At 72.5% G+C, this 57,671-nt stretch carries 47 protein-coding genes and 3 tRNA genes (1 of these 50 running past the window's edge); 18 read left to right on the top strand and 32 right to left on the bottom strand.

The genetic code is table 11. The features are described 5' to 3' along the window. Together htpX and ACIRYZ_RS20900 are read left to right on the top strand one after the other, a co-directional pair. On the top strand, positions 1-860 hold the 3' portion of the coding sequence (htpX, locus tag ACIRYZ_RS20905) for a zinc metalloprotease HtpX (RefSeq protein WP_393027793.1). It extends 61 nt beyond the left edge of the window; only the last 860 of its 921 coding nucleotides appear in the window; its start codon lies off the left edge, out of view; its stop codon occupies positions 858-860. 23 nt (positions 861-883) lie between these two features. Further along, entirely contained in the window at positions 884-1,471 is a 588-nt protein-coding gene (locus tag ACIRYZ_RS20900) for a hypothetical protein (RefSeq protein ID WP_393027791.1), read from the top strand. Between the two features lie 29 nt (positions 1,472-1,500). Here ACIRYZ_RS20900 and ACIRYZ_RS20895 read toward each other — a convergent pair whose 3' ends face one another. Next, positions 1,501-2,124 carry a hypothetical protein gene (locus ACIRYZ_RS20895; RefSeq protein ID WP_402946167.1) on the bottom strand — a complete coding sequence of 208 codons (624 nt, stop codon included), beginning with the start codon at positions 2,122-2,124 and terminating at the stop codon, positions 1,501-1,503. 3 nt (positions 2,125-2,127) lie between these two features. Here ACIRYZ_RS20895 and ACIRYZ_RS20890 point away from each other — a divergent pair, with 3 nt between their 5' ends. Then, the gene (locus ACIRYZ_RS20890; RefSeq protein ID WP_402946165.1) at positions 2,128-2,289 is read left to right on the top strand and encodes a hypothetical protein; all 162 of its coding nucleotides are present in this window, start codon (positions 2,128-2,130) and stop codon (positions 2,287-2,289) included. A gap of 31 nt (positions 2,290-2,320) precedes the next feature. Then, the gene (locus ACIRYZ_RS20885) at positions 2,321-3,148 is read left to right on the top strand and encodes a DUF3097 domain-containing protein (RefSeq protein WP_402946163.1); all 828 of its coding nucleotides are present in this window, start codon (positions 2,321-2,323) and stop codon (positions 3,146-3,148) included. Positions 3,149-3,154: 6 nt separating this feature from the next. On the opposite strand, the gene ACIRYZ_RS20880 is transcribed toward ACIRYZ_RS20885, so the two are convergent. The 3 genes from ACIRYZ_RS20880 to ACIRYZ_RS20870 are packed head-to-tail and all read right to left on the bottom strand — an operon-like array spanning position 3,155 to position 6,962. Further along, the gene (locus ACIRYZ_RS20880; RefSeq protein ID WP_402946161.1) at positions 3,155-3,712 is read right to left on the bottom strand and encodes a Uma2 family endonuclease; all 558 of its coding nucleotides are present in this window, start codon (positions 3,710-3,712) and stop codon (positions 3,155-3,157) included. Between the two features lie 41 nt (positions 3,713-3,753). Beyond that, positions 3,754-4,983, bottom strand: a complete 1,230-nt coding sequence (hemW, locus tag ACIRYZ_RS20875) for a radical SAM family heme chaperone HemW (protein ID WP_402946159.1) — start codon at positions 4,981-4,983, stop codon at positions 3,754-3,756. A 56-nt stretch (positions 4,984-5,039) separates the two neighbouring features. Beyond that, the gene (locus tag ACIRYZ_RS20870) at positions 5,040-6,962 is read right to left on the bottom strand and encodes an AMP-dependent synthetase/ligase (protein ID WP_402946157.1); all 1,923 of its coding nucleotides are present in this window, start codon (positions 6,960-6,962) and stop codon (positions 5,040-5,042) included. Between the two features lie 345 nt (positions 6,963-7,307). Here ACIRYZ_RS20870 and ACIRYZ_RS20865 point away from each other — a divergent pair, with 345 nt between their 5' ends. The 4 genes from ACIRYZ_RS20865 (at position 7,308) to ACIRYZ_RS20850 (ending at position 13,292) form a co-directional block, all read left to right on the top strand. Further along, entirely contained in the window at positions 7,308-9,041 is a 1,734-nt protein-coding gene (locus ACIRYZ_RS20865; RefSeq protein WP_402946155.1) for an ABC transporter ATP-binding protein, read from the top strand. Between the two features lie 98 nt (positions 9,042-9,139). Beyond that, positions 9,140-11,038, top strand: coding sequence for an ABC transporter ATP-binding protein (locus tag ACIRYZ_RS20860; protein WP_402946443.1), 1,899 nt, complete (start codon positions 9,140-9,142; stop codon positions 11,036-11,038). A gap of 149 nt (positions 11,039-11,187) precedes the next feature. Then, positions 11,188-12,144 carry an RNA polymerase sigma factor SigJ gene (gene sigJ / locus ACIRYZ_RS20855; protein WP_402946153.1) on the top strand — a complete coding sequence of 319 codons (957 nt, stop codon included), beginning with the start codon at positions 11,188-11,190 and terminating at the stop codon, positions 12,142-12,144. Positions 12,145-12,209: 65 nt separating this feature from the next. Beyond that, positions 12,210-13,292, top strand: a complete 1,083-nt coding sequence (locus ACIRYZ_RS20850) for an NAD(P)/FAD-dependent oxidoreductase (RefSeq protein ID WP_402946151.1) — start codon at positions 12,210-12,212, stop codon at positions 13,290-13,292. 103 nt (positions 13,293-13,395) lie between these two features. On the opposite strand, the gene lepA is transcribed toward ACIRYZ_RS20850, so the two are convergent. Continuing rightward, positions 13,396-15,264, bottom strand: coding sequence for a translation elongation factor 4 (lepA, locus tag ACIRYZ_RS20845; protein ID WP_402946149.1), 1,869 nt, complete (start codon positions 15,262-15,264; stop codon positions 13,396-13,398). A gap of 189 nt (positions 15,265-15,453) precedes the next feature. On the opposite strand from lepA, the gene ACIRYZ_RS20840 reads away from it, so the two are divergent. The 4 genes from ACIRYZ_RS20840 to ACIRYZ_RS20825 all read left to right on the top strand — a co-directional run bounded on the left by ACIRYZ_RS20840 (position 15,454) and on the right by ACIRYZ_RS20825 (position 18,821). Continuing rightward, positions 15,454-15,759 carry an antibiotic biosynthesis monooxygenase family protein gene (locus ACIRYZ_RS20840; protein WP_393027772.1) on the top strand — a complete coding sequence of 102 codons (306 nt, stop codon included), beginning with the start codon at positions 15,454-15,456 and terminating at the stop codon, positions 15,757-15,759. Between the two features lie 32 nt (positions 15,760-15,791). Beyond that, positions 15,792-17,231 carry an acyltransferase family protein gene (locus ACIRYZ_RS20835; RefSeq protein WP_402946147.1) on the top strand — a complete coding sequence of 480 codons (1,440 nt, stop codon included), beginning with the start codon at positions 15,792-15,794 and terminating at the stop codon, positions 17,229-17,231. 136 nt (positions 17,232-17,367) lie between these two features. Then, positions 17,368-17,637: a 30S ribosomal protein S20 gene (gene rpsT / locus ACIRYZ_RS20830; RefSeq protein WP_196951699.1), complete on the top strand. Its 270-nt coding sequence runs from the start codon at positions 17,368-17,370 to the stop codon at positions 17,635-17,637. Positions 17,638-17,918: 281 nt separating this feature from the next. Next, positions 17,919-18,821 (top strand): hypothetical protein, encoded by a 903-nt coding sequence (locus ACIRYZ_RS20825; RefSeq protein ID WP_402946145.1) that lies wholly within the window; start codon positions 17,919-17,921, stop codon positions 18,819-18,821. A gap of 19 nt (positions 18,822-18,840) precedes the next feature. On the opposite strand, the gene holA is transcribed toward ACIRYZ_RS20825, so the two are convergent. Continuing rightward, on the bottom strand, positions 18,841-19,839 hold the full coding sequence (gene holA, locus ACIRYZ_RS20820; protein WP_393027767.1) for a DNA polymerase III subunit delta: 999 nt from the start codon (positions 19,837-19,839) through the stop codon (positions 18,841-18,843). 136 nt (positions 19,840-19,975) lie between these two features. On the opposite strand from holA, the gene ACIRYZ_RS20815 reads away from it, so the two are divergent. Both ACIRYZ_RS20815 and ACIRYZ_RS20810 read left to right on the top strand, forming a co-directional pair. After that, the gene (locus tag ACIRYZ_RS20815; protein ID WP_402946142.1) at positions 19,976-20,269 is read left to right on the top strand and encodes a hypothetical protein; all 294 of its coding nucleotides are present in this window, start codon (positions 19,976-19,978) and stop codon (positions 20,267-20,269) included. Positions 20,270-20,536: 267 nt separating this feature from the next. After that, positions 20,537-22,174, top strand: a complete 1,638-nt coding sequence (locus tag ACIRYZ_RS20810; RefSeq protein WP_402946140.1) for an alkaline phosphatase family protein — start codon at positions 20,537-20,539, stop codon at positions 22,172-22,174. Positions 22,175-22,505: 331 nt separating this feature from the next. Here the strand turns inward: ACIRYZ_RS20810 and ACIRYZ_RS20805 are convergent, their stop codons facing one another. From ACIRYZ_RS20805 to ACIRYZ_RS20770, 8 genes are all read right to left on the bottom strand, one after another. Then, positions 22,506-25,106: a ComEC/Rec2 family competence protein gene (locus ACIRYZ_RS20805; protein WP_402946139.1), complete on the bottom strand. Its 2,601-nt coding sequence runs from the start codon at positions 25,104-25,106 to the stop codon at positions 22,506-22,508. Between the two features lie 79 nt (positions 25,107-25,185). Continuing rightward, positions 25,186-26,091 carry a helix-hairpin-helix domain-containing protein gene (locus ACIRYZ_RS20800; RefSeq protein ID WP_402946137.1) on the bottom strand — a complete coding sequence of 302 codons (906 nt, stop codon included), beginning with the start codon at positions 26,089-26,091 and terminating at the stop codon, positions 25,186-25,188. A 133-nt stretch (positions 26,092-26,224) separates the two neighbouring features. Then, positions 26,225-27,070 (bottom strand): DegV family protein, encoded by an 846-nt coding sequence (locus ACIRYZ_RS20795; protein ID WP_402946135.1) that lies wholly within the window; start codon positions 27,068-27,070, stop codon positions 26,225-26,227. Positions 27,071-27,141: 71 nt separating this feature from the next. Then, the gene (locus ACIRYZ_RS20790; RefSeq protein WP_402946133.1) at positions 27,142-27,912 is read right to left on the bottom strand and encodes a hypothetical protein; all 771 of its coding nucleotides are present in this window, start codon (positions 27,910-27,912) and stop codon (positions 27,142-27,144) included. A 337-nt stretch (positions 27,913-28,249) separates the two neighbouring features. Continuing rightward, positions 28,250-31,135, bottom strand: coding sequence for a leucine--tRNA ligase (gene leuS / locus ACIRYZ_RS20785; protein WP_402946131.1), 2,886 nt, complete (start codon positions 31,133-31,135; stop codon positions 28,250-28,252). A gap of 274 nt (positions 31,136-31,409) precedes the next feature. Next, positions 31,410-32,705 carry a hypothetical protein gene (locus ACIRYZ_RS20780; RefSeq protein ID WP_402946129.1) on the bottom strand — a complete coding sequence of 432 codons (1,296 nt, stop codon included), beginning with the start codon at positions 32,703-32,705 and terminating at the stop codon, positions 31,410-31,412. Between the two features lie 97 nt (positions 32,706-32,802). Then, positions 32,803-32,875: transfer RNA gene (locus ACIRYZ_RS20775), tRNA-Ala, on the bottom strand. Between the two features lie 223 nt (positions 32,876-33,098). Further along, positions 33,099-34,538: an MFS transporter gene (locus ACIRYZ_RS20770; RefSeq protein ID WP_402946127.1), complete on the bottom strand. Its 1,440-nt coding sequence runs from the start codon at positions 34,536-34,538 to the stop codon at positions 33,099-33,101. A gap of 103 nt (positions 34,539-34,641) precedes the next feature. Between ACIRYZ_RS20770 and ACIRYZ_RS20765 the strand changes: the two genes are divergently transcribed. Further along, complete coding sequence (locus tag ACIRYZ_RS20765; RefSeq protein WP_402946125.1) at positions 34,642-35,541, top strand: helix-turn-helix transcriptional regulator; 900 nt, start codon at positions 34,642-34,644, stop codon at positions 35,539-35,541. Positions 35,542-35,642: 101 nt separating this feature from the next. Here ACIRYZ_RS20765 and ACIRYZ_RS20760 read toward each other — a convergent pair. The 8 genes from ACIRYZ_RS20760 to ACIRYZ_RS20725 form a co-directional block, all read right to left on the bottom strand. Next, positions 35,643-35,715, bottom strand: a tRNA-Ala gene (locus ACIRYZ_RS20760). Between the two features lie 57 nt (positions 35,716-35,772). Next, positions 35,773-35,845 (bottom strand) — tRNA-Ala (locus tag ACIRYZ_RS20755). A 180-nt stretch (positions 35,846-36,025) separates the two neighbouring features. After that, positions 36,026-36,673, bottom strand: coding sequence for a histidine phosphatase family protein (locus ACIRYZ_RS20750; protein WP_402946441.1), 648 nt, complete (start codon positions 36,671-36,673; stop codon positions 36,026-36,028). Further along, positions 36,670-37,128 (bottom strand): ribosome silencing factor, encoded by a 459-nt coding sequence (rsfS, locus tag ACIRYZ_RS20745; protein ID WP_402946123.1) that lies wholly within the window; start codon positions 37,126-37,128, stop codon positions 36,670-36,672. Before rsfS ends, ACIRYZ_RS20750 begins: the two co-directional genes overlap by 4 nt. Positions 37,129-37,314: 186 nt before the next feature. Continuing rightward, complete coding sequence (locus ACIRYZ_RS20740; RefSeq protein ID WP_402946121.1) at positions 37,315-39,120, bottom strand: LCP family protein; 1,806 nt, start codon at positions 39,118-39,120, stop codon at positions 37,315-37,317. Between the two features lie 13 nt (positions 39,121-39,133). Then, entirely contained in the window at positions 39,134-39,766 is a 633-nt protein-coding gene (nadD, locus tag ACIRYZ_RS20735; RefSeq protein ID WP_393027736.1) for a nicotinate-nucleotide adenylyltransferase, read from the bottom strand. A 124-nt stretch (positions 39,767-39,890) separates the two neighbouring features. Next, the gene (locus tag ACIRYZ_RS20730) at positions 39,891-40,046 is read right to left on the bottom strand and encodes a hypothetical protein (protein ID WP_355669510.1); all 156 of its coding nucleotides are present in this window, start codon (positions 40,044-40,046) and stop codon (positions 39,891-39,893) included. A 152-nt stretch (positions 40,047-40,198) separates the two neighbouring features. Next, positions 40,199-40,345 carry a hypothetical protein gene (locus ACIRYZ_RS20725; RefSeq protein WP_380613790.1) on the bottom strand — a complete coding sequence of 49 codons (147 nt, stop codon included), beginning with the start codon at positions 40,343-40,345 and terminating at the stop codon, positions 40,199-40,201. A 469-nt stretch (positions 40,346-40,814) separates the two neighbouring features. Here ACIRYZ_RS20725 and ACIRYZ_RS20720 point away from each other — a divergent pair, with 469 nt between their 5' ends. Then, a complete protein-coding gene (locus ACIRYZ_RS20720) occupies positions 40,815-41,867 on the top strand; it encodes a M48 family metallopeptidase (protein ID WP_402946118.1) in 1,053 nt (350 codons plus the stop codon). Between the two features lie 123 nt (positions 41,868-41,990). Here the strand turns inward: ACIRYZ_RS20720 and ACIRYZ_RS20715 are convergent, their stop codons facing one another. The 5 genes from ACIRYZ_RS20715 to proB all read right to left on the bottom strand — a co-directional run bounded on the left by ACIRYZ_RS20715 (position 41,991) and on the right by proB (position 47,064). After that, on the bottom strand, positions 41,991-43,052 hold the full coding sequence (locus ACIRYZ_RS20715; protein ID WP_402946116.1) for a hypothetical protein: 1,062 nt from the start codon (positions 43,050-43,052) through the stop codon (positions 41,991-41,993). Between the two features lie 103 nt (positions 43,053-43,155). After that, positions 43,156-43,737 (bottom strand): hypothetical protein, encoded by a 582-nt coding sequence (locus ACIRYZ_RS20710; protein ID WP_402946114.1) that lies wholly within the window; start codon positions 43,735-43,737, stop codon positions 43,156-43,158. Between the two features lie 90 nt (positions 43,738-43,827). Beyond that, positions 43,828-45,150 carry a glutamate-5-semialdehyde dehydrogenase gene (locus ACIRYZ_RS20705; protein ID WP_393027727.1) on the bottom strand — a complete coding sequence of 441 codons (1,323 nt, stop codon included), beginning with the start codon at positions 45,148-45,150 and terminating at the stop codon, positions 43,828-43,830. A 64-nt stretch (positions 45,151-45,214) separates the two neighbouring features. Then, on the bottom strand, positions 45,215-45,739 hold the full coding sequence (locus tag ACIRYZ_RS20700) for a hypothetical protein (protein WP_402946112.1): 525 nt from the start codon (positions 45,737-45,739) through the stop codon (positions 45,215-45,217). Positions 45,740-45,927: 188 nt separating this feature from the next. Further along, on the bottom strand, positions 45,928-47,064 hold the full coding sequence (gene proB, locus ACIRYZ_RS20695; protein ID WP_402946110.1) for a glutamate 5-kinase: 1,137 nt from the start codon (positions 47,062-47,064) through the stop codon (positions 45,928-45,930). Positions 47,065-47,372: 308 nt separating this feature from the next. Between proB and ACIRYZ_RS20690 the strand changes: the two genes are divergently transcribed. After that, a complete protein-coding gene (locus ACIRYZ_RS20690) occupies positions 47,373-48,140 on the top strand; it encodes a hypothetical protein (RefSeq protein ID WP_402946108.1) in 768 nt (255 codons plus the stop codon). A gap of 86 nt (positions 48,141-48,226) precedes the next feature. On the opposite strand, the gene obgE is transcribed toward ACIRYZ_RS20690, so the two are convergent. The 5 genes from obgE to ACIRYZ_RS20665 all read right to left on the bottom strand — a co-directional run bounded on the left by obgE (position 48,227) and on the right by ACIRYZ_RS20665 (position 55,370). Then, the gene (gene obgE, locus ACIRYZ_RS20685) at positions 48,227-49,705 is read right to left on the bottom strand and encodes a GTPase ObgE (protein ID WP_402946106.1); all 1,479 of its coding nucleotides are present in this window, start codon (positions 49,703-49,705) and stop codon (positions 48,227-48,229) included. A 117-nt stretch (positions 49,706-49,822) separates the two neighbouring features. Further along, a complete protein-coding gene (gene rpmA / locus ACIRYZ_RS20680) occupies positions 49,823-50,080 on the bottom strand; it encodes a 50S ribosomal protein L27 (RefSeq protein WP_391489834.1) in 258 nt (85 codons plus the stop codon). A gap of 14 nt (positions 50,081-50,094) precedes the next feature. Next, complete coding sequence (gene rplU, locus ACIRYZ_RS20675; RefSeq protein ID WP_030233759.1) at positions 50,095-50,412, bottom strand: 50S ribosomal protein L21; 318 nt, start codon at positions 50,410-50,412, stop codon at positions 50,095-50,097. A gap of 230 nt (positions 50,413-50,642) precedes the next feature. Further along, complete coding sequence (locus tag ACIRYZ_RS20670; protein ID WP_402946104.1) at positions 50,643-54,173, bottom strand: ribonuclease E/G; 3,531 nt, start codon at positions 54,171-54,173, stop codon at positions 50,643-50,645. Positions 54,174-54,608: 435 nt separating this feature from the next. Continuing rightward, entirely contained in the window at positions 54,609-55,370 is a 762-nt protein-coding gene (locus tag ACIRYZ_RS20665) for a TIGR03936 family radical SAM-associated protein (RefSeq protein ID WP_402946102.1), read from the bottom strand. 338 nt (positions 55,371-55,708) lie between these two features. Here ACIRYZ_RS20665 and ACIRYZ_RS20660 point away from each other — a divergent pair, with 338 nt between their 5' ends. Continuing rightward, complete coding sequence (locus ACIRYZ_RS20660; RefSeq protein ID WP_402946100.1) at positions 55,709-57,325, top strand: recombinase family protein; 1,617 nt, start codon at positions 55,709-55,711, stop codon at positions 57,323-57,325. Positions 57,326-57,671: the final 346 nt, after the last annotated feature.

Here is a 57,671-nt window from a genome sequence, read left to right as displayed (position 1 = left end):
TCGCGACGATGTTCGTGATCGGGCTGCTGTACGTCGGTTTCACGGGCCTGCTGATCGCGCTGCTGCGCGGGGCCTGGCCGCTGATCGTGCTGATCTCCGGCGGGCTGTTCGTGGCCCAGTTCTGGTTCAGCGACAAGATCACCGAACGGGCGATGGGCGCCCGCGAGGTGACCGAGGAGCAGTACCCCCAGCTGCACGGCACCATCGACCGGCTCTGCGCCCTGGCCGACATGCCCAAGCCCCGTGTGGCGGTCGCCGACAACGACATGCCGAACGCCTTCGCCACCGGCCGCAACCCGCAGAACGCCGTGGTCTGCGTCACCACCGGCCTGCTGCGCCGGCTCGAACCCGAGGAGCTGGAAGGCGTCCTGGCGCACGAGCTGTCGCACGTCGCCCACCGGGACGTCGCGGTGATGACCATCGCCGGCTTCCTCGGCGTGCTCGCCGGGGCGATGACCCGGATCGCCGTGTACGGCGGGTTCATGGGCGGCGGGCGCAACAACAACGACCAGAACACGGCCATCGCGGCGCTGGTCATCCCCCTGGTGTCCATGGTCGTCTACGCGATCAGCTTCCTGCTCACCCGGCTGCTCTCCCGCTACCGCGAGCTGGCCGCCGACCGGGCCGCCGCCCAGCTCACCGGCCGGCCCAGCGCCCTGGCCTCGGCCCTGACCAAGGTGACCGGGCAGATCGCGGCCATCCCCACCGAGGACCTGCGCAAGTCGCAGCCATACAACGCCTTCTACTTCGCCCCCGCGCTGAGCGCCCGGGAGACTGCCTCCCAGCTGCTCTCCACCCACCCGACGCTGGAGAAGCGGCTGGCGCAGCTGGCGAAGATCTCCGAGCAGCTCGGCCGCTGATTCCCGTTGAGGAAAGGACCACCGTGGGATTCCTGGACGCCCTGTTCGGCCGCAGCAAGCCCGTCAAACCCGACCTCGACCAGCTGTTCGGCGTGCCGTCCGCCGCGCTCACCCTGGAGGCCGGGGCCGGGTTCCTTCCCACCGGGCTCGGCTCGGTCTGCTTCGCGGCCGTCGAGGGCGCGGCCTTCGTCCAGGTGGAGCAGCAGGTCCGGGCGCTGCTGGACGCCGACACCGAGCGCGGCGGCGTACCGGTGGAGGCCTCCAAGGACGGCTACGGCTACTCCTGGCTGCTCGCCCGGCACCAGCCCGAGGAGCTGCCGGAGCTGGTGAACGACCTGCACGCGGTCAACAGCGAACTGGAGGCGAACGGCTTCGGTCCGCAGCTGCTCTGCTCGCTGGTCTGCTTCCGCAACGGCGAGGGGCAGTCGCTGGCCCTGGTCTACCTCTACAAGCGCGGCACCTTCTACCCGGTGTGCAAACAGCGTGGGCAGGAGAAGCGGAACAACGCCCTGGAGATCGAGATCTCCAACATGCTCAAGAACGATCTTCGTATCGAGCCTGACCTGTCCCGCTGGTTTCCCCTCTGGGGTGCTCCGGGCATGGAGGAGTGAACTCACCTGGCGGCCCGGCAGGCCGTCCGCTACAGCAGTCCGATGAGGAACCGGAGCGCCAGCCCGCACCCGAGCAGCAGGAAACCGCTCAGCAGGAGCAGCCCCAGGGCCCAGGCCAGATCGGTCAGCCGGTGCCTGGCCGTTCGCGGGACCTCGTCCCACGGCTCACCCCGGAAAGGTTCCGGTGCGGGAAGCGGGCCCGCGAGATCCAGGCGCATGTGCTCCTCGGAGCAGTACGTCCGGTAGAGCACCTCGGCGGACCGGCGGTCGATCTCCAGGGCCAGCCACCCCTCGGGCAGGTCGGTGCCCCAACGCGCCTCCGTCCTGGACTCTGCCCGGCCGCAGAAGTCGCACAGCTCCAGGTCCTGGCCGTCCGTCGGCTCGTCCCGCTCCGGCACCCCACCGTGGGCGGCCCCGGTCGGCGTGGCCGCCACGACGGCCGGCGCGGTGGTGTCCGCTGCGTCGGCCGTCCCGGGGGCCCCGGTGCCTTCCAGCTCCGACACGACGTGCAGCACGAAGACAACCCCGAGGGCGACCATGGCAGCGCCGGTGTACCGCGGCCAGTTGTCCTGCGCGAGGCCGAAGGCCGCTCCGGAGACCACGAGAAGAAGCCGGATCCCGGCCCGAACGACGCGGGAGCGGAAGTAGCGCATGCGGTGATCATCCCAGCACCCGTCTCGCGCATCACGGCCGGGGACCGAGCGGACGAGGGGCAGGTGAACGAGTGGCTGGACAAGGGGCATTACGCGGCGAACGACCCGCGGCTGGAGAAGGACCTGAGCCGCTGGTTCCCGGTCCGGGGCGCGCCGGGCCTCTGACGGTCCGTCCGCCATCCCTATGATCACCCGTATGCGCAGCCGCCAGTACGGACCGGACCTCACCCCGCCGTGGAAGAAGCAGACCCCCGCACCGGAGGTGCCCGCCGAACGGGACCTGGTGGTCGAGGAGGCCGCCACCGGCTTCTGCGGGGCGGTGGTGCGCTGCGAGAAGACCGCCGAGGGGTTCACCGTCACCCTGGAGGACCGCTTCGGCAAGCACCGGGTCTTCCCCCTGGTCCCACGCGGCTTCCTGCTGGAGGGCAAGGTCGTCACCCTGGTCCGCCCCACCGGCCCGGCAGCGCCCCGCACGCCCGGCCGCACCGCCTCCGGCTCGGTCGCCGTCCCCGGCACCCGCGCCCGGGTCGCCCGCGAGTCCCGCATCTACGTCGAGGGCCGGCACGACGCCGAACTGGTCGAACGCGTCTGGGGTGACGACCTGCGCATCGAGGGCGTCGTCGTCGAATACCTCCGGGGCATCGACGACCTCCCGGCGATCGTCGCCGACTTCGCCCCCGGCCCCGGCCGCCGCCTCGGCGTCCTGGTCGACCACCTGCTCCCCGGCACCAAGGAACACCGCATCGCCGCCCAGGTCACCGGCGACTCGGTACTGGTCGTCGGTCACCCCTACATCGACGTCTGGCAGGCCGTGAAGCCGTCCAGCGTCGGCATCCCCGCCTGGCCCGCCGTCCCCCGCGGCGAGGACTGGAAGGAGGGCACCTGCCGCCGCCTCGGCTGGCCGGTGGACACCCCGGCTGCCTGGAAGCACATCCTGTCGAAGGTCAACAGCTACAAGGACCTGGAGCCCGAACTGCTCGGACGGGTCGAGGAGCTGATCGACTTCGTGACCCTGCCGGAGTGAGGTGGGTCAGACGTACTTCTGAAAGTCCGTGGTGTCCAGATCGATATCGAGCAGGTCGATGGGGACAGGCTCGCCGAACTTACTGGTCCGCTCGGACATGTACCTCGGGAGCCCGGACCCGGGAGCCTGACCCAACTCGGTCAGCAGCACGCACACTCCCTTGATCGGGTCGACGATCAGATACGCGGGGATGGTGCCCTCGGCGTAGAGCTCCCGCTTGGTCCGGTAGTCACGATCGACACTGGTCTTCGAAACCACCTCGACCACCAGGGTGACGGCGGGCGACGGCAGTAGTCGTCCGTGCTCCTCGACCGACCCGCGTTCGAAGACGACCAGGTCGGGCTGGGGTTCGCTGGCCTGACCGGGAATCCCCAGGTCCTGGGTGGTGAGTGGACGCCAGCGACCGGACGGAAGCTGCTGCTGAATCGCGAGGACGATGAGGTTGTGGACCATGTCAGGTCCCGCCATCATCACGATTTCCCCCCTGATGAGCTCGGCCTTGATGCCTTCCGGCACCTCCAGGTTCTCGAAGATCCCGGTCATCCGATCATCGATGGCGGTCATCGCACGCTCCCTCCGACGGCTGACACCCACGTTAACGAATGTCAGTCCACCAGGTCACGCACGACCGCGTCCGCCAGCAGCCGCCCCCGGAGGGTGAGGGCGGCGCGGCCCGCCTCGTACGACTCGGGGGCGAGGAGGCCGTCCGCGAGGGCCTTGGCGGCGGCCTTGCGGCCGGTGTCGGTCAGCAGGTCGAGCGGGACGCCGTCGACCAGGCGCAGTTCCAGCAGGATGCGTTCGACCCGGCGGTCCTCATCCGACAGGAGTTCGCGGCCCAGCGCCGGGGTGCGGCCCTCGGTGAGGGACTGGGCGTAGGCGGCGGGGTGCTTGGCGTTCCACCAGCGGACGCCGCCGACGTGGCTGTGGGCGCCGGGGCCCGCGCCCCACCAGTCGGCGCCGGTCCAGTAGAGCTCGTTGTGACGGCAGCGGCCCTCGGGGGTGGTGGCCCAGTTGGAGACCTCGTACCAGGAGTAGCCGGCCGCGCTGAGCGCCTGCTCGGCGATGAGGTAGCGGTCGGCGTGCACGTCGTCGTCGATCATCGGCAGTTCGCCGCGCTTGACCCGGGCGGCCAGCCGGGTGCCGTCCTCGACGATCAGGGAGTACGCGGAGACGTGGTCCGGTCCGGCGCCGATCGCCGCGTCCAGGGAGGCCCGCCAGTCGTCGTCGGACTCGCCGGGGGTGCCGTAGATCAGGTCGAGGTTGACGTGCTCGAAGCCGGCCTCGCGGGCCTCGGCCACGCAGGCCTCGGGGCGGCCCGGGGTGTGGTGGCGGTCGAGCAGCCGGAGGACGTGCGGGCGGGCGCTCTGCATGCCGAAGGAGATCCGGTTGTAGCCGCCCTCGCGCAGCTCGGCCAGGTACGCCGGATCGACGGACTCCGGGTTGGCCTCGGTGGTGACCTCGGCGTCCGGGGCGAGCCCGAACTCCTCGCGCAGCGCGGCGAGCATCTTCACCAGGTCGCGGGCCGGCAGCAGGGTGGGGGTGCCGCCGCCGAGGAAGACGGTGCGCACCGGGAGGTCCGTGTCCCCCAGCACCTTCCGGGCCAGCCGGATCTCGGCGACCACGTTGTCGGCGTAGGTCTCCTGCGAGGCGACCGCCCCCGAGGAACGCAGCTCGGTGGCCGTGTAGGTGTTGAAGTCGCAGTAGCCGCAGCGGCTGGCGCAGTACGGCACGTGCAGGTAGAAGCCGAACGGCCGTTGCCCCAGTCCGGTGAGGGCGTGCGCGGGCAGGGAACCGTCGGACGGCACCGGTTCGCCGTCGGGGAGTGCGGAGGGCATGACCCCATTGTCCCGTACGGCCCGCGAACCCCGCGCGGACCGTACGGGAGCCGGGCTCAGGCCTCGTTGGCGCCCGCGTACATCGCGGCCACCGCGTCGGCGTAGGTCTGCTCGACCACCGGGCGCTTGATCTTCAGGCTCGGGGTGAGCTCGCCGTGCTCGATGTCGAGGTCGCGCGGCAGCAGGTGGAACTTCTTGATCGTCTGCCAGCGCTGGAGGTCGGCGTTGACCCGCTTCACGAAGCCCTCGATCAGCTGGCGCACGGCCGGCTCCCCGGCCAGCTCGGCGTAGGTCCGGCCGGCCAGGCCGTGCTCGGCGGCCCACGGCATCAGCACCGACTCGTCCAGGCCGATCAGCGCGGTGCAGAAGTTGCGGCCGTTGCCGATCACCAGGATGTTGCTGACGAACGGGCAGACCGCCTTGAACTTGCCCTCGACCTCGCTGGGCGCCACGTACTTGCCGCCGGAGGTCTTGAACAGGTCCTTCTTGCGGTCGGTGATCCGCAGGAAGCCGTCGGCGCTCAGCTCGCCGATGTCCTCGGTGTGGAACCAGCCGTCCGGCTCCAGCACCTCGGCGGTCTTGTCCGGCAGGTTGTGGTAGCCGCGCATCACGCCGGGGCCGCGCAGCAGGATCTCGCCGTCCTCGGCGATCCGCACCTCGGTGCCGGGCAGCGCGCGGCCCACCGTGCCGATCCGCACGTCCTCCTCGCGGTTGACGCAGGAGCCGGCGCTGGTCTCGGAGAGGCCGTAGCCCTCCAGGATCGGCACCCCGGCGCCGAGGAAGAAGTAGCCGATCTCGGGGGCGAGCGCCGCACTGCCGGAGACGGCCCCGCGCAGCCGGCCGCCGAAGGCCGCCCGGATCTTGGCGTACACCAGCTTGTCGGCCAGCGAGTGCTGCACCCGCAGGGCCAGCGGGGCGCTGCCGGCGCCGGTGGCGACCCGGCTCGCCTGGACCGCCCGGGCGTGCTCGCGGGCGACCTTGGCGGCCCACATGAAGATCTTGTACTTGGCGCCGCCCTCGGCCCGGGCCCGGCCGGCGATGCCGTTGTAGACCTTCTCGAAGATGCGCGGCGCGGAGGCCATCACGGTCGGCCGGATGACCGGCAGGTTGTGGATGATCCGGTCGACGCGGCCGTCCACCGCCATCACGTGGCCGGTGGCGATCTGCCCCGAGATCAGCGTCTTGCCGAACACGTGCGACAGCGGCAGCCACATGAACTGGACGTCGTCGGAGCGCAGCAGCCCGCTGGCCTCCTGCGCCCGGCCCTCGTACGCCCAGCAGTCGTGCACCAGGCGCACGCCCTTGGGGCGGCCGGTGGTGCCGGAGGTGTAGATGAGGGTGGCCAGCTGCTCCTTGTCGAGCGCGGCCACGGCCTTCTCGATCGCGTCCGGGTGCTGCTCCAGGTACTTCGCGCCGCGCTGTTCCAGCTCGGCGAGGGTGAGCAGTTCCAGCCCGGCCGTCGCGGGGGTCTCCTCGGGGGCGTCGAAGAGGATGACGGTGCGCAGCTCGGGCAGGTGCTCGATCTGCTCGACGGCCTTGGCCAGCTGGGCGGCGTTCTCGGCGAACAGCGCCTTGGAGCCGGAGTTGGAGAGGATGAAGGCGGTCTCGTCGGCGTTGGTGCTGGGGTAGACCGTGGTGATGGCGGCGCCCGCGCACATGGCCCCGAGGTCGGCGATGATCCAGTCGAGCCGGGTGGAGGAGGCCAGCGCGACCCGGTCCTCCGCCTGGATGCCGAGCGCCATCAGGCCGGCCGCCACCGCCTTGACCCGTACGGCGGTCTGCGCCCAGGTGAGCGAGCGCCACTGCTCGGCGCCCGGGGCGCCGTCCGCGGCGTGCTCGTCCACCGGGGCGGGGTAGCGGTAGGCCTCGCCGTTCGGAGTGGCGGCGACGCGCTCCAGGAACAGGTGGGCGACGGAGGCGGGACGCCCGGCGACGATGTCGGCACTGCCGGAGTCGATCAGGGACTGCGCGGAACTCAACGAGGACCTCCGGGGGCGGGTGGCCGTCTGAGGGATTGCGGCGCCCGTGGGGGCGGTCGCCGGGCCCCGGTTCACCTGAGCGGTACCGGTCAGTAACAAGGGCGTAGTCAGCAGCCTAGGGGGAAATCGGTCATTCCGTAAGGGGGCGGATCCAGCTGGCACGGCGTCGCGGCGCCGGTGCCCGGGCGCGGGGCCCGCGGACGGCCCGCCCCCATCCGGATCCGCGGGAGGGCTTGGCAAAGGCCCGGCAAACCTCAGCCGGACGGCCCCCGAATCGTCTGTGCGACGCCGCAGAACAACGAGAATTGGGGTGCGAACCCGACCGGCGACGACAAGAGTGTGCCAGTGCTGACCAGACTGCTCCGGGCGTACCTGCGCCCATACTCCCGACCGATCACCTTGCTGGTGGTACTCCAGCTGGTGTCCACCCTCGCGGCGCTCTACCTGCCGACACTCAACGCCGACATCATCGACAGCGGCGTGATCAAGGGCGACACCGGCTACATCATGCGCGTGGGCGCGGTGATGATCGGCATCACCCTGGTCCAGGCCCTCTGCTCGATCGGCGCCGTCTACTTCGGCGCCCGCACGGCGATGGCCTTCGGCCGGGACCTCCGGGCCGCCGTCTTCGACCGGGTGCAGAGCTTCTCCGCCCGCGAGGTCGGCGAGTTCGGCGCGCCCTCCCTGATCACCCGCACCACCAACGACGTCCAGCAGGTCCAGATGCTGGCCCTGATGAGCTTCACCCTGATGGTGGCCGCGCCGATCATGTGCGTCGGCGGCATCATCATGGCGCTCAACCAGGACGTCCCGCTGTCCGGCCTGCTGCTCGCCGTCATCCCCGCGCTCGGCATCGTCGTCACGTTGCTGGTCCGCGCGCTGCGGCCCAAGTTCCGCAGCATGCAGAAGAAGATCGACACCGTGAACCGGGTGCTGCGCGAGCAGATCACCGGCATCCGGGTGATCCGCGCCTTCGTCAAGGACGACCACGAGCAGGCCCGCTTCGCCACCGCCAACGAGGACCTCACCCAGGTCGCCCGGCACGTCGGCCGACTGATGTCCGTGATGTTCCCGGCCGTGATGCTGGTCGTGAACCTCTCCAGCGTCGCGGTGCTCTGGTTCGGCGCCCACCGCATCGACAGCCACGACATGCAGATCGGCGCGCTGACCGCCTTCCTCTCCTACCTGCTGCAGATCCTGATGAGCGTCATGATGGCCACCTTCATGTTCATGATGGTGCCCCGCGCCGAGGTCTGCGCCGAGCGCATCGAAGAGGTCCTCGGCACCAGCTCCAGCGTCGTCCCGCCGTCCGCGCCGATCACCGAGGTGCTGCGCCGCGGCAACCTGGAGCTGCGCGACGTCGACTTCCGCTACCCCGGCGCCGAGGCCTCGGTGCTGCGCGGCATCGACCTCACCGCCCGCCCCGGCGAGACCACCGCCATCATCGGCTCCACCGGCAGCGGCAAGTCCACCCTGCTCGGCCTCGTCCCCCGGCTCTTCGACGCCACCGGCGGGCAGGTCCTGCTGGACGGCGTGGACGTGCGCGACCTCGCCCCCGAGGCGATCGCCGAGAGCGTCGGCATCGTCCCGCAGAAGCCGTACCTGTTCTCCGGCACCGTCGCCAGCAACCTGCGCTACGGCCGTCCCGACGCCACCGACGAGGAGCTCTGGCACGCCCTGGAGATCGCCCAGGCCAAGGAGTTCGTCGAGAAGCTGACCGAGGGCCTGGACGCCCCGATCGCCCAGGGCGGCAGCAACGTCTCCGGCGGTCAGCGCCAGCGCCTGGCCATCGCCCGCGCGCTGGTGCGCAAGCCCGACGTCTACCTCTTCGACGACTCCTTCTCCGCGCTCGACTACGCCACCGACGCCAAGCTGCGCAAGGCCCTCGCCCACGAGACCGCCGACGCCACCGTCCTGATCGTCGCCCAGCGCGTGTCCACCATCCGCGACGCCGACCGGATCATCGTCCTCGACGAGGGCGCGGTCGTCGGCACCGGCACCCACCGTGAACTGATGGCCGACAACCCGACGTACCGGGAGATCGTGCTCTCCCAGCTCACCGAGCAGGAGGCGGCGTGACCAGCCCCGGAAAGCCCGCCGGGAAGCCGGCGGACAGACTCCCCAGCGACTCGCAGGCCGCCGCCGCCCGCCGCGGCCCGGCCGGACCGGGTCGCTTCATGGGCGGCCAGGGCGCCGAGAAGTCCATGGACTTCAAGGGCTCCGGCAAGCGCGTGCTCGGCCTGCTGCGCCCCGAGCGCACCCTGCTGATCGGCGTCCTGCTGCTCGGCGTGGTCAGCATCGGCTGCGCCGTCATCGGCCCCAAGATCCTCGGCAAGGCAACCGACCTGATCTTCGCCGGCGTCGTCGGCGCCCGCTTCCAGCCCGGCACCTCCAAGACCGATGTCATCGCCGGGCTGCGCGCCCACGGCGAGGGCGGCGTCGCCGACCTGCTCTCCGCGGTCGACTTCACCCCCGGCCACGGGATGGACTTCGGCGCCATCGGCTCCATCCTGCTCTGGGTGCTCGGCATCTACGTCGCCGCCGCCGCCCTCGGCATCTTCCAGGGCCGCCTGGCCACCAAGGCGATCCAGTCGGCCGGCTACCGGCTGCGCCAGGACGTCGAGGCCAAACTGGCCCGGCTGCCGCTGAGTTACTTCGACAAGCAGCCGCGCGGCGAGGTGCTCAGCCGGGTCACCAACGACATCGACAACATCGGCCAGTCCATGCAGCAGACCATGGGACAGGTGGTCAACTCGCTGCTCACCGTGGTCGGTGTGCTGGCGATGATGTGCTGGATCTCCCCGCTGCTCGCCGTGATCGCGCTGGTCTCGGTGCCACTGTCGGTGGTCGTCGCCGCCAAGGTCGGCAAGCGGGCCCAGCCGCAGTTCGTCCAGCAGTGGAAGTCCACCGGCCAACTCAACGCCCACATCGAGGAGATGTACACCGGCCACACCCTGGTCAAGGTGTTCGGCCGGCAGCACGAGTCCGCCGAGACCTTCCGCGAGCACAACGAGGCGCTCTTCCACTCCAGCTTCCGGGCCCAGTTCATCTCCGGGATCATCCAGCCCGCGATGATGCTGATCGGCAACCTGCAGTACGTCCTGGTCGCGGTCGTCGGCGGTCTGCGGGTGGCCAGCGGCGCGCTGTCCATCGGCGACGTGCAGGCCTTCATCCAGTACTCCCGGCAGTTCAGCCAGCCGCTCACCCAGGTCGCCAGCATGGCCAACCTGGTGCAGTCCGGGGTCGCCTCCGCCGAGCGCGTCTTCGAGCTGCTGGACGCCCCCGAGCAGAGCCCCGAGCCGGCCATGCCCGAGAAGCCGGACGCGGTCCGCGGCCGGGTCGTCTTCCAGGACGTGTCCTTCCGCTACGACCCGGACAAGCCGCTCATCGAGGACCTCTCGCTCAAGGTCGAGCCCGGCCAGACCGTGGCCATCGTCGGCCCCACCGGCGCCGGCAAGACCACCATGGTCAACCTGCTGATGCGGTTCTACGAGGTCAGCGGCGGGCGGATCACTCTGGACGGGGTGGACATCGCCGCGATGTCCCGCGAGGACCTGCGCTCGGGCATCGGCATGGTGCTCCAGGACACCTGGCTGTTCGGCGGCACCATCTCCGACAACATCGCCTACGGCGCCCAGGGCGCCACCCGCGAGCAGGTCGTCGAGGCCGCCAGGGCCGCCCACGTCGACCGCTTCGTCCGCACCCTGCCGGACGGCTACGACACCGTCCTCGACGACGAGGGCACCGGCGTCAGCGCGGGCGAGAAGCAGCTGATCACCATCGCCCGGGCGTTCCTCGCCCAGCCGTCCATCCTGGTCCTGGACGAGGCGACCAGCTCGGTCGACACCCGTACCGAGGTGCTGATCCAGCGGGCCATGGCCCGGCTGCGCACCGGCCGCACCAGCTTCGTGATCGCCCACCGGCTCTCCACCATCCGGGACGCCGACGTGATCCTGGTGATGGAGAACGGCTCGATCGTGGAGCAGGGCTCGCACGACGAGCTGATCGCCGGCGGCGGCGCGTACGCCCGGCTGTACCAGGCGCAGTTCGCGGAGGCCGTGGCCGAGGTCGACTGACGCAGCCTCATGTGACGGGCCGGGACGGGACTCACCCGTCCCGGCCCTTCGCGCGCCCGGCCTTTCGCGCGCCCGGCCCTTCGCGCGCCCGGGTCTTCCCAGAGGGCGGACCTTCGCAGCGGGCGGCGGCGTTCGCTACCGTGACTCCCGTGACCGCCCAGCCCGCAGCCCCCGACGCCTTCGAGACGAACCGCCGCTACCTGGGCTCGGTCGCCTACCGGCTGCTCGGCTCCTTCACCGACGCCGAGGACGTCCTCCAGGACGCCTGGCTGCGCTGGCAGGCCGCCGACCGCGCCGCCGTCGCCGACCCGCGCGCCTTCCTCACCACCGTGGTCACCCGGCTCTGCTACGACCAGCTCGGCTCCGCCCGGGCCCGCCGCGAGGCCTACTACGGCGAGTGGCTGCCGGAGCCGTCCGTCTCCTACGCGAGCGTCCCCGACTCCCCCGCCGAGCTGGCCGAACGCGGCGAGTCCGTCTCGCTCGCCCTGCTCGCCGTCCTGGAGCAGCTCAGCCCGGCCGAGCGGGCCGCCCTCGTGCTGCACGACGTGTTCGCGGTCGGCTTCGAGGACATCGCCGCCTCCCTGGACCGCACCCCCGACGCCACCCGCCAACTCGCGTCCCGGGCCCGCCGCCGGGTCAAGGACGGCGGCGGGCACTCCGACGGCGCCGACCCGGCCGAGCACCGCCGGGCCGTCGAGGCGTTCGCCTCCGCCTGCACCAAGGGCGACATCCTGGGCCTGATGGAGATCCTCGACCCGGACGTGGTCTGGCACGCCGACGGCGGCGGCATCGTCCGCGCCGCCGCCCGCCCGGTGCGCGGCGCCGACAAGGTGGCCCGGCTGGTGGCCGGCCTGGTGGACAAGTGGTTCACCCCCGAGTTCGGGCTCGGCTACGCGACGGTCAACGGCGAGCCGGGCCTGCTCTGGTACGAGAAGGCCACCGGCACCGTCACCGGCGTGGTCGCCTTCGCCCTGGCCGACGGGCGGATCTCCGAGGCATACGTCGTGGTCAACCCCGAGAAGCTCACTCGGATCAGCCCGGTCACGGCCCCCTGCCCCCCCCCCCCCCCCCGCGAACCTGTGACGCAGGTCACCGTCACATCCTGACCGGCCGCGTCGTCCCCCTCCCGAACAGCGCTCCACCGGAGCGACCTCGCGAGGAGGCGGACGAGATGAGCAGCACCACCAGCACTGGCAAGCGGATCGTCGTACTGGGCGCCGGGTACGCCGGACTCAGCGCGGCCAAGGGCGCCGGACGGCACCACACCGTCACCCTGGTCGCCCCCGAGGAGCGGCTCCTGCACCGCATCCGCCAGCACGAGACCGCGGCCGGCCGCGGCCGCGACTGGCCCGCCATCGGCGAACTGGCCCGCGGCCGCCGGATCGAGCACCGCCGGGCCCGGGCCGTGGACATCGACCCGGCCGGACACGAGGTCGTCCTGGACGACGGCACCACCCTCGGCTACGACACCCTGGTCTACGCCCTCGGCAGCCGCACCGCCTGGCACGGCGTCCCCGGCGCCGCCGAGCACGCCCACCCCGTGGAGCGCGCCGCCGAGGTGCGGCGCCTGATCCGCGAGGCCGACCGCCCCAGCACCCTGGCCGTCGTCGGCGGCGGCGCCACCGGCATCGAACTGGCCACCGAACTCGCCGAGGCCCACCCCGGCTGGCGGGTGCGGATCGTCACGGCCGGGCAGGTCGGCGGCACCTACTCACCCAAGGGCCGCGCCCACATCCGGCGCGTCCTCGACCGGCTCGGCGTCGCCGTCCACGACAACGCCACCGTCACCGAGGTCAACCCGGACGGGCTGCGCACCACCGCCGGCCCGATCGGGGCCGACCTCACCGTGTGGGCCGCCTCGATGGAGCCGCACCCGCTGGCCGCCGAGGCCGGACTGGCCGTGGACGAGCACGGCCGGGCCCTGGTCGACGACCACCTGCGGTCGCTCTCGCACCCGGACGTCCACGTGGTCGGCGACGCCGCCGCGGTCACCGTCCCCGGCGTCGGCACCCTGCGGATGGGCTGCGCCACCGCGCTGCCGCAGGGCCAGTACGTCGGCAGGCTGCTCGACGGGCGCACCTCGAAGCCGTTCTCGTTCAAGTACGTCGTGCAGTGCCTGAGCCTCGGTCGGCGGGACGGGCTGTTGCAGCTGGTCCACCCGGACGACTCGATGAAGCCCACCGTCCTCACCGGCACCGCGGGGCGGCTGGCCAAGGCCGGGATCGTCAGCGTCGTCCTCGGCGCGCTCAAGTAGCCAGCGGGGCGTCCTGCGCGAACGGCGTCCTGCGCGAACGGCGTCCTGCGCGAACGCGGAAGGGCCCGGGCGGGTGCCCGGGCCCTCCTGGTGCCGCTCGCCGCTACTTCTTGTCCTTCGGCGTCTCGGCGTCGGTGGACAGCGCGGCGATGAAGGCCTCCTGCGGGACCTCCACGCTGCCGACCATCTTCATCCGCTTCTTGCCTTCCTTCTGCTTCTCCAGCAGCTTCCGCTTACGGGAGATGTCACCGCCGTAGCACTTGGCGAGGACGTCCTTGCGGATCGCGCGGACCGTCTCACGGGCGATCACCCGGGAGCCGATGGCGGCCTGGATCGGCACCTCGAACTGCTGGCGGGGGATGAGCTTCTGCAGCTTGCCGGCCATCATCACGCCGTAGCTGTAGGCCTTGTCCTTGTGGACGATCGCGGAGAAGGCGTCCACCGCGTCGCCGTGCAGCAGGATGTCCACCTTGACCAGCTGCGCGCTCTGCTCGCCGATGGGCTCGTAGTCGAGCGAGGCGTAGCCGCGGGTCTTGGACTTCAACTGGTCGAAGAAGTCGAAGACGATCTCGGCCAGCGGCAGGGTGTAGCGCAGCTCGACCCGGTCCTCGGACAGGTAGTCCATGCCCTGGAGGCTGCCGCGGCGGGACTGGCAGAGCTCCATGATCGCGCCGACGAACTCGTTGGGCGCCAGGATGGTGCCGCGCACGACCGGCTCGTAGACCTCGGAGATCTTGCCGGACGGGAACTCGCTCGGGTTGGTGACGGTGTGCTCGGTGCCGTCCTCCATCACCACCCGGTAGACCACGTTCGGGGCGGTGGAGATCAGGTCGAGGTTGAACTCGCGCTCCAGGCGCTCCCGGATGATCTCCAGGTGCAGCAGGCCGAGAAAGCCGCAGCGGTAGCCGAAGCCGAGCGCGACCGAGGTCTCCGGCTCGTACACCAGGGCGGCGTCGTTGAGGCGCAGCTTGTCCAGGGCGTCGCGCAGCAGCGGGTAGTCCGAGCCGTCCAGCGGGTACAGGCCGGAGAACACCATCGGACGCGGGTCCTTGTAGCCGCCGAGCGGCTCGGTGGCACCCTTGTGCATCGAGGTGATCGTGTCACCGACCTTGGACTGCCGGACGTCCTTCACGCCGGTGATGATGTAGCCCACCTCGCCGACGCCGAGGCCGTCGGCGACCTTCGGCTCGGGCGAGATGACGCCGATCTCCAGCAGCTCGTGGGTGGCGCCGGTGGACATCATCGCGATGCGCTCGCGCTTGGTGAGCTGACCGTCCACGACACGGACGTAGGTGACCACGCCGCGGTAGGAGTCGTACACCGAGTCGAAGATCATCGCGCGGGCCGGGGCGTCCGCCACACCGACCGGGGCCGGGATGGTGTTGACGATGTGGTCCAGCAGGTCCTCGACGCCGAGGCCGGTCTTCGCACTGACCTGGAGCACGTCGGAGGGGTCGCAGCCGATGATGTGGGCGATCTCGGCCGCGTACTTCTCCGGCTGGGCGGCCGGCAGGTCGATCTTGTTCAGGACCGGGACGATCGTGAGGTCGTTCTCCAGCGCCAGGTACAGGTTGGCGAGGGTCTGCGCCTCGATGCCCTGGGCCGCGTCGACCACCAGGATGGTCCCCTCGCAGGCCGCGAGGGAGCGGGACACCTCGTACGTGAAGTCCACGTGGCCCGGGGTGTCGATCATGTTGAGGATGTGCGTCGTCCCGGCGTCCGGCCCGGTCTTGGGGGCCCACGGAAGGCGGACCGCCTGCGACTTGATGGTGATGCCGCGCTCGCGCTCGATGTCCATGCGGTCGAGGTACTGGGCACGCATCTGCCGTGGGTCGACGACGCCGGTGATCTGCAGCATCCGGTCTGCGAGCGTCGACTTGCCGTGGTCGATGTGGGCGATGATGCAGAAGTTGCGGATCAGCGCCGGGTCGGTACGGCTGGGCTCTGGCACATTGCTGGGGGTCGCGGGCACCTTGGTCCGATTCTCCGTTGGTCCGGGGCCGGGGGTGTCCGGATCATCGCTGACCGGCTATCCCGGGGACCGGACAGTCTCGTCCGATCGAAATAGTTCCTCCCATCTTCCCACGACTGCGGCACTGGACGCCGTTCGGGCACCTCGGAGCCTTCCGCCGCACGCCATGAGGCGGCAGGATGGCCGTTCGTGATCCTGGAAAGCGCGCTGCTCGACGTCCTGCCCGGCCGGGAGGAGGAGTTCCTCGCCGCCTTCGCCGAGGCCCGTCCGCTGATCGCCGTCCAGCGGGGCTTCCGCTCCCTGGAACTGCGCCGCTGCCTCGACGAGGGACGCGGCTCGCGCTTCCTGCTCCAGGTGGAGTGGGAGACGCTCGCCGACCACACCGAGGGGTTCCGCGGCTCGGCCGAGTACCAGCGGTGGCGGGAGCTGCTGCACCGGTTCTACCGACCGTTCCCGGAGGTCGAGCACTACGGCGAGCCGCTACTCGACGCGTAACGGGCACGGTCCGTAAGCTAACCTGCCCAGCCGTGAGACGCATCGAACTGAGCCGCGCGCCCCGCGGAGCGCGGACAAGACGGCACAGCAAGGCCGAATCGGCCCAGGCACGGCTCGGCTGGCTCGACGCGCTGCGCGGCCTCGCCGCCCTCGCGGTGGCCCTGCACCACTTCGGACTGCGGTTCTTCATCCCGCACGGCATGGCACTGACCCACCACTTCGACCTCGGCCTGTTCGGGGTGATGCTGTTCTTCCTGGTCAGCGGCTACATCGTGCCCGCCTCCCTGGAACGGCGGGGCGACATGCAGGCGTTCTGGGTCGGCCGGGTGTTCCGGATCTACCCGGCGCTCATCGTGGGCTTCGTCGCCGCGCTGGTGATCCTGCCGTCGGGACACAACCAGATGATCGACCGCGCGGTCTTCGAACACCCGCTGCTCTCGCTGGGGGCCAACGGCCTGCTGCTCCAGGACCTGCTGGGCGTGCCCAATGCCATCAGCATCATGTGGAGCCTCACCTACGAGATGGTCTTCTACTACTTCGTCTCCGCCCTCTTCGTGCTCCGCAAGCACCGGCAGAGCGGACCGATCGCGGTGGGCTTCGCGACCTGCGCGGTCCTGCTCGGCGGGGTGCTCACCCCGGCGAACCTGGCCAGGCAGGGCCTGTCGACCGAGAACCTGATCCTGGCCGCCGGCCTCGTGGTGGCCATGGGCCTGTTCTGCGCCATCAGCGGCAACCCGCAGCTCACCCGCACCGGGGCCCTGCTGCTCGGCGTGCTCGGGTTGGTGCTGGCCTTCGGCAGCAGCCGGTCCGCCATGTTCGAGACGATGATGATCTTCGCGACCATGTTCGCCGGAACCGTCGTCTACCGCGCGGAGCACGGCCAGATCGACCGCATCCAGGCCTTCGCCTACTGCGCCTTCGTCTTCCTCGCCGGAGTGCTCGGCGGGCGCATGTACAACCACGGGGACGCGCTGTGGCGGACCTGGACCACCAGCTGGATGGCGTGGTCCTTCGCCTACGCCGGGGCCTGGATCATGCTCGTCCTGGGCATGGCCCTCAGGAAGCGGCGGTTCCCGAAGGCGCTCACCTGGCTGGGCACCGTCAGCTACTCGGTGTACCTGCTGCACTGGCTGGTCATCGACGGCATGGACTGGCTCCACGGCATGCCGTGGCTCTTCCTCGGGACGCCGGCGCCGACGTCGACCAGGTTCGCGATCCTCTTCACCCTGACGTTCCTGGCCGCCACGCTCGTGGCCGCCTACCTGATGTACCGGCTGGTCGAGGTGCCGTTCCAGAAGCTCGGACGGCGGTTCCTGACCTGGCTCAAGCAGCACACCGGGGGCCCGGCCGACGCCCGGGGGGCCGGCACCCCGGTCCCTGCCCAGGTTGCCCCGGCGGTCGGCGCTCCCGTCGCCCCCGGCTCCGCCAGCCCCGCTCCCGTCACCCCCGACCCTGTACCGCCGGGTCGCTGAGACTGCCGGTTTGGGGCGGGCGGTCGGCCCCTGGTAGCGTGGGCTGCTGCACCTGGCCTCGGCATGCCCTCTCAGCTTGACCGCGGCCTTCAGGTGCAGCCCGTTCAATACCTTTTAGACAGACTGAGGCTCCTTCGTGGCGAACATCAAGTCCCAGATCAAGCGCAACAAGACCAACGAGAAGGCGCGCCTGCGCAACAAGGCCGTCAAGTCCTCGCTGAAGACCGCTCTGCGCAAGGCCCGTGAGGCCGCTGCCGCCGGCGAGACCGAGAAGGCCGTCGTGCTGGCCCGCGCCGCCTCCAAGGCGCTGGACAAGGCCGTGAGCAAGGGCGTCATCCACGCCAACCAGGCCGCCAACAAGAAGTCGGCCATCACCAAGCGCGTCAACGCGGCCGCCCAGGCCTGATGCCCCCGGGGGCTCCGACCCCCACCGCCTCGGACGACCCGGCCCTCTACCCGGAACCCTGAGGCGCGCGGTACTCGCACCGCACGCGGCCTGCGTTCGCCACGCGGGTGCGGTGCACACCAGCTGTACGACAGGCGCCGCAGCCGGTCTCTTCCCCAGAGGCCGACTGCGGCGCCTGTCGCGTTTCCCGCTCCGGCCGCTATGGTCGGTCGGTCACGCGCGACCGAGGTGCGTTCGAGGCGCGGGGAGCGCCCCGGGCGCCCGTCACGAGGGGGACTTCCATGACGACTCCACCGCCGCCGGGGCAGGGACCTGGGCAGGGAGCGAACCGGCCGGGGTACGGGTTCCCGCAGCAGACGCCGGGGGTGCCGGGGGCGCCCTCGGCAGGTGCGCCCGCGCCGGGTTCGTCGGCTCCGACCGGTTTCGGTCCGCCGCCCGGGCTGCCCGCCGCACCGGGGGCGGCCGCTCCCGGGGCTGCTCCTACGGCCTTCTCCGGAGCTGTTCCCACCGGCGGACCGGCCGGAGGCGGCTCCGGGAACCGTTCCGGGGGCAACCTGCGCCGCAACGCCGTCTGGGCCTTCGTCGGCGCGGTGCTCGCCTCGGCCGGCTGGGCCACCGCCGTGACGGTCATCCCGGGCATGGTCAGCACCGACTCCTCGCCGCGCGGTCTCGGCAGCTACCACCTGTCGGACGACCTCTGCGCCACCGGGAAGCCCGCCCGGCTGCTGGAGAAGTACTCGGTCACCACGAGCAGCACCTCACCGTCCCACCACACCGACCGGAACCCGGCCCTGGACAGCATGAACTGCTCGATGTCGCTCAAGCGGATCGGCGGCGACAGCGACAGCGAGTACGCCTCGGTCTACATGCGCGCCGACCTGCACAAGGCGGTGAACCCCGCGCCCGAGCTCTCGGCCAACAAGGAGGTCTACCGGTCGCGCGGCTACCAGATCACCGACATCACGGGGATCGGCGAGGAGGCGTACTTCGTGTACAAGGACGACGGCTCCGACAAGTACCACGACATCTACGCCGAGGTGGACATCCGCGACGGCGGGATGACGTACTACATCACCTACAGCGCCAACTACACCCAGGGGAAGGCCACCCCGCCGTCCATGGACGACCTCCGCAACATGCTGCAGACGGACGCCGACAACGCCGTACGGGCCATGCGCAAGTAGCGCGAAGCGCCCCGAACCGTCAGTAGGCGGGGCGGGAGCCGGCCCGGGCAGCCCGGGCGACGGCGACCACCGCGCGCTCCAGGGCGAAGGCCGGGTCGTCCGAGCCGCCCTTGACGGCGGCGTCGGCCTGGGCGATCGCGGTCAGCGCGGTGGCCACCGCGTCACCGGTCCAGCCGCGCATCTGCTGGCGGACCCGGTCGACCTTCCACGGCGGCATGCCCAACTCGCGGGCCAGATCGGCCGGACGCATGTTCCGCCCGGTGGTCGCCAGCCGCCCGATGCTGCGCACGCCGGAGGCCAGCGCGTAGGTGATGCCGGTCGGCGGCTGCCCGACGGCCAGCGCCCAGCGCAGCCGCTCCAGCGCCTCCGCGGCCCGGCCGGTGACGGCCAGGTCGGCCACCTCGAAGCCGGTCGCCTCGGCCCGGCCGCTGTAGTAGCGGGCCACCACCGTCTCGTCGATCGTGCCCTCGACGTCCGAGGTCAGCTGGCTGCACGCGGCCGCCAGCTCGCGCAGATCGCTGCCGAGCGCGTCCAGCAGCGCCTGGCAGGCCTCCGGGGTCGCAGAGCGGCCCAGCGTGCGGAACTCGCCCTTGACGAAGGCCAGCCGCTCGCTCGCCTTGGCCAGCTTGGCGCAGGCCACCTCGCGCCCGCCCGCCTTGCGACCGGCGTCCAGCAGGCCCTTGCCCTTGGCGCCACCGGCGTGCACCAGCACCATGATCACTTCTTCGGCCGGGGCCTCGATGTACGCCTTGACCTCCTTCACCGAGTCGGCGGAGAGGTCCTGGGCGGCCCGGACCACGATCACCTTGCGCTCGGCGAACAGCGACGGCGTGGTCAGCTCGGCCAGGCTGCCGGGCTGCAGCCCGCCGGGCGGCAGGTCCCGTACGTCGGTGTCCGGGTCCGCCGCCTTCGCCGCGGCCACCACCTGGGCGACCGCGCGGTCCAGCAGCAGCTCCTCCTGGCCGACCGCGAGGGTCAGCGGGGCGAGCAGGTCGTCGGGTGCACTCTTCCTGGCCATCGCCTACCAGCATCCCATGCGCCGCGGACACTCCCGGCCGCCCGACCGGCCACCCGATCGGCCACCCGACCGGCCCCCGGACCGATCGCCCGACCCGCCCGACCCGCCCGACCCGCCCGACCTGGACAATGGCCCGGTGACCGAGAACCACGCCACCGACCTCCCGGACGTCAACGACCCCTTCGTCCGCCAGCTGCTCGTCCTGCCCGACCGCGACGCCGCCGACGAGGCCACCGAGGAACTCCGCGCCGACCTCCCGGACCTCGGCGAGCTGGAGATCGTCCGCGACGCCCTGGCCGGCGAGGACGACGCCGAGGACGCCCAGTGGCTCGTCGTCCTCGACCCCCCTGCCGACGGCTGGACCCCCGCCCTGCTCCACGCCCTCGACACCCTCGCCACCTCCTACGAGGGCTGGCGCGAGGAGGCCTGACCCCGGCACCACCCCTCCGGTGCGGACCCCACCGCCCCTCCTGCGCGGTGCGCTCCGATCCCCACCCGGAGCGCGCCGCCGCCCCATTGACTGCGTATGCACACCAATCCCCGTTGCAGAGCATCCAGTTGATGAGATTCGGCGAATTCCCGGATCTCTCCGCACAGGGGTTCAGCACTGTTCATGTCTCCGCCGCCGCCGGTATACCGAGCCCTCTGAACCTAGGACGGCACCGCCACAGCCACTTCCCCCTCCGCAGGAGTCCCCGTGACCCGTCGTTATGTCCGGCTGGCTGCCACCCTCGGCGCCGCCGGTGTGCTGGCCGGATCCACCGTCGCCCAGGCAGCCGCCGCCGAGGAGGGCCGCGGCGCCCACGCGAAGCACGTGCTGCTGGTCTCCGTCGACGGCCTGCACCAGTCGGACCTGGCCTGGTTCGTGGCCGAGCACCCGCAGTCGGCGCTGGCCCGGCTGGTCCGCGGCGGTGTCGAGTACACCCACGCGAGCACCGTCAACCCCTCGGACTCCTTCCCCGGCATGGTCGCCCAGCTGACCGGCGGCGGCCCGGGCACCACCGGCGTCTACTACGACGACACCTACAACGCCGCGCTGCTCCCGGCCGGCACCACCGACTGCAATGACGTCAAGCCCGGTGTCGAGGTGGACCTCACCGAGGACCTGGACAAGAACCAGGACGCGCTCGACGCCGGCCAGGGCCTCGCCGGCCTGCCCGGCTCCATCCTGCAGATGACCGGCCGGCCGCGGACCCTGCTCAACCCGGCCAAGCTGCCGGTCGACCCGCACACGTGCAAGCCGGTCTATCCGCACTCCTACCTCCAGGTGAACACCGTCTTCGAGGTGGCCCGCCAGGCCGGTCTGCGCACGGCGTGGTCGGACAAACACGCCGCCTACGACATCCTCAACGGCCCCTCGGGCGAGGGCATCCAGGACCTCTTCACCCCGGAGATCAACAGCAACGCGACCGGGTACAACGGCGACTGGACCAAGGACAACAAGGCCACCGAGCAGTACGACTCGTACAAGGTGCAGGCCGTCCTCAACGAGATCGACGGCTACGACCACAGCCGTTCGGAGCAGGTCGGCACCCCGGCGGTGTTCGGCCTGAACTTCCAGTCGGTCTCCACCGCGCAGAAGCTCAAGAGCTCCCAGGGCCTCCAGGGCGGCTACGTCAGCAAGGGCGTGCCCGGCCCGCTGGTCGAGAAGAACCTGGAGTTCGTCGACCAGCAGCTCGGCGCGCTGACCGAGGAGCTGCGCAAGCAGCACCTGGACGGCTCCACCACCGTGATCCTCTCGGCCAAGCACGGCCAGTCCCCGATCGACCCGACCGCGCTCAACCGGATCGACGACGGCCCGCTGCTGGACGGCCTCAACGCCGCCTGGAGGGCCACCCACCCGGGCGCCGGCGACCTGGTCGCCCACGCGGTCGACGACGACGGCGTGCTGCTCTGGCTGAACGACCGCTCCCCGGCCGCCACCGAGTTCGCCAAGAACTACCTGCTGGCGCAGAGCGGCACCGGCGTCGACATCAACGGCAAGGCCCGCCCCTTCACCCACAGTGGCGTCGAGAAGATCTACGCCGGCGAGGAGGCCGCCGACTACTTCCACGTCACGCCGGGCGACGCCCGCGTGCCGGACGTCTTCGGCATCGCGCAGTACGGCGTCGTCTACACCGGCGGCAGCAAGATCGCCGAGCACGGCGGTGCCCACGCTGACGACCTGAACGTGCCGCTGGTCGTCTCCGGCGCCGCCACCCCGGGCGGCGTCCGCCAGGACGAGAAGGTCGAGACCAAGCAGATCGCGCCGACCATCCTGAAGCTCCTCGGCCTCAAGCCCAACGCGCTCCAGGCCGTCCGCGAGGAGCACACCCGGGTGCTGCCCACCCGCTGACGCCCGGTGGATCGGCGGTCCGGTGACCTGGTGGGCCGGTGGATCGGTGGGCCGGTCGACCGCAGCCCCGTCGACCCGCTGACCGCAGAACCGACCCGAGCGGCCGTACGCGCCTGGCGTACGGCCGCTCGGCCACACTCCGACGAGACGGTCGGACGGCGCGACATGTTCCACCTCGCCCCCACCCGGCCGCGACGCTTGTTCGCGGCGCGCTCCGGGCCCGCCCGGAGCGCGCCGCAATCGTTTCCCCGGGCCCCCGCCCCCCACCCCTCCCTCCACCTCCCCCACCGCTTCCCTGCCCCACCTGGTGGAGGGAGGAGAAGAGCGGGGGTCACAGGGGCGGAGCCCGGGGCTTGGCAGTGGAGTGGGCCTGGCGACCGGAGCGAGCAGAGTGGGCGCCGTGGGAGGGCTGGGGGTGAACGGCGACAGCGAGGGTGGACGGGGAGTCACCGGTCACGGCGATGTCGCCCGCGCGGTCGGTACGCAGGACGGTGGCGCCCAGCGCGCGCAGCCGCTCGACCGTGCGCGGGGACGGGTGACCGTACGCGTTGCCCTCACCGCAGGAGATCAGGGCCAGCCGCGGCCGCAGCGCCGCGGTCAAGTCCCAGTCCTGGTGCGCCGAGCCGTGGTGCGCCACCTTCAGGACGTCGACCCGGCCCAAGCGGCCCAACAGGGCTGACTGGGCAGGTGGTTCGAGGTCACCGAGCAGCGCCATCCGCAGACCACCGGCCAGCGACACCAGCAGCGCCACACTCGCGTTGTTCGCGCCGGGCGCCTCCACGGCCGCCACGGGATCGGGCCACACCACGTCCCAGGCCAACCCGGCACCCGCCGACCGCCGTTCACCACGACCCGCCCGCAGCAACGGCACCCCGGCCCCGGCCACCCAGTCGGCCACCCGGGCCACCTCTCCCGGCGGATCGTCCAGTACCGTGCCCTCGACCGCACCGACCGCACGACCCCGCAACACCCCCGGCACCCCCTCGACATGGTCGGCATGGAAGTGCGTCAGCAGCAGAAGCGGCACCGTCGTGATGCCGAGGTCACGCAGGCACCGATCGGCGGCGTTCGAGTCCGGCCCCGTGTCGATCACCACCGCGCTGTCCGACGCATCGGCTCGAAGGGCCAACATGTCTCCCTGCCCGACATCGCACATCGCCAGCCGCCACCCCGGCGGCGGCCAGCCGGTGGCGATCCGGGCGAGCTGCGGCGGGCGCAGCAACACAGCCAGCAGCACCACCAGCAGGGCACCCGTCACCAGCGCCCGGGCCCAGCGGCGCCGGGAACGGGCCCGCCGGCCGGGCTCCGTCCGCCGGGGCAGCAGGGAGGGCGCCGCCCAGCAGACGGCCAGGGTGGCGAGGGCGACCGTCACCGTCCCGAACCAGCCACCCGGCCAGGAGAGTTGGCCGCCCGGCAGCTCGGCTCCGCGGCGCGCCACGAAGGCGAGCCAGCCGGCCGGCACTCCGGCCGGTTCGGCGAGCAGGCGGGCCAGGGACGGGAGGAACGGCTGCAGGACGAGCACCCCGAAGCCGAGCAACGTCGCCGGGGCCACCGCCAGTTCGGCCAGCAGGTTGCACGGGATCGCCACGAGGCTGATGTGTCCGGACAGCACCACCGTCACCGGCGCGCACAGCGCCTGCGCAGCCGCCGTCGCCGCCAGTGCGCCCGCCAGGTGGTGCGGCCAGCGTCGGGCCCGCAGGGCTTCGGCCCAGTGCGGCCCGAGGACGAGCAGCCCCGCGGTGGCGAGCACCGAGAGCAGGAAGCCGTAGGAGCGGGCCAGGAACGGGTCCAGCAGGACGAGGACCAGCACGGCTCCGGCGAGCGCGGGTACGGCCTGGCGGGGGCGGCCGGTGGCCAGGGCCAGCATGCCGATCAGTCCCGTTCCCGCCGCCCGCAACACGCTGGGCTCGGGTCGGCAGACGGTGACGAAGGCCAGCGTCAGCGCCGTGCCCAGCAGGGCGCTGGTGCGCAGCGACAGTCCCAGCACCGCGGCCAGCCCGCGCCGTTCCGCGGTGCCGGCCTGGCCGGGTGCGCCGAGCAGCACGCCGAGGACGATGGCGAGGTTGGCCCCGCTGACCGCCACCAGGTGCACCAGGTCGGTGGCCCGGAAGGCGTCCACCAGATCGTCGGGCAGTCGGGAGGTGTCGCCGACCACGAGCCCCGGGAGCAGCCCGCGCGCGTCCGAGGGGAGCCCGTCGGACGCCGTGCGCAGGCCCTCGCGCAGCCGCCCGGCGATCCGCTGCGGCAGGCTCGGCGGCGCGAGCTGCCGGGGCGGGCCGTGGACGGCCAGCAGCGCCGCGGACTCGGTGTCGTAGCCCTCCCCCGCCGGTCGGACCTCGGCCTCCGCGGCCAGCCGCTCGGACGGGAGCAGCCGCAGCCAGGGCCCGCTCTCCGGCCCTCGGACCATGACGGTCACCGGGGTGTGGGTGCGGGTGGCCCGCCCGTCCGGGAGGACGGTGACGCGGTCGGCCACGGCCTCCACGGTGAGGAGGGTCTGCCCGCCGGTGGTGCCGCCGCGGGAGGTGTGGACCTTCGGGTCCCCCTCGACGGTCAGCTCCACCTCCACCGCCGGGGCGGGCGTGCCCACGGATCGCGGCGGGGCGTGCTCGGCCGCACGGGCGAGCTCCGGCAGCGGCCCTCGGTGCAGGTCGGCGGTGTGCAGCGGGGTCGCGATCGCGGCCGCCGCTCCGGTGAGCAGGACGGCGGCGAGGGTCACCGCGGCCCCGCGCCGGCGCAGGAGGCCCGGTCGCACGAGCAGCGGGACGGCCGCGAGCACGGCGACGCCCGCGAGCGAGCGGAGCAGGATCTCGGACCCGGGCTCCAGGGTCAGCAGCGCCGCCGTGACCGCCCAGGCCGAGACGGCGGGAAGCAGCAGCCGGAAGTCGGCGGCCGAGGAGCGGGGGCGCGGGAGCGCTGCGGTGACGGCGGACATGGCGGTGCCTCCCTTCGGCGGTCGGCGAGTTCGTGCATCGGGAACGGAACGGTCGTCAGGGCATCAGAGCGTCAGGGCGTCAGAGCGTCAGCAATGGGCGGAGCTCCGCGAACGTACGGGCGCCGACCCCGCTGACCTGCCGGAGCTGGTCGACCGTGCGGAACGAGCCGTGCGAGGTGCGGTAGGCGAGGATGCGCTGGGCGAGGGTCGGGCCGACGCCCGGGAGGGCGTCGAGCTGTTCAAGGGTGGCGCGGTTGAGGCTGACGGGTGGCCGGGGCGTGCCGGCCCCGGGAGGCCCGTTGGCGCCGCCGGAGAGCGGGACGGGGGCCGGTGCCTGCTCGCCGACCAGGATCTGCTCACCGTCCGTCAGCACGCGGGCCAGGTTGAGGCCCCTGGTGTCCGTCCCCGGCAGCGGACCGCCTGCCGCCCGCAGGGCGTCGGCCACCCGCGAGCCGCCGGGCAGGGTGTGCAGGCCGGGCAGGTGGACCCGTCCGCCGACGTCGATCACGACGGCGCCCTCCGTGCCCGGGCCCGCAGGGGCCTCGGGCGGCCCGGCCCCGGAGGCGGCCGGGGCGAGGGCGGAGGGCGTGCCCGGCTCCGACGGCGCCGAGGCGACCGCGAGCGCCGGGACGGCCACCGCCTCCGGTCTGGCCAGCCAGAAGTGCTGCACGGCGTAACCCACCGCGAACAGCAGCAGGATCACCAGCCCGGCCACCGCCCGCCGGTCGAGCGCCAGCGCCGTGGCGAACCGCAGCCGCGCCCCGTCACCCGGTGAAGGGCCGACGGGGTCGACCGCTCCCGGCGGCGACGCCTCGGCAGGCAACGGTGGAGCGGCCCCCGGGGACGGGGGAACACCCGTGCAGGGGCCGCCCGCCGATTCCTCGCCCGTCGGTTCCTCGCCCGTCGGCAGCAGGGCCGCCATCCGCAGCCGTACCGTCTCGTTGATCGCTTGGCGCTTAGCCGCGCCCAGGCCCAAGGTCGTCATGGCGAGGACGTTAGGAGGCCGACGGCCGGCCCGCGGAAATTACCGAAACCCTGTGGATAACCCAGGGGTTGTGGATAAAAAACGTCACTCACACGAGTGAGAGGAACCTGCGAAAGTTGACCGAACCGCCGCCTCAGCGCGGCGCGACCACCACCGCGAGCAGACCCGGCCCGACGTGCGCGCCGATCACCGCCCCCACCTCGCCCACGTACAGCTCCCGGAGCCCCGGCACCCGCGCCCGCAGCCGCTCCGCGAGCGGCTCGGCCCGGTCCTCGGCCGCCAGATGGTGCACGGCGATGTCCACCGCACCCTCCCCCGACCGCTCGACCGCGATCTCCTCCAGCCGGGCGATCGCCCGCGAGGCCGTCCGCACCTTCTCCAGCGGTTCGATCCGCCCCCCGTCCAGGTGCAGCAGCGGCTTGACCGCCAGCGCCGACCCGAGCAGCGCCCGCGCCGCCCCGATCCGCCCGCCCCGGCGCAGGTGCTCCAAGGTGTCCACGTAGAAGAACCCGCTGGTTTTGGCCGCCCGCCGCTCCGCCGCCCCGGCCGCCTCCGCCAGGCCCTGCCCGGCCGCGATCGCCTCGGCGGCCGCCAGCACCCCGTACCCGAGGGCCATGCCGACCAGCCGGCTGTCCACCACCCGCACGGGTACGGGCGCCTCGGCGGCCGCCAGCCGGGCGGCCTCGACCGTGCCGGAGAGCTCGCCGGAGATGTGCACCGAGACGATCCCCTTCGCCCCGGCCTCAGCGGCCGCCCGGTAGGTGGCGGCGAAGGCCTCCGGGTTGGGCCGGGAGGTGGTCACCCGCTGTTTGGCGCGCAGCGCCTCGGCGACGTCCTTCGGGGAGATCTCCACGCCCTCGCTGAGGACCGAGTCACCGACCGCGACGCTCAGCGGGACCACCGTGATCCCGTGCCGGTCGAGGCTCTCCTGCGGCAGATAGGCCGTGGAATCGGTGACAAGAGCGAGGTCGGAGGCCATGAGCCGGAGGTTACTCCCCGTTCGTCCGGGAGGACAGCGCACTCCCGGACGCACCGGAAGGAGCCGGGAAATCAGCCAGCCGAGGGGCCTGCCGAGGTCCCCGCCGACGGCTTCCGCAGCCGCTGCGCCAGCTTCACCAGCGGATCGGCCAGCCCGAGCAGCTCCTCCGCGCTCGGCCGCCCCTTCCCGTCCGTCAACCCGACCCGGGCCGCACCGGCACCACCAGCACCGGCGCCGGCACCGGCACCGGACGAAGCCCCGGGCGCAGCACCAGCGGAGCCGCCCCCCGCGGTGTCCCAATGCCGCAGCGCCCCCGCCTCGCTCTCGCACTCCTGGCTCAGCCGGCTCAGCTCGTCGTCCGCGAACCGGTGCATCCGGTCCTGCGCCGCCCACCGCATGGTCTCCGCCGAATGGACGATCCGCTCCGCCCGCTCCCGCAGCTCCGGCAGCTTGGCCGCGATCCGCGCGGTGTCCGGCTCGCGCTCCAGCATCCGCAGCTCGCCGTCCAGCTCCGCCGCGTGGGCGTCGAGCCGGGTCAGCAGTGCGAGGGTCTCGCCGAGCTGGCCGTCCTGCGGCAGCCCGCTCTCCAGCACCTGCCGGGTGCCGTCCAGGGAGGTCCGCAGCTTGAGCCGGACGGTGGCGATCTGCGCGGGCGGGCCGACCTTGGTGTACGTCTTCGCCTTGAGGGTGGCGGTCTCGACGGCGCGCCGGGCATTGGCCTCGTGCTTCTCGACCTTCGCGGCGACGGCCTTGGCCGCCTTGACCGTGCCTCGCACGGCCAGGACGAGCACCGCGATCCCGAAGAGCAGGACCAAGCCGATCATCACGCCGAACACGTCCATCGCGCGTCACCTTCCGCTACCGGGTCGGCCCCCACCGGGCCCAACGCGGGCCGAACTGCCGAGGGTTCCACCGTAGCCGCCGCACCCGGCCCGGAAACGGTCCGAACGGGCCCGACGGGCGGAGATCAGGGACAGATCCGGGATCTCCCCGAGGGCCCGGTACGCACCGGTGGCACCACCGCACCGCAGCACCGCAGCACACCGCCGCGCACCACCACCGCACCACAGGACACCGCCGCGCACCACCGCGCAAACGCACCGGGCGGGCGCCCCGAAGGACACCCGCCCGGTCAAGCCGGTCCCGACCGCAGGCCCGGCCGAGAACTCAGCCGACCCCTCAGCCCGTCACGATGTTCACCAGCTTCGGCGCCCGCGCGATCACCTTGCGCACCGTCGCGTCACCGATCGCCGCGACCACCGCCGGGTCCGCCAGCGCCAACGCCTCCAGCTCGGCATCGGTGATGGTCGGCGCGACCTCCAGCCGGGCCTTCACCTTGCCCTTGATCTGCACCACGCAGGTCACCGCCTCGTCGACCACGTACGCCGGGTCGGCGACCGGGTAGTCGGCGTGCGCCAGCGACTCGCCGTGGCCCAGGCGGCGCCACAGCTCCTCGGCGATGTGCGGGGCCAGCGGCGCGACCATCAGCACCAGCTGCTCGGCGACCGACCGCGGCGTGGAGCCGCGCTTGACCAGGAAGTTGTTCAGCTCGATCGCCTTGGCGACGGCCGTGTTGAAGCGCAGCCCGGCCATGTCGCCGCGGATGCCGTCGATCGCCTTGTGCAGGGCGCGCAGGGTCGCCTCGTCCGGCTGCTCCTCGGTGACGACCAGTTCGCCGGTGCTCTCCGAGACGACGTTGCGCCACAGCCGCTGCAGGAAGCGGTACGAGCCGACGACGGCACGGGTGTCCCAGGGGCGGGAGACGTCCAGCGGGCCCATGGACATCTCGTACAGGCGCAGGGTGTCCGCACCGTACTCGTCGGCGATGTCGTCGGGGGCGACGGCGTTCTTCAGGGACTTGCCCATCTTGCCGGCCTCGCGCTTGACCGGCTCGCCCTGCCAGAAGTACGCGCCGTCGCGCTCCTCGATCTCGGCGGCGGGCACCGGGAAGCCGCGCTCGTCGCGGTAGACGTCCGCGGTGATCATGCCCTGGTTGAACAGCTTGTGGAACGGCTCGACGGAGGAGACATGGCCCAGGTCGTGCAGCACCTTGTGCCAGAAGCGCGCGTACAGCAGGTGCAGCACGGCGTGCTCGGCGCCGCCGACGTACAGGTCGGCGCCGCCGGCCGGCTTGGCCGCGGTGGGGCCCAGCCAGTAGCGCTCGTTGGCCGGGTCGGCGACGGCCTCGGTGTTGGTCGGGTCGACGTAGCGCAGGTCGTACCAGCACGAACCCGCCCAGTTGGGCATGGTGTTGGTCTCGCGGCGGTACTTCCTGACGCCGTCGCCCAGGTCCAGCTCGACGTTGACCCAGCCCTCGTTGCGCGACAGCGGGGTCTCCGGCGAGGAGTCCGAGTCGAACGGGTCGTAGGTGCGCGGCGAGTAGTCGTCGACCTCGGGGACCTCGACCGGCAGCATCGACTCGGGCAGCGCGTGCATCACGCCGTCCTCGTCGTAGACGATCGGGAAGGGCTCGCCCCAGTACCGCTGGCGGCTGAACAGCCAGTCACGCAGACGGTAGTTGACGGTGCCCTCGCCGATGCCGCGCTCGGCCAGCCACGCGGTGACGGCGGCCTTGGCGTCGACGACGCTCAGCCCGTTCAGCGACAGGTCGCCTTCGGAGCGCGCGGAGTTGACGATGACCGAGTCGTAGGTGTCGAAGGCGTCGTCCCAGGCCGCCGGGTCCTCACCGCGTCCGTCGGTCGGCTCGACGACGCAGCGCATCGGCAGGCCGAAGGCGCGGGCGAAGGCGAAGTCGCGGTGGTCATGGGCGGGGACGGCCATGATGGCGCCGGTGCCGTAGCCCATCAGCACGTAGTCGGCGATGAACACCGGGACGGACTCGCCGCTGACCGGGTTGACGGCGTAGGCGCCGGTGAAGACACCGGTCTTGACCTTGGCCTCGACCTGCCGCTCGACGTCCGACTTGGCGGCGGCCGCGGCGCGGTAGGCGGCGACGGCCTCGGCGGGGGTGGCGGCGCCGCCGGTCCACTCCGCGGGCACGTCCTGCGGCCAGGCGGCGGGGACGATGGAGTCGACCAGGCCGTGTTCGGGCGCCAGCACCATGTAGGTGGCGCCGAACAGGGTGTCGGGCCGGGTGGTGAAGACGGTGATCCTGCCGGAGTCGACGGCGAAGTCGACCCGGGCGCCCTCGGAGCGGCCGATCCAGTTGCGCTGCTGCAGCTTGATGGCCTCGGGCCAGTCCAGCAGGTCCAGGTCGGCGATCAGACGGTCGGAGTACGCGGTGATGCGCATCATCCACTGGCGCAGGTTGGACTTGAACACCGGGAAGTTGCCGCGCTCGGAGCGGCCGTCCGCGGTGACCTCCTCGTTCGCCAGCACAGTGCCCAGGCCCGGGCACCAGTTGACCGGCACCTCCTTGGCGTAGGCCAGGCGGTACTCGCCCAGCACCTCGTCGCGCTCGGCGGCCGACAGCTCGGCCCAGGCGCGCCCGCCCGGCACCTCACGCGAGCCGGACTCGAACTGGCCGACCAGCTCGGCGATCGGGCGGGCCTTGCGGGCGTCCTCGTCGTACCAGGAGTTGAAGATCTGCAGGAAGATCCACTGGGTCCAGCGGTAGTAGTCCGGGTCGATCGTGGAGATCGAGCGGCGCGGGTCGTGGCCCAGGCCCAGCCGGCGCAGCTGCTGGCGCATGTTGGCGATGTTGGCCTCGGTGGAGACCCGCGGGTGGGTGCCGGTCTGCACCGCGTACTGCTCGGCGGGCAGGCCGAAGGCGTCGTAGCCCAGCGTGTGCAGCACGTTGTGACCGGTCATCCGCTGGTAGCGGGCGAAGACGTCGGTCGCGATGTAGCCCAGCGGGTGGCCGACGTGCAGGCCCGCGCCCGAGGGGTACGGGAACATGTCCATGATGAAGCTGTGCGGCTTCGCGGCGACGTCACCCGCGGACGGGTCGGCCAGCGCACCGGTGGGGTTGGGGGCGTGGAAGGTGCCCTCCTTCTCCCAGAGGTCCTGCCAGCGGGACTCGATGTCCGCCGCCAGCGCGGCGCTGTACCGGAACGGCTCGGTCGCGGTCTCGGCCGCGCCGGACGCAGGGGTCGTCTCGCTCATGGTCCTTCAAGCTCCATCGGTGTCAGTTGGCGAACCGCGCGACGCGGCCGGCCCGTGGACCCGGCCCATGACACGGGCGGGGACGGAAAACAAAAAATCCCCTCGCAGGAGGGGACGCCACGCCGACTCCGGCACCGCCCGAGGGCGCAGCCGGTCCTGGTCAGCGCGGCCGGCTAAGGAGCAGGCGCACGGTTCGCATGGGCTCAGGGTACCGCAAGCAGGTCAGGCCGCTTCCGGGGATACCGCGCCGCGGACGGCACGCCGCGGGCCCGGATCACCGCGCCGCCGCCCGCCCCGCCGCGTCGAAGTCCCGCAGCGCCTTCGCCAGCCGCTCCGACTGCATCCCCGCCGCCAGTGAGCGCGCCTGCGCCACCGTGCGGGCAGCCTCGCGCTGGTCGCCGAGCCGCCGGTGGGTCTCGGCGAGCCGGACCATCAGCAGCGCCTTGGAACGGGCCCGCCCCGGCCCGAGCCCGGCGACGGCCTCGGCGAGCAGCGGCTTGGCCATCCGGCACCGGCCGAGCGCCAGCCGCCCCTCCCCCACCATCCCGGCGAGGTCGGCCCGGGCCTCCTCGGCGCCGGGCAGGCCGTCCAGTTCGGCGAAGGCCCGGGCGGCGAAGGCCTCGGCCTGCTCGGCCTCGCCGCGGCGGCCGTGGGCACGCGAGATCCGGCCGAGCTGGCGGGCCCGGGAGGTGGGGCTGAGCGCGGGGCCGTGGGTGTCCAGGGCGGTGCGCAGCGCGGTGACGGCATCCAGGCCGCGCCCGCCGCCGCCCTGGGTGGCGAGCACCACCAGCGCGCCGAGCCCGGCGACGCCGAGCCTGGGGTCGCCGCTGACGTGGGCGGCGCGCAGCGCGGCGACGAAGGCCCGCTGGGCGGCGGCGTCGTGGCCGAGGTCGTAGGCGGCCCAGCCGGCCAGCCGGGCGAGCCTGCTGGCCGTCCCGTACAGCTCGCGGCCCAGTCGTTCGTCGTACGAGCCGAGCTCCAACAGCTTGGCCAGCATGGCGAGTTCGGCCCTGGCGGGGCCGAGGACGAGGCCGCCGCCGCAGGAGCGTTCGAGCCGCTGCTTGCTCCGGCAGGACAGGCCGAGCTCGCCGACCAGCCCGGGGTCGACGCGCAGCGCGCCCTCGCCGCCCCCGACCGGCGGCGGCGGGGAGGCGAGCCGTTCGGCGGCGTGGTCGAGGTCGGCGCTGCGGAACAGGTCGGTGAGGCGGACGGGTCCGGCGTCGGTGGCCGCCTCGCGCAGCGCGGTCTGGGCGGTGTCGGCGGTCCACGGGTCGGTGAGCAGCCGGGGCGAGAGGATCTTGGCGCCGCGGTGGCCGCCCATCCGACCCCAGAGCTGCTCGTAGGTGACGGCTATGCCCAGGGTGCGACTGAGCACCTCGCAGACCGTCTGGTCGTGCGGGCTGCGCGGCACCATGCCGCGGTCGCGCCACTTGTACGGGGCGGTGGAGCTGATGGCCAGGCCCGGCGGCAGGGCGAGGCTCACCTCGCGGGCCAGCCGTTCCGGACTCCAGCCGAGCTGGTGCAGTATCCGGGCCAGCTCCTCGTTCCGCCTTCGCTGCAGATCGGCCATGGCACGACGGTAGCGGTCTTTCCCACCCGCCCGCCGGTGGCATGGACACAACGGCGAAGAGCCGCCCCCCGTGACGGGGGGCGGCTCTTGATCACTGTGGAGCTATGGGGAATTGAACCCCAGACCTCTTGCATGCCATGCAAGCGCTCTACCAACTGAGCTATAGCCCCTTGATCATGCGATGTCACCGGGTTTCTCGGCCGTTTCCGTCCGTTTCCCTCGGCGACATCGACTACTTTACACGGTCCGGGGGTGCTCCAGAAATCCGTTTCCCGAGGTGTGGCCGACGCCCGCGGCCGCACCTCGAAAACCCGTCCTGCCACCAGCACGTCCTGCCACCGACGCGTCCCGCCGCGCCTTGCCGCGCCTTGCCGCGCCTTGCCGCGAACGCGCCTACCGCGCCGCCCGCCCGCTGCGCGCGGCGAAGCCCGCTCCGGCGAGCACCCCGACGGCGTTGACCACGAGGGTCACCTCCAACGCGTGCCCGGACTCGGCGGCCGGCGCCGGCAGGGCCACCTGCCCGAGGAACACCGAGCCGAGCACCGCGACCCCGATCACCTGCCCGAGCTGGATGACCGTCACCATCACCCCGCTGGCATCGGCCGCGTTCTCGGGCGCCACCCCCGCGAGCGCCCGGGCGAACAGCGGCGCGTACGCGCAGCCGGCGACCAGGCCGAGCGCGGCCATCTCCGCCAGCGGCACCGCCCCGATCTCGGCGCCGCCGCCGAGCAGCACCCCCAGCAGCAGGTAGCCGCCCCCGAGCAGCACGGCGGCGAACACCGGCAGCAGCCCGTGCAGCCGGCCCGGCAGCCGGTGCCAGTGCAGGCTGGACAGCCCGAAGCCGACCGCGACGGGCGCCGAGCAGAGCCCGGCGCGCAGCGCGCTGTGGCCGAGCGCGGCCTGCTGGTGCAGGGCGAAGGAGAACATGAAGCCCGAGAAGGCCGCCATGATCGAGAACAGTCCGGCCGCCGCCGGGCGCAGCCCGGGGGCGCGCAGCACCCGTCCGGAGATCAATGGCTGCCCGCCGCGCCGGGCGACGCCCCGCTCGACCACCGTGAACGCACCGAACAGCAGCACGCTGCCCGCGATCATCACCCAGCCCCAGGCCGGCCAGCCGAGTTCGTGGCCGAGCACCAGCGGCACCACCAGCAGGCCGAGCGCGGCCCCCAGCACCACCAGGCCGGGGACGTCGAAGCCGCGCGAGGCGTCGCCGGGCAGCCGCGGCAGCAGCCGGGCGCCGGCCGCCAGCAGCACCACCCCGAGCGGCACGTTGACCAGGAAGACCGGCCGCCACCCGGCGCCGAACAGATCGGCACTGACCAGCACCCCGCCGAGCACCTGCCCGAGCGCCATCCCGACGGCCAGCACCGCCGAGTAGAGGCCGAGTGCCCGGGTGCGGGCGGCGCCGGTGAAGGTGCGCTGCAGCAGGCTCATCACCTGCGGCACCATCAGCGCCGAGCCCGCGCCCTGGAGCAGTCGGAAGGCGATCAGCCAGCCGGTGGCCGGGGCGAGGCCGCAGGCCAGCGAGGTGGCGGTGAAGGCGGCCAGGCCGAGCTGGAACAGTCGGCTGTAGCCGTAGCGGGCACCGAGCCGGGCGCCGGTGATCAGCAGGACCGCGTAGCTGATGGTGTAGCCGGCGATCACCAGTTGCAGGGCGGCGCCGGAGGCGCCCAGGTCGGTGCGGATGGTGGGCACCGCGACGTTGACGATGGAGACGTCGAGCACGGCCATGAACTGCCCGCACAGGACGAGCGCGAGGAGGAGCCCCGGCCGTACCGCCGGGGCCCCGGTGGTGCCTCCGGCCACGCCAGGCCGGATCTGTAGGTCCGTCATGACGACCAGCCTGGGGCCGTCCCGGTACTGGTGGTTAGAGCCTGTTGATCCTGGTACTGGCAGCACCTGTATCGCCGGCGCGCGCTACGGCACGATGGACGGCATGACCGTGCTCCAGGACCTGCCCACCGCGACGGACGGCCGCGACCGCCGTCGGACCGAGCTGGCCCGCTTCCTGAAGGCCTGCCGGGCGCGGGTCACCCCCGAGGACGTCGGCCTGCCGCCGGGGCTGCGCCGCCGCACGCCGGGCCTGCGGCGCGAGGAGGTCGCGCAGCTCGCCGGGGTCGGGGTCACCTGGTACACGTGGCTGGAGCAGGGCCGTCCGATCAACGCGAGCGAGCAGGTGCTGCTGGCGGTGGCCCGGGCGCTGCGGCTGGACGGCACCGAGCGCCAGCACCTGTTCCGGCTGGCCGGTCTGGCCCCCTCCCCGCTCGCGCAGCCCGCGCCGCCGGAGCTGAGCCCGTCGATCCAGGTGATCCTGGACTCGCTCGCCCCGCTGCCGGCGGCGGTCTCCAACACCCGGTTCGACGTGCTGAGCTTCAACCAGCCGTACCGCTCGCTGTTCGGCACCGAGCTGATGCGCCCGTCCCACGGGGTCTTCTTCAACAGCCTCTGGTGCATGCTGACCACGCCGTCGTGCTGCAACCCGTGCGAGAACCCGAACGAGGCCCTGCCGCGGATGGTGGCGGTGCTGCGCTCGGCGTACGGCAAGCACGTCGGTGAGCCGGCCTGGGAGGCCCACGTGCAGCAGCTGTCGGCGCGCAGCGAGCTGTTCCGGGAGCTGTGGGCCCGCCAGGAGGTGGCCCCGCCGAAGAACCTGCTGCGGATCTTCCGCCACCCGGTGCTCGGCGTGGTGCGGCTGAACGCCACCTACCTGACGATGCCGGGCGTGCCGGAGTGCTACATCGTGGTGTACGTCCCGGAGAGCCCGGACGACCGGGAGCTGGTCGAGCGGCTGAACTCCCTGCCACCGGGCGGCTGGAGGCACACCTGCGAGCCGTAAGGGGCCGGGCGAAAGCCGAGGGAGGCCGGGGGGAAACCGGGGGGAAGCCGGCAAAACCCGAGAGGCCGCCACCCGGTGGGTGACGGCCTCTCGAACTGCTGTGGAGCTATGGGGAATTGAACCCCAGACCTCTTGCATGCCATGCAAGCGCTCTACCAACTGAGCTATAGCCCCGCGACACGGACGACCCTGGCCCCGGAACTCCAACTGACCACGACCGCCGATGCGGAGTGGAGCTATGGGGAATTGAACCCCAGACCTCTTGCATGCCATGCAAGCGCTCTACCAACTGAGCTATAGCCCCGCACTCACCGGATCTCCCGCTTCCCTTCCGGGCTGCGTTCCTTCCCTGCGAACGAGGAAGACTCTAGCTGGTCAGGCCCGGAACTGCGAAATCCGCCCCCTCCGGGCCCCAGCGAAGCCCCCCGTCGCCCGAGTGCCGGCGTGCCCCGGCCGTCGGGACCGAACCGTCGGGACCGAGCCCTCAGGTGTCGTCGCCGATGACCGGCTGCGGGAGCGTGCCCGCGTTGTGCTCCAGCAGCCGCCAGCCGCGCGCCCCCTTGCCGAGCACCGACCAGCAGCAGTTGGACAGCCCGCCGAAGCACTCCCACAGCGCCGGCTCCAGGCCCAGCAGGCGCCCGAGCATGGTGCGGATGGTGCCGCCGTGGCTGACCACGACCAGCGTGCCGCTCTCCGGCAGCTTGGCGACGGCCTCCAGCACCACCGGCACCGAGCGGTCGGCGACCTCGGTGGACAGCTCCCCGCCGCCGCGCCGCACCGGCTCCCCGGCCGCCCAGGCCGCGTACTCCTCCGGGTAGCGCTCACGGATCTCGGTGTTGGTCAGGCCCTGCCAGGAGCCCGCGTAGGTCTCCCGCAGGCCCTCGTGGTGCTGCACGTCGAGCCCGGTGACCGCCGCCAGCTCCTCGGCGGTGCGCCGGGCGCGCTTGAGGTCCGAGGAGATCAGCAGGTCCGGGCGCAGGCCCGAGAGCAGCCGGGCCGCCCGCTGGGCCTGCAGGACGCCCTGACCGGTCAGCTCGATGTCCGTGCTGCCCTGGAAGCGCGACTCGAGGTTCCAGGAGGTCTGACCGTGCCGCCAGAAGACGACGCGCGGGCCGCGCGCGTTCCGGCTCAGTGCAGGTCCTCGGGCTTGCCGAAGTCGTCGGCCGGGGCGACGGCGTTGCCGGCCTGGTCGGTGATGGCGTCGGGGCGGTTGCGCGAGGCCACGGCGTCCTCGGGCAGCGGCAGCTCGGGGCAGTCCTTCCAGAGCCGGTCCAGCGAGTAGAAGGAGCGCTCCTCGGAGTGCTGGACGTGCACGACGATGTCGAGGTAGTCGAGCAGGATCCAGCGGCCCTCGCGCTCGCCCTCGCGGCGCACCGGCTTGATGTCCAGCTGCTCGCGCAGCTGGTCCTCGATCTCCTCGGCGATCGAGCGGACCTGGCGGTCGTTGTTCGCGGAGGCGATCAGGAAGGCGTCGGTGATCGACAGCACCTCGCTGACGTCGAAGGCGATGATGTTGTGCGCCAGCTTGTCGGCCGCCGCCTGCGCGGCGACGGTGATGAGCTGCTGGCTGTGGTCGGTGACGGTCACGGTGTTCTTCCGGCTCGGCGGCTTGGGGGGACCCCGGCGCTCAGCCGGGGGTCGCCTTCCAGGATCTCACGCCGCCCCGGCGGCCCCGGAACCGTTTTCCGGGGCCGCCGACAGCCGGGCGCGGCCGAACCGGGCCCGGCCGTCGGCGCCGGGCGCCGGCCGGAGGGGCCGGACCCGACCGCCGACCTACTGCTTCGGCGGCTGGTAGTCCTTGCCGAGCACGACCACCAGGTCCGCGTTCTGCGCATCGCCCACCTTCTTCACCGCCGAGTCCGGCAGCCCCAGGCTGGTCGCCAGCGACTTCGCCGCGGCCTGCCGGGCGTCGTCGGTGTAGCGGATCTCACTGGTGGCCTGCGCGGCGGTCTTGGCGCCGCCCGGGATGAAGGTCAGGCCCGAGTTGACGATCTGGACCTGCGCGGCGGCCGCGGCCGCGTCGTTGCCGCTGGCGTCCTGCAGCGAGACCCGGGCCGAGGTGTCACCGGCCGCCGTGGACTTCACGGTGCCGCCGAGCACGTCCTTGACCTGCTTGCCCGCCGTCGCCTCGTCCAGCCCGCCGTCCGGCTTGACGGTCAGCGCGGCGGTGCCGAAGTGGCCGTCCTTCGCCTGCTGGGCGAGCTGGGCGAGCACCCCGGCGAGGGCGTCCTCGGGCAGCGAGGGGTCGAGCACCGCGTTCATCCGGTGCACGTCGTCCTTGGCGTCCTTGAACTCGGTCGGCATGGTGCGCACCACCGCGTCCATCACCTGCCCGAACCGGGCCAGCTGGGCGTCCCGGTTCTCGCCCGGCCCCTGCAGGGTGGCGTACGCGACCGCGGCCTTGCCGCTGAGCAGGGTGTTCTTGCCCGCCGCGGACAGCAGCTTGCCGTCCGGCTTGCCGCCCTCGTGGGTCTCGGCGTTGGTGTCCACCCGGACACCGCCGAGCTGGGAGACCAGCATCTCCAGGTACGGGGTGTCCAGCCGCCAGGTGCCCGCCACCGGGGCGCCGAGCACGGTGGCCAGGCCGTCACGGGTCGCCGAGGCGCCGATCGCGTCCATGGCCTGGCCGACGGTGGTCACCGGCGGATCGCCGGGGCCGGGCAGCCGCAGGTTGTCGGGCAGCAGCAGCACCGTGCCCTTGTGCCCGGAGGCGTCGTTGACCAGCAGCGCGCTGGACGTCTTGCCCTGCAGGTCGCGCAGGTGGACGACGTTGACCTGGCGCCCGCCGGCCGCGGCGGCCGCGGTCGGCTTGTCGCCGGTGAACCACAGGTAGCCGCCGACGCCGCCCGCCGCGAGCGCCAGCACCACACCGAGGCCGACCAGCCGGTTGCGCAGCTTGCGGCGGCGCTCGGCGCGCACCTCGCTGCGCGACTCGGCGAACTTCAGCCAGTCGATGACGTCCTCGGACTCCTCCGCCTCCTCGTCGACGAAGGTGAACTCGCCCGTGGTGTAGCTGTCCTTGGGCGCCCGGGAGCCGGCCTTGCCGGAGCGGGCCCCGGCGACCTGCTCGGAGGGCGTTTCGGGCTTGTCCGGGGTCGCCTCGGCGGCCGGCCGGGGCGTACGCGGGCGCGTCGGCACGGCGGCGGGAGCCGCGGGCTCGACAGGAGCGGGCGCGGCTGCGGCGGCCGGGCCGCCGGCCTCGGGCTGCGGCGGCTGCTGCGGCTCGGCGACCACCGGCGCGGCCTGGTACGGCTGCTGGTACCCCTGGTGGTACGCCTGCTGCTGGTAACCGCCGTACGGGTCCTGGGTGTACACCGGCTGCCCGTACTGGTCGTACTGCGCCGACTGCTCGTACCCCTGTTGCTGCTCGTACCCCTGCCCCTGCTGCGGGTACCCCTGGTAACCCTGCTGGTACCCCTGCTGCTGGTGGCCGCCGTAGGTGCCCTGCCCGTACACCGGCTGCCCGTACTGGTCGTACTGCGCCTGCTGCTCGTACGGCTGCTGCTGGTACCCCTGGTACGGCTGCTCGTACTGCCCGGTGGACCACTCCTCCGGCTGCTGCCCGTTGCGTTCCGTCACGCCGGCTCCTGGCTCAGGTCCCGTGCGGCGCGTACAGCGCCCGCTTGTCGATGTAGCGGACCACGCCGTCCGGGACGAGGTACCAGACCGGCTCGCCCTTGGCGACCCGGTTGCGGCAGTCCGTGGAGGAGATGGCCAGCGCCGGGACCTCCACCAGGGAGACCCCGCCCACCGGAAGTCCGGCGTCCGACAGAGTGTGCCCCGGGCGGGTGCATCCGACGAAGTGGGCCAGCGAGAAGAGTTCGTCGGAGTCGTGCCAGGTCAGGATCTGGGCGAGCGCGTCGGCTCCGGTGATGAAGAAGAGGTCGGCGTCCGGGTGCAGGGCGTGCAGGTCGCGCAGGGTGTCGACAGTGTACGTCGGGCCCTCGCGGTCGATGTCGATCCGGCTGACCGAGAACTGCGGGTTCTCGGCGGTGGCGATGACCGTCATCAGGTAGCGGTCCTCGGCCGAGGTGACCTGCCGGTCGCACTTCTGCCAGGGCTGCCCGGTCGGGACGAAGACCACCTCGTCCAGGTGGAACGCGCTCGCCACCTCACTGGCGGCGACCAGGTGGCCGTGGTGGATCGGGTCGAAGGTGCCGCCCATCACGCCGAGGCGCTTCTTCACCGGTTCCGGTCCGCCGGGAATCCCGGCCTGCTCTCCCATGCCGCCACACCTTACGCGACGCCCGTTACGGTGCGGGAACGCCCGTGTGGGGGTTGCCCGCAGATGCGTGAGGGAGCGGCCGGCCCGATGGCCGGACGCTCCCCTGGCGGTCCGTGGACCGGGCTCAGCGGTCCCGGTTGAAACGGGTGGTGATGAAGAGCAGGAGCAGCAGGATGAACAGCGCGGCGCCACCCGTCAGGGCCGGGTTCAGGCTGTCGTGGTTGCCCCCCTCGCCCTCGGCGAGCAGGTTCAGAACGGGGAGTGCGGCAGCAGTGCTCATGGTCGGCGGGACCTTCTCGGCTCGGTGAACGGACCTGGGGGTTGTTCCGGGCCGGTGAGGGCCCACCCGTCATCGTACGGGGGGTTACGCGGCAACCGCTCGGCGGCCCACCGCCACTGACCGGGCGTGAGCGGGCCCGGGGAAGGCGGCGCCTACTGGCCGCGGAAGGCGCGGGCCATGATCCAGACCAGCAGACCGATCCCCACGAAGGACGCGATCACGATGATCCGCAGGAACAGGCCAGGGCCGGCCTCGTCGGAGATGGGGGCGGCCAGGCTGACCAGCGTGTCGGTGGACATCTGAGGGGCTCCTCGAACTGCTCGGTACCGCGGCCGGATCCGGTCTCGGTTCTCCAGGGCATTCAGGGTAAACCCGCCTCACACCGGCGCCGCCCACCGGCCCCTGTGACTCGCGCTGATACTCGCCCGCTCACCTCCGGGGCGCTCGGACCCGGCGCCGACGGTCGGCACTCCGGCGCTCGTGCCTCGCTTGTCGCTTCTCCCTTTCGGCACCGGCGCGCCCCTTCGGTTCGGGGCGGGGGGACTCGCCCGCTCGCCTCCAGCTCGGGGCGGGAATCCCGGCGCGCCTCTTCGGTTCGGGGCGGGCCCTTCGGTTCGGGGCGGGGATCGCGCGGCCCGCCCCGCGCGTAGGCTGGCCGCGGGGACGAGTACGCAACCACGGACGTTGCACAGACAGTCGTTGCAGGCGAAGAGCAGCGGGGGGCCGGCACCGCGCCGGGGCCGCCGTCGACCAGGAGGTACTCAGACCATGACCGACACGTTCGAGAAGAGCCCGAGCCGGCGCCGCCAGCGCTTCCCCGAGATCTCCACCCGGGCCTGGGAACACCCCGCCGACCGCTCGGCCCTGGTCGCCCTGCGCAAGCTGTCGGGCTTCGACGACGTCCTGAAGAAGCTCGCCGGGCTGGTGTCCGAGCGCGCGATCCGGCTGATGTTCCTGGCCACCGCCGTGAAGACGTCCGAGCGTCAGTTCCCCGAGCTGTACGACATGGTGCGCGACGCCGCCTACGTGCTCGACCTGGAGCAGGTGCCGGACCTGTACGTCACCCAGGACCCGACGGTCAACGCGTACACCATCGGCATCGACACCCCGATCATCGTGATCACCAGCGGCCTGGTCGAGCTGCTGGACGAGGAGGAGCTGCGCTCCGTCATCGGCCACGAGGTCGGCCACGCGATGTCCGGCCACGCCGTCTACCGGACGATGCTGATGATCCTCACCAACATCGCCACCCGGATCGCCTGGGTGCCGCTCGGCAATCTGGCGATCATGGCCCTCGTCACCGCCCTCAAGGAGTGGTTCCGCAAGGCCGAGCTGTCCAGCGACCGGGCCGGCCTGCTGGCCGGGCAGGACCTCCAGGCGTCCATGCGGGCCCTGATGAAGCTGGCCGGCGGGCACAACCTGGCCGAGATGAACGTCGACGCGTTCCTGGAGCAGGCGGAGGAGTACGAGCGGGCCGGCGACCTGCGCGACGGCGTGCTCAAGCTGCTCCAGCTGCTGCCGCAGACCCACCCGTTCGCGGTGGTCCGGGTCGCCCAGCTGAAGAAGTGGGCGGAGAGCGACGAGTACCGCTCGGTCCTGGCCGGCGCCTACCCGCGCCGCTCGGACGACCGGGACACCTCGGTCGGCGAGCAGTGGAAGGCCGCCGCCGACCACTACACGACCTCGGTGAAGGAGAGCAAGGACCCGCTGATGGGCCTGCTGCGGGACGTGGCCGGCGGCGCCGCCACGGTCGGCGGCAAGCTGCGCGACACCTTCACCGGCGGCAACCGCGGCTCCGCCACGGACCGCGACGACAGCTGACCCGGCACGCGGACCACGGCGGCCGGTGACCCCGTCCGGGTCACCGGCCGCCGTGCCTTCCGGGGGCACGATCCGGGGCGGCCCGCAACCCGGCTCAAGCGCTCTCGGTCCCTTCCGGGGCCCTCAGCCGCCCGCCAGCACCCCGCACACCTGCCAGGCCGGCCGCGAGTGGTTGCCCGGGTCGACCGGCGTGGGCGGCGCCACCGCGGTGCCCTGCACGGTGGCCAGCACCGGCTGCAGGAAGCCCGCCATCGAGGCGGTGCACGGCGCCGGCCCGGCCTGCACCACCGAGTCCACCAGCCGCAGCTGCGCCGACGCCAGGTCCACCCGGTCGAACTGGAAGGTCAGCTCGCGCCGCACGGTCTCCAGGGTGACCGGCGCCCCGGCGGGGGCCCCGGCCGGCTTCAGCGCGTAGACGAAGGTGTGGTCGGTGGTGATCTGCAGCGTGCCGCTGTCCGCCTCGTCGATCCGCATCGCGCCGACCACCTTCACGGTGTCGGAGGCCAGCGCGACCTGCGCCGGGTCGAAGCGGACCACCCAGCCGGTCAGCGCGTGGTGCCGGTCGTCCACCGGCTGTGCGACGCTCTCGTCGAATCCGGCCTGCTCACCGGGCGTGACGAAGGCCCGTATGTCCGCGGTGGCGCCCTGCACCAGCGCGGCCGGTGCCAGCGAGGAGGCGACCAGGTAGCGCTGCACGGTGTCCAGCGCCTTGGTCGCCTCGACCCGGCTGAAGTGCTCGGTGGCGGCCCCGGTCGGGGTGTTCAGCCCGGTCGTCCCCTCGCCGTACCCGGGCGGCAGCGCGGCGAACGGATTCGCCGGGTCGGTCACCGGGTGGACGGCCGAGGCCGGGCTCAACGCGACCAGGCTGACGGTCACTTGACTGCCCTCGGGCCGTGCCGGGACGCCCTTCGGCGAGTTCACCCCGAAGTACACCGCCGCCCCGAAGGCCAGCAGGATGAGCAGCAGCAGGGCCAGCGCCTGGCGCGGGACGGTACCCAGCGGCCCGAGCCGCACCCGGGCCCGGGTGGCCTTGCCGAAGGAGCCCGCGAGCCGCTCCCGGGCGGACAGCTCCTGGATCCGGGCAGCGCGCACGAACGATTCGTCGAACACGACGGACCGGAATTCGTCCTCGTTTCCGGAACCGCCCTCGGGCGTACCCTCAGGAGGCTCTCGCGGGTCACCCATGACACCAGGGTAGGCGTACACCCGGCCCGCTACGAGAGCCCCTGCGCAGATTGCCGGGAACGCTCCGCGGCCACCCGCCCCGGGCGTGCGCCCCCGGCTCCGACTAGCCCGCCGGCGCCGTGACCACCGGCGCCGGTTCGGCCGGCGCGGGCCGCGGGTCCACCCCCGTGCTGCTGCTGCCGGACTCCGGGCGCCGGGGCGCGCCGGAGGTACCGCCCGCGCCCTGGTAGATCGCCGCGACCGCCACCGCCACCAGGCTCACGCCCATGATCACCGCGAGCACCCAGGCCACCGGCCGGTGCCAGCGCTGCTGGGCCACGTACCGGCCGCGGGCGCGCACCGGATCGTAGCGGCGCCACCGCCGTCGGGTCCGGCGGCCGGTCGCCCGGCCCGGGCCCGACCACGGGTCGGGGTACAGGTGGTCCTCGTCGAGTCCGCTCGGGTACGGGCGCAGCTCCAGCGGCAACCCGTCACCGGCCGGGACGTCATAGCCCCAACCCGGTCCCGCGGTGTCCGGCTCGAACCGCGCCTCGGCCGCGGCGAGCTGCCGCTCCTTGGCCGTCGGCTCGTGCACGGCGGCGGACCGGACGAAGGCCTCATCGAAGACCACGGTGGCGAACTCGTCGTCCGCACCACCGTGGTCGGCGCCGTCGGGGTACGGCAAGCCCCCCACATCCTCAGCCACGGATTCAGCGTATTACCGGCCGGGCGATTTGTCTGTGGGTCCCGGCAGTTGGTCCGTCACACGCGTGCCGGACGCCCCCGCACGCCGCGTTCAGCGGGCGTCCGCGTCCCCGCCCACAGTCTGCGTCGCCTCGCCGCGGACATGCCCGTCACCAGTGACGATGTACTTGGTGCTGGTCAGCTCCGGCAGGCCCATCGGACCGCGGGCGTGCAGCTTCTGGGTGGAGATGCCGATCTCCGCGCCGAAGCCGAACTCACCGCCGTCGGTGAACCGGGTGGAGGCGTTGACGGCCACCGTGGTCGAGTCGACCAGCTGGGTGAAGCGGCGGGCGGCGGCCTGCGAGGTGGTGACGATCGCCTCGGTGTGGCCGGAGGACCAGCGGCGGATGTGCTCGACGGCGGCGTCCAGCGAGGGCACCACGGCCGCCGCCAGGTCGTACGAGAGGTACTCGGCGCCCCAGTCCTCGTCGGTGGCCGGCACCACGGTGGCGGCGCTGCCCTCGGCGGCCTTGAGCACCGCCTCGTCGCCGTGCACGGTCACCCCCGCCTCGGCCAGGGCCGCCAGCGCCAGCGGCAGGAAGTCGTCCGCGACGTCCTGGTGCACCAGCAGGGTCTCGGCCGCGTTGCAAACGCTGACCCGCTGTGCCTTGGAGTTCAGCAGGATGCCGACCGCCATCGCCAGGTCGGTCCGCGCGTCCACGTACACATGGCAGTTGCCGGTGCCGGTCTCGATCACCGGGACGGTCGAGCCCTCGACCACGGTGCGGATCAGCGAGGCGCCACCGCGCGGGATCAGCACGTCGACGAGGCCGCGGGCGCGCATCAACTCCTGTACGGAGTCCCGGCTCTCCCCCGGCACCAGCTGGATCACGTCGGCGGGCAGCCCGGCCGCGGCGACGGCGTCCCGCAGCACCGCGACCAGTGCGGTGTTGGAACGGTAGGCCGAGGCGGAGCCGCGCAGCAGCACCGCGTTGCCGGACTTCAGGCAGAGCGCGGCGGCGTCCGCCGTGACGTTCGGCCGGGCCTCGTAGATGATGCCGACCACGCCCAGCGGCACCCGCACCTGGCGCACGTCCAGACCGTTCGGCAGGGTGTAGCCGCGCACCACCTCGCCGACCGGGTCGGGCAGGCCGGCCACGTCGCGCACGTCCGAGGCGATCGCGGCGATCCGCTCCCCGGTCAGCGTCAGCCGGTCGATCACCGACTCCGCCGTGCCCGCCTCGCGGGCCCGGGCCACGTCCTCGGCGTTGGCCGCGACGATCTCGGCGGCGCGGGCGACCAGCGCGTCCGCGATCGACAGCAGCGCGGCGTCCTTGGCGCTGCGCGGCAGCGGGGCGAGCGCGGCGGCGGCCTCCCGGGCACGGCGCGCTACGGCGAGGACGGGGCTGTCGGCGGTGGCGAGGTCGCTGGTCATGCCGCCAAGAGTAGCGACTGCGCCCGCCCCGCCCGTCGCCGTTTCGGCATCCGAACAGGGCCGGTCAGTAGGGGTGCACGCCGCCCAGGTGCGGTGGCGGATCGCCGAAGCCCTCCGCCACCCGCTTGCGGTACGTCGCCCGGTCGACCACCTCCAGCCCGACGATCTCCCACGGCGGCAGGTTCGCGGTGACCTTGTGCTCGCCCCACAGCCGCAGCGCTATCGCCGCCGCGTCGTGCAGGTCCCGGGCCTGCTCCCAGTACCGGATCTCGGCGTGGTCGGCCGCGTAGCGCGCGGTCAGGAAGAACGAGTGGTCGTGCGCCAGCCGCTCCAGCGAGGCACGCAGGGCGGACAGCGGGGTGACCTGCCCGGCCACGCTCAGCACCACGTGCCACAGCCGCGCCTGCTCGGGCACGCTGGGCGGGTCCGCCGCCTCCGCACGCTGCGGCCGCAGCCTGCGCACTCCGCCGGGCCTCTGCGGTGGCGGACCGGCCGACTCGGCGGGGCCGTCCCCGCGGCCGCCGTCGATACTGGTCAGCCGTCGGCCCGCCGTCCCTCCGGTCAGCGCTGCCTCGCGCCTGCGTTCCACCGGCGGCCTCCTGTTCGGCGATGTCGTGTCGTCCCCACCGGCCCCGTCGGCCTTCGGCCGACCGGTACGGCTGCGCCCCTCCTCGCCCGCGGCAGGGCCGCTCCTGTACGGAGCGGCCCGCCGGCCGCGCTCCGCCGATCGGCCGACGCCGGCTGATCGGCCGGTCAGCCGGTCAGCCGGTCAGCCGGTCAGCCGCGCAGAACGACCAGGTCGTCGCGGTGGACGACCTCGCGCTCGTACGCGGCGCCGAACTCCTGGGCCAGGTCGCGGGTGGACCGGCCGAGCAGGCGGGGCAACTCCCTTGCATCAAAGTTGACCAGTCCGCGCGCCACGATGTGGCCGTTTTCGGCAAGAAGGTCCACCGGATCACCCGCGGTGAACTCCCCGTCGACCTTGGTGACCCCGGCCGGCAGCAGCGAGGCGCCGCCGGAGACGACCGCCTCCACCGCGCCCGCGTCCAGGTGCAGGGCGCCGCGCGGGCTGCTGGCGTGGGCCAGCCAGAGCATCCGGTCGGACGTGCGGCTGCCGGTGCGCAGGAAGAGCGTTCCGGTGGGCCGTCCGGCCAGCGCGTCGGCGGCGTGGCTGGCCGCGGTGAGCACCACGGGGATGCCCGCGCCGGTGGCGATCCGGGCCGCCTCGACCTTGGTGACCATGCCGCCGGTGCCGACGCCCGCCTTGCCCGCGCTGCCGATCTCGATGCCGTCCAGGTCGTGCGGGCCGCGCACCTCGCCGATCCGACTGGTGCCGGGCTTGGCCGGGTCGCCGTCGTAGAGGCCGTCCACGTCGGAGAGCAGGACCAGCAGGTCGGCCCGGACCAGGTGGGCGACCAGGGCGGCCAGCCGGTCGTTGTCCCCGAACTTGATTTCGGCGGTGGCGACGGTGTCGTTCTCGTTGACGATCGGCATCGCGCCCATCGCCAGCAGCTGGTCCAACGTCCGGTAGGCGTTGCGGTAGTGGGCGCGCCGGCTGGCGTCCTCGGCGGTGAGCAGCACCTGGCCGACCCGGATGCCGTACCGGGCGAAGGAGGCGGTGTAGCGCGCGACCAGCAGCCCCTGGCCGACGCTGGCGGCGGCCTGCTGGCGGGCCAGGTCCTTGGGGCGCCTGTCCAGGCCGAGCGGGGCGAGCCCGGCGGCGATGGCACCGGAGGAGACGAGGACGACCTCGGGGGCGTCCGGGCGGGCGCGCACCTTGGCGAGCGCGTCCACCAGGGCGTCGACCCGGTCGGCGTCCAGGCCGCCGGCCGCCGTGGTGAGTGAGGAGGAGCCGACCTTGACCACGATCCGCCGTGCGGTCAGCACCTCCTCCCGCAGTGAGTCCTCGCTCATCTCGCTGTACGCCCTTCCGGTGTGGTGCGGGTACGGCGGGCGCCGCCCGGCCGTCAACCCCGAAATCTACGCGATCCGCGCAGGCCTCCCGCAGGGTGTTTCACCGGCTGGACCCGGCCTGGTCACGACCTCGCCACAGCCCGGCCGTCAATCCGGATGGCTGGTATGGTCCCTGACCGAAAGCCAGATCGGGGGACGGCTTCTTGCCCGCTGTACCCACTCGTCTTCGACCTTCCTGTCATCGGGCGGCGCCGCACTGGGCAGGCCGGCAACGGTTCGCGGCCGTATGCCCAGGAGAAAAGCGCACCATGCGTTCGTACACCACGAAGCTCACCGTCGCCGCCCTGGCGGCGGCCACCGCCCTCTCGCTCGCGGCCTGCGGCCCGGACAACTCGGACCCGGCCGCCACCGGCGGCGCCACCGGTGCGGCCCCGGCCCAGACCGGCGCGACCACGGGTGCCGCCTCGGGCGGTGCGGCCGGCGGCTCGACCGCCGCCCCGTCGGGCGCTGCCACCGGCGGTGCCGCAGCCGGTGGTGCCGCCAACGGCGGCGCGGCCACGGGCGGCGCTGGTACGGCCGGCGCGGCGGGCGGTGGCGCCGGTGGCGGCGGCAAGGTTCCGCAGGCCGCCACCACCGTGAAGGTCGGCCAGCCGGCCACCGTCGACTTCGCCGACAAGACCTCCAACGTCGCCACCAAGCTGCAGATCACCGTCACCGGCATCGAGGTCGGCTCGTTGCAGGACCTCACCGCCGCCAAGGTCCCGACCACCGGGCTGGACGGCCGCACCCCGGTCTACGTCAGCTACACCATGAAGAACCTCGGGGACGCCAGCCTCTCCTTCACCGCCCCGGACTCGAAGTTCGTCCTCTTCGACAGCTCCGGCAACAAGGGCCTCAACGTCATGAACGCCGCCAACCCACTGCCCAAGTGCACCGGGGCGAAGTTCCAGGGCGTCACCAAGGGCGCCGAGACCAAGGGCTGCACCATCATCTCCATCCCCGGCAACACCCCGGTCGCCGTCGGCTACACCGACCTCAACGACCTGCTGAAGCTCCAGGCCGCCTGGACGAAGTGACGTTCCGCCAGGACTGAACGGCTGAACAAACGGACGGCCCCGCCACCTCGACAGGTGGCGGGGCCGTCCGCTTCGAGCGGGTCGACTCAGTAGTCCTCGTCGTCGCCCTCGATGGCGGACTGGCGGCCGCTGGAGAGCGCCTCGAAGGCGAGGAACTCGGCCTCGGCCGCGTCCCGGCCCTTCTGCTTCTCGCGGCGGCGGTCGACCGCCGGGCGCTGGGTCTCCATGCGGTGGTCCTCACCACGGCGGCCGAGCATCTCGGCGCCGGCGGCCATGGTCGGCTCCCAGTCGAAGACGACGGCGTTCTCCTCGGGGCCGATGATGACGGTGTCGCCCTCCTGCGCCCCGACCTTCCACAGCTGCTCCTCGACACCGAGGCGGGCCAACCGGTCGGCGAGGTAGCCGACGGCCTCGTCGTTGGCGAAGTCGGTCTGGCGGACCCAGCGCTCCGGCTTGACGCCGCGGATGCGGTAGGCGCCGTCCTCCTCGGTGATGGTGAAGCCCGCGTCGTCCACGGCCTTGGGCCGCAGCACGATCCGGGTGGACTCCTCGGCCGGCTTGGCGGCGCGCGCCTCGGCGACGATCTTCGCCACCGCGAAGCTCAGCTCGCGCAGGCCCTTGCGGGAGGCGGCGGAGACCTCGAACACCTGGTAGCCGCGCTCCTCCAGCGAGGCCCGGGTCAGGTCGGCGATGTCCTGGCCGTCCGGCACGTCCACCTTGTTGAGCGCGACCAGGCGCGGGCGGTCGTCCAGGCCGCCGTACTCGGCGAGCTCGGCCTCGATGGTCTCCAGGTCGGTCAGCGGGTCGCGGCCGGGCTCCAGGGTGGCGCAGTCCAGCACGTGCACCAGCACCGAGCAGCGCTCGACGTGCCGCAGGAACTCCAGGCCCAGGCCGCGGCCCTGGCTGGCGCCCGGGATCAGGCCGGGCACGTCCGCGATGGTGTAGACGGTGTCACCCGCGGTGACCACGCCGAGGTTGGGGATCAGGGTGGTGAACGGGTAGTCCGCGATCTTCGGCTTGGCGGCGGAGAGCACCGAGATCAGCGAGGACTTGCCGGCGCTCGGGTAGCCGACCAGGGCCACGTCGGCGACGGACTTGAGCTCCATCACGATGTCGCGGGCCTCGCCGGGCTCGCCGAGCAGCGCGAAGCCGGGGGCCTTGCGGCGGGCCGAGGCCAGCGCGGCGTTGCCGAGGCCGCCGCGGCCGCCCTGGGCGGCGACGAAGCTGGTGCCGTGCCCGACCAGGTCGGCCAGCACGTTGCCCTTGCGGTCCAGCACCACGGTGCCGTCCGGCACCAGCAGGACGAGGTCCTCGCCCTCGGCACCGGTGCGGTTGCCGCCCGCTCCGGGCTTGCCGTTGGTGGCCTTGCGCTTGGGCGAGTGGTGGTACTCGAGCAGCGTGGTGACCTGCGAGTCCACGGTGAGGACGACGCTGCCGCCCTCGCCGCCGTTGCCGCCGTCCGGTCCGCCGAGCGGCTTGAACTTCTCGCGGTGCACGGAGGCGCAGCCGTGGCCTCCGTTACCCGCGGCGACGTGGAGTTCGACGCGGTCCACGAAGGTGGTCATGGGATGTGCCTCCAGTGCGGATGAGTCCTGCTTGTTGCTTAAAGCCGAAGGGTGGACCGGAACATTCCGGCCCACCCTTCAGTGTGAGTCTGACGCGACTCGTGAGTCCGCTCGGACTCAGGCCTCGACGGCCACGACGTTGACGACCTTGCGGCCGCGACGGTTGCCGAACTGCACCGCACCGGCGGTCAGCGCGAACAGGGTGTCGTCGCCACCACGGCCGACACCGGCACCCGGGTGGAAGTGGGTGCCACGCTGGCGGACGAGGATCTCGCCGGCGGAGACGACCTGGCCGCCGAAGCGCTTCACGCCAAGGCGCTGGGCGTTCGAGTCACGGCCGTTGCGGGTAGAGCTTGCGCCCTTCTTGTGTGCCATATCTCGCTATCCCCTTACTTGCTGACCGAGTCGATGCTGGTGATGCGCACCGCGGTGTGCTTCTGACGGTGACCCTGACGACGGCGGTAGCCGGTCTTGTTCTTGTAGCGCAGGATGACGATCTTGTCGCCCTTGGTCTGGTCGACCACCTCGGCGTGAGCCTTCACGCCGGCCAGGACCCACGGGTCGGAGGTGACGGCGTCACCGTCGACGACCAGAATGGTCGAGAGCTCCACCGAGTCACCCGGCTTGGCCTCGATACGGTCGATCTCCAGCACGTCGCCGACGGCGACCTTGTGCTGGCGGCCGCCTGCGCGAACGATCGCGTACATGCGGTACCTACTTTCCCAACTCGGTCGGAACTCCCGACGCCAGCCACCTGGGTACGGACACAGGGGCCTCCTCCCGTTCGCTCCGCGCGGACGCGGGACTTCGGGAAGGTGATGTGCTCGGGAGCGTGGCGTAGACACGCCGATGGTCAAGAATACGGACCAGCCGCCCAAGGGGCAAACCGGCCCGTACGACCCGGGGGCGGGATGGCTCCCGCCCCCGGGCACGGGCACTACTCGGCCGCCGTATCACCCTCGGCGGCCGCGGCCTTCTTGGCCGCCGCGCTCGTCCGCTTGGTCGCGGTCTTGCGGGCGGTGGTCTTCTTGGCCGCCGTGGTCGTCTTCTTGGCGGCGGTCTTCTTCGCGGCGGTCTTGCGGGCGGCCCGCTTCTTCGGCGCCGGGGCCTCCTCGGCGGGCGCCTCCTCCGCGGCCGGGGCCTCGGCGGGCTCGGCGGCCGGGGTCTCGACGACCACGGCCTCCGCGACGACGGCCTCCACGACCGCCTCGGCGGCGGTCTCCGCGGCCGGGGCGGCGGCGGCCAGGGCCGCCTCCAGCGCCGCGTCCGCCTTCGCCTGCAGCACCACGATCTCGGCGGCCTGGGGGGCGCCGGCCGGAGCCGTCGCCTTGCGCACCGCGCGGCGGCGGGGACGGCCCGCCGGGGCGATGGCCGGGGCCTCGGCCACCGGGGCGGCCTCCACCGGCGCGATCTCGGCTGCCGGGGCCTCGACGCCCGGGACCTCCAGGGCCAGCTGGCCCTCGATCTCCTCGCGCACCGGCTCAGCGGCCTCCAGCACGGCCTCAGCGGCCTCCACGACCGCCTCGGCCACCGCGGCCTCAATGGCCTGCGGCTCCTCGTGGCCGACCCCGCCCTTGCCCCGGCGACGGCGCTTGCCGCCGCCCGAGACCTCGCCCGCGACCGCGGCCGGGGCGTGGACGTGGGTGCTCGGCTGCTCCATGTGCACGATCACACCGCGGCCGTTGCAGTGCACGCAGGACTCGGAGAAGGACTCCAGCAGGCCCTGGCCGACCCGCTTACGGGTCATCTGGACCAGGCCCAGAGAGGTGACCTCGGCCACCTGGTGCTTGGTCCGGTCCCGGCCCAGGCACTCCAGCAGGCGGCGCAGCACCAGGTCGCGATTGGACTCCAGAACCATGTCGATGAAGTCGATCACGATGATGCCGCCGAGGTCGCGCAGCCGCAGCTGGCGCACGATCTCCTCGGCCGCCTCGATGTTGTTCCGGGTGACCGTCTCCTCCAGGTTGCCGCCCTGGCCGACGAACTTCCCGGTGTTGACGTCGATGACGACCATCGCCTCGGTGCGGTCGATCACCAGCGAGCCGCCGCTGGGCAGCCAGACCTTGCGGTCCAGCGCCTTCATCAGCTGCTCGTCGATCCGGTAGGTGGCGAACACGTCCACCTCGGAGGTCCACCGCTGGAGCCGCTCGGCGAGGTCCGGGGCCACGTTGGAGACGTACTCGTGGATGGTCGTCCACGCCTCGTCACCGGAGACGATGACCTTGGTGAAGTCCTCGTTGAAGATGTCGCGGACGACCCGGACGGTCATGTCCGGCTCGCCGTACAGCAGCGCCGGGGCGTTGCCGGTCGCGGCCTTCTTCTGGATGTCCTCCCACTGCTGCTGGAGACGCTGGACGTCGCGGGTCAGCTCCTCCTCGGAGGCGCCCTCGGCGGCGGTGCGCACGATCACGCCCGCGTCGTCCGGGACGATCTTCTTGAGGATCTGCTTCAGGCGCGCGCGCTCGTTCTCGGGGAGCTTGCGCGAGATGCCGGTCATCGAGCCCTCGGGCACGTACACCAGGTAGCGGCCGGGCAGCGAGATCTGGCTGGTCAGGCGGGCGCCCTTGTGGCCGATCGGGTCCTTGGAGACCTGCACCAGCACGGACTGGCCGGACTTCAGCACCGACTCGATCCGGCGCGGGCCGCCGTGGCCCAGCGCGCCGAAGTTGACCTCACCGGCGTACAGCACCGCGTTGCGGCCCTTGCCGATGTCGACGAACGCGGCCTCCATCGACGGCAGCACGTTCTGGACCTTGCCCAGGTAGACGTTGCCGACGTACGAGGTGGCCTGCTCCTTGTTGACGTAGTGCTCGACCAGCACGCCGTCCTCGAGCACGCCGATCTGGGTCCGCTGGCCGTTCTGGCGCACCACCATGACGCGCTCGACCGACTCGCGGCGGGCCAGGAACTCGGCCTCGGTGATGATCGGCACCCGGCGGCGGCCCAGCTCACGGCCCTCGCGGCGGCGCTGCTTCTTCGCCTCCAGACGGGTCGAGCCCTTGATGGACTGCACCTCGTCCGGGTCGAAGGACGGCTCGGTGGAGCGGCGGCGCGGCTCGCGCACCTTCACCACCGTGCGGACGCCGTCCTCGGTGGTCTCGGCGGTCTCGACGGCACCGGCCTCACCGCTGCGGCGGCGACGGCGGCGACGGCGACGCGACGAGGACAGGCCGGCGGCCAGGTCGTCCTCCTCCTCCTCCTCGTCCTCCTCCTCGGCGACGGCCTCGGCCGGCTCCTCGGCGGCGGGCTGCACGGTCTCGGCGGCCTCGAACTCCTCGGCCTCGCCACGGCGGCGGCGGCGGCCGCCGCGACGGCGACGGCGGGACGGACGACCGTCCTCCTCCCACTCGCCCTCGGTCTCGGGAGCGGCGGCGGGGGCCTCCACGGCGGGCGCCTCGACGGCCGGGGCCTCGACGGGGGCCTTGACCGGCGCCTCGGCGACCCTCGCCGCGGCGACCCTCGCCGCGGCGGCCGGCGCCGCGGCGACCGGCTTGCGGCGGGACGGCTCGACCCGGGTACGGACCCGGCGACGGCGGCCGACACCGCTGTACTCGTACTCGTCCTCTTCGCCGCGCTCGGCGGCGGCCGGGGCCTCGACCGGCGCCGGGGCGGCGGCGGGCTGCTGCGGCGCGGGCGGCGCGACGTAGGGGGCGGGCTCCTGGAAGACCGGGGCCTGGAAGATCGCGGTGGCCGGGCGGACCGCGCGGCGGCGCACCCGGTGGGGCGGCTCGGCCTCGGCGGCCGGAGCGGGGGCGGGGGCCGGCTCGGCGGCAGCGGGCGCCTCGGTGGCGGGGGCCTGGACGGCCTCCTCCTCGGCGGGCTCCTCCTCGGCGGCGGGCTCCTCGACCGGGGCCTCGACCACCGGCGCGGCCTCGACCACGCGACGGCGGCGGGCGCGGCGGGCCGGAGCGGCGGGGGCCTCCTCGGCCACCGGCTCGGCGGCGGGCTCCTCGGCGGGGGCCTCGACGGCGGGAGCCTCGGCGGCGGGGGCACCGGCCGGGGCCTCGGCGCGCTTGCGGGTGCGGCGGGCCCGGACGGGCTTCTCCGCCTTCTCGGCCTTGTCGGCCTTCTCCGCCTTCTCGTCCTTCTTCGCGGCCTTCCCGGCCGGCTGGTCCTTCTCCGTCACCGGGGCCTCGTCGGCCGCCGGCGCGGTGACCATGATCGCGGTCGCCTCCGGCGCACCGGCCAGGGCCTCGGCGCGCTTGCGGGTCCGGCGGGCCCGGACCGGCTTCTCGGCCGCCGGGGCCGACTCGGCCGCCGGAGCCGCCGCGGCGGGCGCCTCGTGCGTCTCGGCCGGCAGGACCGTCTCGGCCGCCTCGGCGGCCGCACCCTGCGGGGTGCCCGCCGGGCGGGACACCGCCCGGCGACGACGGCGCGGCGGCGCGGCGGACGCGCCCTCGCCGCCGGTCGCGGCGGTTTCGTTCTGTTCCGTGGCCGCAGCCTGCTGCGGATCGGTGTTCTCGAGCATGCGGGTGGATCTCCCGTCAGGCCCCCGGGCTCCACATCCGGGCACGGCACGGCACCAGTGGGCGGCCGGCATCGCGACGATGCTCGGGCCGGACCCTTTGACGGTGCCGCCGCGCGGACGCGAGGCCGCACAGGGGCTCGTAGTCTCGCTCGGCGCCCCACGCTCGGCGGGGTGTCGAAAGTCTTCTGGTCTGACCAGTCTTCTGAGGTTTTCCCAAGCTGCGCCATCCCCCAACCCCGGGTGGCTCCCGGACGGGGCCCCGGGCCCACCGACCGTCCTGGTCGGCGGGCCCCGAGTGGCCTGCCTGTGCTGCGACGACGCTCGCTCCCCTGGGGAGCCGCGGGAACCCTGGAGGACCGTCGGGCCCAGTGAGGCACTGGACCCGGCCTCCGCCCACTAGGCGGACGCGGTAGCGCGCGGCCCGGCGGCCGTTTCTCAGCCTGCCGGGGCCGCGGCGCGGTCGAGCGCCAGCGGGTCGGTCACCGTGCCGGACTCCTCGTCGAGCGGCCCCTGCGCCAGCCTGGTCACCTCTGCGGGGACCGGCGGCGCCAGGTCGGCCGTCGCACGGAGACCGGACAATACGTCGTCGGGTCGTACGGCGGGTGTGGCGTGTCGTACTACCAGGCGCAGTATCGCACAGGGACGGCCGGTCCGAACATCGCGGCCGGTTCCGGAGCCTGTGTCCGCACTGCCGTCGACCTGCGGCTCGACGACCGCGAGTGCGGCCACCGCACCCCGCGCGTCGAAGACCCGCACGCCGTTCTTGGTCCGGCGCTCGACCTCGACCATCTCCTCGGCGAGGAACTTCTCCACCGCCTGGGCCGCCTCGGCCGGCTCGACGCCGTCCAGCCGGAGCAGCCACTCCGAGGCCTCCAGGCGCTCCACGAAGTTCGGCGTGCGGACCTCGACCGCGTCGATCACGTCCAGGCCCGTCGGCAGCGAGCCGTCCAACTGCGCCCGCAGCTGCTCGGGGTCGCGCGCGGCGGCCAGACCGATCTCCAGGTACTCCGCCTCGCTCGCCACCCCGGTCGGGGCCGCGTTGGCGTAGGAGACCTTCGGGTGCGGGGTGAAGCCGGCCGAGTAGGCCATCGGAACGGCGGACCGGCGCAGGGCGCGCTCGAAGGCGCGCTGGAAATCGCGGTGGCTGGTGAAGCGGAGCCGGCCGCGCTTGGTGTAGCGGAGACGAATCCGCTGCACCGTCGGCGCGGGCGGCGGACCGTCGGGCGTACGGCGTGCCAGGGTCGCTCAGTCCTTTAGTCAATTGTCCCCGTCCGGCGCGGCTCATTCCCGCCACTGCCCGGACTCTGTCACCTCAAAGGGTACGCGCCCCGCCGCACCCCTCGCTCCGCCCCAGGTCAGCCACAGCCCTCGGCCCCCGCCCGGAACGCACCGGACGGGGGCCGAGGGGTGTACGACGCCTACTTGTTGACGACCGTCAGCGGCAGCATCTTCTTGCCGGTGGGGCCGATCTGGATGTTGGTGTCCATCTGCGGCCACATGGACACGAATCCAAAAACCTCGCTAGCGTCCGTGACATGGGACGAGGTGCGAAGCGCGCCGCATCGGCGCAGCGACAGCAGCAGTACGACGTGGACGCCGAGTGGTCGCCGGCGGACCTCAAACTCTTGAAGGACCTGAAGCGGGCGGAGGCGCTCCTGCCCGAGGACGCTCCGCGGGCTCTCCTCTCCATCCGCCTGAGCGTTCTCACGGACGAGACCACGTCGCCGGTGCGCCAGGAGCTGGACCTGCGAATGCTGGCCCGCGACATGGGCGTGCAGGTCGTCGGGGTAGCGAGCGACCTGAACGTGAGCGCCACGAAGGTCCCGCCGTGGAAGCGCAAGCAGCTCGGGGACTGGCTGAACAACCGGGCGCCAGAGTTCGACGTCCTGCTGTTCTGGAAGCTGGACCGCTTCGTACGCCGCCTCTCGGACCTCAGCACCATGATCGAGTGGTGCCTCAAGTACGGGAAGAACCTGGTCTCCAAGAACGACGCGATCGATCTGACCACCGTGGTCGGGAAGGTCATGATCACGCTGATCGGCGGGATCGCGGAGATCGAGGCGGCCAACACCTCCACCCGGGTCACCAGCCTGTGGGACTACGCCAAGACCCAGGAGGAGTGGCTGGTCGGCAAACCGGCCTACGGCTACAAGACGGTCGTGGACGCGAAGGGCAGGACCGTCCTGTCCATCGATGAGATCGCCTACAAGGTGCTGCACTGGAGTCGGCGCCGGGCGTCGAAGATCTCCGCGTCGCACCAGGTGCGGATCATCAAGCGCGCAGGCGTGCCGGGCTCCGAGGGGCTGACCACGTCCACCCACCTCCGGAGGCTCCGGAACCCCGCCCTCATGGGGTACCGGGTAGAGGAGGACAAGAGCGGCGTCGGCCGGAAGTCGAAGCTGATCCTCGGGAAGGACGGCAAGCCGATCAAGGTTGCGGAGGCGGTCTTCACGGAGGACCAGTTCGCGCAGCTCGGGAAAGACCTCGACAAGTGGGGGAAGAGCCAGCCCGCCCGGCAGGAGGGCGGCGCCACCAAGTTCCTCGGGGTCTTCGTGTGCGACGACTGCAGCACCAACATCACGGTGCAGGTCACGACGACCAAGGGCGTCCAGTACAAGTACATGCGGTGCGGCGGCTGCAAGGGCGGCGGTCCTGGGGTGAACGACCCGGACGGGGTGTACGCCGCTCTCGTACAGGACGTACTCAAGGTGCTCGGCGATGAGCCGGTACTCGTCCGGGAGTACGCCAAGGGAGCCGAGGCCCTGAAGAGGAAGAAGCAGTTGGAGGAGTCCGTCTCCTACTACATGAAGGGTCTGGAGCCCGGCGGGCGCTTTGCCCGTACTGCGTTCACCCGCGAGCAGGCGGAGGAGGCGCTGAACCAGCTCATCGATGAGCTGGAGACCATCGACCCTGAGTCCACCCAGGACCGGTGGGTCAACGCAGCCAACGGCAAGACCTTCCGGGAGCACTGGGAGGCAGGGGGCATGGAGGCCATGGCCGCCGACCTGCTCCGCGTGGGCGTGACCTGCAAGGTCACCCGCACGAAGGTCCCGGGCCAGCGGCAGCCCACCGTGCGCCTCAAGCTCAGGATCCCCAAGGACTACCGCGATCGTCTGGTCATCAAGGAGGACGACTTCGCGAGCAAGCTCTGACGCCGACAGCCCCCGTCATCGCGGCGGGGGCTGTGGTGATCAGTGCTTGGCCGAGTCGTACGGCTCTTCGTGGCCCTCATCGTCCACGATGACGATCTCGCTCTCGATAGATCGGGGCCCGGAGCGCCGTCCGTCGCGCTGGAGCCGGTGCCGTCGCCCGCGGATCGGACGACGCTCGGAGGCCAGCGCGCTGGGCTGTCACGCTCTCCCCCTTATCCGCTCCTCAACGTCCATCTCTTCACGGGCGATCTTGTCGGCGTCGGTTGAACCGTGACCCTTTCTCGGCGGTTGAGTTTGGACCCTCGCGTCTTGTGTTGATCTTGTCAGTCGGTGCTGGTGGGGACAC

The organism is Kitasatospora sp. NPDC101155 (genome assembly GCF_044768305.1).
GTDB lineage: Bacteria > Actinomycetota > Actinomycetes > Streptomycetales > Streptomycetaceae > Kitasatospora.
Note: the sequence above shows the minus strand (reverse complement) of the source record. Positions and strands in the feature narration are given on the sequence as shown.

Coding starts and splice junctions, on each gene's coding strand:
- ACIRYZ_RS20765 (WP_402946125.1), top strand. CDS start 34,642: ATGACCGTGCTCCAGGACCTGCCCACCGCGACGGACGGCCGCGACCGC.
- ACIRYZ_RS20885 (WP_402946163.1), top strand. CDS start 2,321: ATGCGCAGCCGCCAGTACGGACCGGACCTCACCCCGCCGTGGAAGAAG.
- ACIRYZ_RS20670 (WP_402946104.1), bottom strand. CDS start 54,173: ATGCTCGAGAACACCGATCCGCAGCAGGCTGCGGCCACGGAACAGAAC.
- ACIRYZ_RS20805 (WP_402946139.1), bottom strand. CDS start 25,106: ATGTCCGCCGTCACCGCAGCGCTCCCGCGCCCCCGCTCCTCGGCCGCC.
- rpmA (WP_391489834.1), bottom strand. CDS start 50,080: ATGGCACACAAGAAGGGCGCAAGCTCTACCCGCAACGGCCGTGACTCG.
- ACIRYZ_RS20660 (WP_402946100.1), top strand. CDS start 55,709: ATGGGACGAGGTGCGAAGCGCGCCGCATCGGCGCAGCGACAGCAGCAG.
- ACIRYZ_RS20780 (WP_402946129.1), bottom strand. CDS start 32,705: ATGGCCGATCTGCAGCGAAGGCGGAACGAGGAGCTGGCCCGGATACTG.
- ACIRYZ_RS20730 (WP_355669510.1), bottom strand. CDS start 40,046: ATGAGCACTGCTGCCGCACTCCCCGTTCTGAACCTGCTCGCCGAGGGC.
- ACIRYZ_RS20790 (WP_402946133.1), bottom strand. CDS start 27,912: ATGGACGTGTTCGGCGTGATGATCGGCTTGGTCCTGCTCTTCGGGATC.
- ACIRYZ_RS20825 (WP_402946145.1), top strand. CDS start 17,919: ATGACGACTCCACCGCCGCCGGGGCAGGGACCTGGGCAGGGAGCGAAC.
- holA (WP_393027767.1), bottom strand. CDS start 19,839: ATGGCCAGGAAGAGTGCACCCGACGACCTGCTCGCCCCGCTGACCCTC.
- ACIRYZ_RS20850 (WP_402946151.1), top strand. CDS start 12,210: ATGAGCAGCACCACCAGCACTGGCAAGCGGATCGTCGTACTGGGCGCC.
- ACIRYZ_RS20715 (WP_402946116.1), bottom strand. CDS start 43,052: ATGGGTGACCCGCGAGAGCCTCCTGAGGGTACGCCCGAGGGCGGTTCC.
- ACIRYZ_RS20800 (WP_402946137.1), bottom strand. CDS start 26,091: ATGACGACCTTGGGCCTGGGCGCGGCTAAGCGCCAAGCGATCAACGAG.
- ACIRYZ_RS20770 (WP_402946127.1), bottom strand. CDS start 34,538: ATGACGGACCTACAGATCCGGCCTGGCGTGGCCGGAGGCACCACCGGG.
- proB (WP_402946110.1), bottom strand. CDS start 47,064: ATGAGCGAGGACTCACTGCGGGAGGAGGTGCTGACCGCACGGCGGATC.
- nadD (WP_393027736.1), bottom strand. CDS start 39,766: ATGGGAGAGCAGGCCGGGATTCCCGGCGGACCGGAACCGGTGAAGAAG.
- ACIRYZ_RS20880 (WP_402946161.1), bottom strand. CDS start 3,712: ATGACCGCCATCGATGATCGGATGACCGGGATCTTCGAGAACCTGGAG.
- ACIRYZ_RS20690 (WP_402946108.1), top strand. CDS start 47,373: ATGCGTTCGTACACCACGAAGCTCACCGTCGCCGCCCTGGCGGCGGCC.
- ACIRYZ_RS20860 (WP_402946443.1), top strand. CDS start 9,140: ATGGGCGGCCAGGGCGCCGAGAAGTCCATGGACTTCAAGGGCTCCGGC.
- leuS (WP_402946131.1), bottom strand. CDS start 31,135: ATGAGCGAGACGACCCCTGCGTCCGGCGCGGCCGAGACCGCGACCGAG.
- ACIRYZ_RS20895 (WP_402946167.1), bottom strand. CDS start 2,124: ATGCGCTACTTCCGCTCCCGCGTCGTTCGGGCCGGGATCCGGCTTCTT.
- ACIRYZ_RS20705 (WP_393027727.1), bottom strand. CDS start 45,150: ATGACCAGCGACCTCGCCACCGCCGACAGCCCCGTCCTCGCCGTAGCG.
- ACIRYZ_RS20725 (WP_380613790.1), bottom strand. CDS start 40,345: ATGTCCACCGACACGCTGGTCAGCCTGGCCGCCCCCATCTCCGACGAG.
- ACIRYZ_RS20795 (WP_402946135.1), bottom strand. CDS start 27,070: ATGGCCTCCGACCTCGCTCTTGTCACCGATTCCACGGCCTATCTGCCG.
- rplU (WP_030233759.1), bottom strand. CDS start 50,412: ATGTACGCGATCGTTCGCGCAGGCGGCCGCCAGCACAAGGTCGCCGTC.
- obgE (WP_402946106.1), bottom strand. CDS start 49,705: ATGACCACCTTCGTGGACCGCGTCGAACTCCACGTCGCCGCGGGTAAC.
- hemW (WP_402946159.1), bottom strand. CDS start 4,983: ATGCCCTCCGCACTCCCCGACGGCGAACCGGTGCCGTCCGACGGTTCC.
- ACIRYZ_RS20720 (WP_402946118.1), top strand. CDS start 40,815: ATGACCGACACGTTCGAGAAGAGCCCGAGCCGGCGCCGCCAGCGCTTC.